The sequence below is a fragment of the Micromonospora okii genome (assembly GCF_020884795.1).
GTDB classification, from domain to species: Bacteria; Actinomycetota; Actinomycetes; order Mycobacteriales; family Micromonosporaceae; genus Micromonospora; species Micromonospora okii.
Genome location: NZ_BBZF01000024.1, coordinates 63160 through 120830, shown reverse-complemented (window position 1 = coordinate 120830; position 57671 = coordinate 63160). Strand labels below are relative to the sequence as shown.

Here is a 57671-nt window from a genome sequence, read left to right as displayed (position 1 = left end):
GGCGAGGTAGACCGCCTCGTCGACGTCGTGGGTGATGAACATGACGGTGCGTCGCTCGGAGCCCCAGGTGGCCAGCAGTTGGTCCTGCAACTGCACCCGGGTGAGGGCGTCGAGCGCGCCGAAGGGTTCGTCCATGAGCAGGATGCCGGGATCGACCGCGTAGGCGCGGGCGATCGCGCAGCGCTGCCGCATGCCGCCGGAGAGCATCCGGGGCAGCGCGTCCGCGAAGTCGGTGAGGCCCACCAGGTCGATGAAGTGCTGCGCCCGGCGACGCCGCTCGGCTCGCCCGACCTTGGCGATCTGGAGACCGAACTCGACGTTCTGGCGCACGGTCAGCCAGGGGAAGAGCGCGTACTGCTGGAAGATGACGCCCCGTTCCGGGCTGGGCCCGTGCACCGGCCGCGAGTCGACGAGCACCTCGCCACCGGTGGGGTCGACGAGGCCGGCCGCGATGTTCATGAGGGTCGACTTGCCGCACCCGGACGGCCCGACCACGGTCACGAACTCGCGGTCGGCGATGTCCAGGTCGACGTCGCGCAGCGCGTGGAACGGTTGCCCGCCCACGTCGTAGGTGCGGCTGACGGAGCGGAAGGAGATCTTCTCGGTCATCGGCGTTCCTGCCATCCGGTGAGGCGCTTCTCCGCAGCGAGCAGCAGTCGGTCCATGATCAGACCGAGCACGCCGATGGTGATCAGGCCGACGAAGATGCTCGGCAGGTCGTAGTAGATCTGGGCCTGCTGCATCCGGTAGCCGAGGCCCTCCTGCGCGGCGATCAGCTCGGCCGCCACCAGGGTCGCCCACGCGGCGCCGAGGCCGACGCGCATGCCGACCAGGATGAACGGGGTGGAGGCGGGGACGACGACCCGGCGGAACACCACCGCGTCGTTGGCGCCGAGCACCCGGGCAGCGTTGATCATGGTGGAGTCGACGCTCACCACGCCCTGGAACGTCGACACGACGCAGGACAGGAACGCGGCCAGGAAGATGACGAAGATCTTCGGCGTCTCCCCGATGCCCATGAGCAGGATGGCCAGCGGGATGACGGCCAGGGGCGGGATCGTGCGGAAGAACTGCACGTAGGGCTCGATCAGGCCGCGCGCCGTCCGGTACCAGCCCATCAGGAAGCCGACCGGCACCGCTAGGGCGCTGCCGAGCGCGAATCCGATGAGCACCCGGCGCAGGCTGGCGAGGCTGTCGTCGAGCAGGGTGCCGTCCGCCGCGAGCTCACCGAAGCGGACGGCGACCGCCTGCGGGCCGGGCAGGCCCGACACCCCGGCCCGGGCGAGTGCGGTCCAGACGCCGATGCCGAGCACGACGGCGAGCACGTTCCACACCGGCAGCGGTACGGCGCGACGCGGCGGTGCCGCGCGGGTTCTCTCCGCCCCACGGGTCGGGGGTGGCTGAACGTCTATCGGCACAGTAGCCCTCCGCGGCCCAGGTCGGATGTCGGCGTCGGTGCCCGGCAGGGCGACGCTCACGGTAAGGGAATCCTTCGGCACCAGGTTAATCTTGTCAACCCTTCGGACTAATTTGCCCGTGCCGGCCGGGCCGCGCAGGGTGCCTCGCACCGCGTCCGCAGGACGTCGGGAGCTGGAACGTCGACAGCGTACGAGGCCCCGGGGCCGGTAACAACGCTGGCCCGACTCGCGTAACCACCCGTTCATTAATGTTCAGCCCATTGACGTATTTAGACCGGTCGACCAGACTGCGGCGTACCGAGCCATCCCCAGCCGCCCGGCGACCCGGGCGACGGACGAAGGAGTCCCGTGCCGATTCCACGCTCCCGCCCCAGACCCGGATCGAGACGCCGGACCATCGCGGCGCACGTCGCCGTGCTGATCGCCGCCACGCTCGTCGCACCCGTCACCTCCGGCGCCCCGGCCGCCGCCGACACCCCGCCGGTGAACCTGGCCCGCGCCGGCACCGCCACCGCGTCGAGCGTCGAACTCGACCGGGCCGATTTCGTCGCCGCGCACGTCAACGACGGTGACCGTGGCACCCGATGGTCCTCGAAGTACCAGGACGACAACTGGGTGCAGGTGCGGCTGGCGACCCCCGCCACGGTCGACCACGTCGTGCTCAACTGGCCCAACGCGTGCGCTCGCGACTTCACCCTGCAGACCTCGGCCAACGGCACCACCTGGACCGACGTCGCCCGCCTCCAACGCGACACCTGCCCCCGCACGGACGTCATCGTGGTCGACTCGGCGCAGCCGGTGTCCCACGTGCGGATGCAGGGGCATCGGCGGTGGGCGGCATACGGCTACTCGATCGCCGAGTTCGAAATCTGGAACGCCCCGGCGCCGGCTCCCGCCCCCTCGCGGGGCCTGCTGCCCAAACCGGTGTCGATGTCGGAGACCGGCGGCACGCCGTACACCCTGCACCGGGACACGCCCATCGTCGCCGTCGGGCCGCAGGCGACCGCACCCGCGACCTATCTGGCCCGGCTCCTGCGCCCGGCCACCGGCTACGGGCTACCGGTGGTCAGCCAAAGCTCCGCACCCGCACCCATCGTCGTCGAGGTCGGCGCCGGCAAGGGACCGGCCGGGCAGGCCGCCGAGGGGTACCGGCTGACCGTCACCAACGCGCGGGTCCAGATCAGCGCCGACACGCCGAACGGGGCGCTCAACGGAGTGCAGACACTGCGGCAGCTCCTCCCCCAGTGGGTGGAGTCCGACACCGTCGTCGACACCCCGTGGACCGTGCCGGCCGTGACCATCTCCGACTACCCGCGCTTCGCCCACCGCGGGATGATGCTCGACGTCGCCCGCAGCTTCTACCCCGTGCACGAGGTCAAGGCGTACATCGACGCCGCGGCACAGTACAAGGTCAACCGCCTGCACCTGCACCTGACCGACGACCAGGGCTGGCGGATCGCCGTCGACAACCCGGCCGACAACCCGGCGGGCATCGACTACGGCCGGCTCACCTCGGTCAGTGGACGCACCGCCATGACGTACAACGACAACGGTCAGCTGATGGGCACCGAGCTGGGCGTCACCGGCTTCTACACCAAGGCCGACTACGCCGAGATCGTGCGCTACGCCGGCGAGAACGGCATGACGGTCGTGCCGGAGATCGACATGCCTGGGCACACCAACGCGGCGTTGCACGCCGTCCCACAGCTCAACACGGCCGGCGCCGCGCCGAAACCGGCACCCGGAGCACAGACGGCCCCGGCCAACGGCACCGGCAACGTCGGGTACTCCACCCTCGACGCCGCCAGCACCGTGACGTACGAGTTCGTCACCCAGGTCCTGACCCAGATCGCCGCCATGACCCCTGGTCCCTACCTGCACATCGGCGGCGACGAGGCCCATGTCACCAGCCACGCGAACTACACCACGATGGTCAACGCCTTCACCGCGAAGGTCGCCTCGCTCGGCAAGACCGTGGTCGGCTGGAACGAGTACGCCGGTACCGCGCTGCCGCAGAACAAGGCCGTCGTGCAGTACTGGAACGGCGACCGCACCGCCGTCGCCAACGCGGTGAACGGGCGCGGCGCCAAGGTCGTCCTCTCCCCCGCCCCCCACACCTACGTGCCGCAGAAGCAGGACTCCCGCCAGCCGCTCGGCGCCACCTGGGCCTGCGGCGGGCCGTGCGGACTGGACCGGCACTACAACTGGAACCCGGGCACCTACATCCCGAACATCGCCGAGACCAGCGTGCTCGGTGTCGAATCGGTGCTCTGGGGCGAGTTCATCCGCCGCCTCGACCAGGCTCAGTACTACAGCCTGCCGCGCCTGATCGCCACCGCGGAGGTGGGCTGGACGCCGCAGGCGCAGCGCGACTACGCCGACTTCACCACCCGCCTGTCGGTGGCCGGGGGCCGGTTGACGCTCCAGGGCGTCAACTTCTTCCCCACCGCCGACGTGGCGTGGCGTCGGCAGGCGATCGGCCGGGCGACCACCGCGACCGTCGGCGCACCGGCCGCCGCCGCCTGGACGGTCACCGCCCCCGGGGCCGGCTCCGCCGACCTGACCGCCACGGTCACCTGGAGCGACGGGCGGGTGGAGACGCTGACGCCGACCGCCACGCGCGAGCCGAGCATCACGGCGATGCGGATCAACAGCGCGTTCACCGTGTCGTCCCGGCGCACGTTCGGCGCACCGGGAACGTACACCGGGACGCTGTCGGTGCGCTCGGCCGGACTGCCCCCGGTCGAGGCGCCGCTGACTGTCACCGTTCGCGCCGCCTGACCGCCGACCGGCGCCGTCACCCACCCCGTGACGGCGCCGGTCGCTGGGGCCGTACGTCGTGCCGCGACGCGGGCGGAAAGCGGGGATCGGTCATGATGGTGCGGTGATCGAACGCCCGGATGCCATGCAACGCGTGCGGCTCGCGCACACCGAGGCCCTGCTGGCCCAACTCCGCAGCGCCGGCCCGCTCAGCCGGGCCGAGCTGATCCGGCTGACCGGGCTGTCGCGTACCACGCTGTTCGACATCATCGGCGACCTCATCGCCCGCGGCGTGGTGGTCGAGCGCGAGCCGCAGCTCTCCGGCCACCGTGGCCGCGGGCGGCCGTCCACCACCGTCAGCCTCAACCCGTCCGCCGGTCGGATCATCGGCATCGACCTCGGCCGGGCGACGATCACCGTCATCGTCGCCACCCTCAGCCACGACATCCTGGCCCGCGGCAGCCGTGCGGTCGCGCTGACCGCAGGCCCGGTCCGGCGCGCCAACGCCACGATCAAGCTGATCGACGACCTCGTACACGGGCACGGCATCGACCTGCGCGCGCTGGAGGCGATCGGCCTCGGTCTGCCCGGCCTGGTGGGCGGCCGGGGTGGCCCGGCCGACGACAGGCCCTCGGTGGCCGCGAAGCAGATCAGCAAACGGATCAAGGAGCGGTACGGCGTCGCCGTCGTCACCGACAACAACTCACGGCTGGCCGCGCTGGCAGAGGGCACCTGGGGTGCGACCCGGGACGTGCGGGACGCCATCTACGTCCGGTGGAACGACGGCGTGGGCGGCGGGCTCATCGTCGACGGCCGGCTCGCCCGGGGTTCCCACGGGGCCGCCGGCGAGATCGGCCACGTCAGCGTCGAGCCCGACGGCGCCCCCTGCCCGTGCGGCGGTCGGGGGTGCCTCGAACTGCTGATCCGCCCGTCGGCCCTCATCGAGCGCTGCGCCCGCCGTGGCGTGACCGTCGCGGACCCGGCCGACCTGGTGGCCCGGGCGCGTGCCGGGGAACCCACCGTCGAGAGCGAGGTACGGCACGCCGCCACGCTGCTGGGCCGGGTGCTGTCCGGGATGGTGGTCCAGCTCGACCCGGGGAAGGTGGCCATCGGCGGCATCCTGGCCCAGGCCGGCGAAACGGTCCTCGGTCCGGTGCGGACCGCGATCGGGCAGTTGGCGATCCCCCGCCACCCGCGTCCCCTGGACGTCGTGACCGCCCAGTTCGGCGACGACGGCGGCGCCCTGGGCGCCGTCGCCGCCGCCCTGCGGCTCAAGGTGAGCGAACCCCTGCCGGCCCTGCCCACCGCGTAGGCCGGCGGCTACGGCAGCGCCGCGCGCACGCGGCCGGACGAGGTCAGAAATAAGTGTCCAGGACGTCGACCACGGTGTAGTCGTCATCGACGACCGGGATGAACCGCCACTTGTCGAACGCCGTACACGGATGGGAGATGCCGAAGCAGACCAGGTCACCGGGGCGGACCTCGGTGCCGGGCGGGACGCTGAGGAAGGTGTGGTGGTCGTTGAGGCGGGTGACGCCCAGCGCGGTGCCGTCCTCGACGGTCCCGTCCACCCGCCGGATCCGCAGCGGCAGCGGCAGCCCCTCGTCGTAGGGGGCCTCCCGCTTGCCCATCCCGACGATCGCCAGTCCGGCCTCCGGAGTAGAGGTGACCTGCGCCCACAGCTCCAGCGCCGGGTCCAGCTCGCCCTCGTCGGGCACCCGGCGGAACGGCGTACGCTCGGCGTAGATGCCGTGGTCGTGGCTGACGTACGCGCCACTGCGCAGCACGACGCGCAGCCGCCGACCGGATAGCCAGTCGCCCCCGAGTCGGTCGGCGACGATGTCGAAGTAGGCACTTCCGCCGGCGCTGACGACGACCTCCTCCGCGAGGAGCCCACGGTCGGCCAGCTCGGTCACCGCCGCCCGGGTCCGGTCCAGGTAGGCCGCGACCGCGCCGACGTCCGGCAGGCCGCCCTCGTAGACGGCGACGCCGTCGAGGCGGACCCGGGGTGCGGCGGCGGCCGCCTCGGCGACCTCGACCAGCTCGCCGATGGTGCGGCAACCGGCCCGTCCGCCGGGATGCCCCAGCTCGACCAGGACCCGTACCGATGCCTCGCCGGGGTGCTCGGCGAGCGCGCCGCTGACGGCCTCGACCCCGGCGACCGAGTCCACGAAGATCAGCGCGTCGAACCCCCGGTCGAGTTCGCCGGCCAGCCAGCGCAGCGGCGTCGGATCGACGAGCTGGTTGGCCAGCAGCACCCGGGGCACACCGAAGGCCCGGCAGGCGAGCATCTGGTTGGCGGTCGCCACGGTGATCGCCCATGCCCCGGCGGCGAGCTGGGCCGCGAACAGCGCGGGTGCCATGGTGGTCTTGCCGTGCGGTGCGAAGGAGAAGTTGTGCCGGGCGCAGAAGGCGGCCATCGTCGCGATGTTGTGCGTGAGGGCTTCCCGGCGGGCGACCAGCACCGGCCAGGTCAGGGCGCCGCCGAAGAGCTGGTGGCCGGCAGCCGCGAACGTCGCGGCGGAGACCGGCGGGCCGGGCTGCCAGAACCCCTTGGCGCGCCAGTCGAGTAGCTGCCCGTCGCTGTGGTCGCGGAGCACCGGCCCTCCTACAGGTTCAGATGTAGTGCGCTGTTGGCAGCGCAGCCTGCCCCATCGCCGACGCCAGGTCAATGTCTTGACGGTGAAGTCCGGGACAGCGCACGATACCGCCACGCATTCAACGGACCATTTTCGAACTAGGGGAGACCATGGTTATCGGTCTGGTCATCCACGCCAGCCACCGCGCGGTCTTCGCGGACGCGGCGCGGACCCTGGCCGGGGTGACCTTGGAGTGGGTCGTCTACGAGCACGAGGACGAGATCCGCGACCTCGTCGGCGGCCTGCTCGCGCGGCAGGGCGTCGACGGCCTGCTGCTCGGCCCCGTCCCGCACGCGAAGTGCCGGGATCTGCTGCCGGCCGGACTGCCGATCGCCATCCTGCGCTCGGCCGGGCTCGACCTGTCGCTGGCCCTGTTCAAGGCGCTGTCGCGGGGATGGCGGCCCACACCCGTCAGCATCGACACCTACGACACCCAGACGGTGGCGGAGGTCGTCCGGGCATCGGGGCTGGACCCCGCCGAGGTCACCTGCCTGCCCTACGACCCGGAGCAGAGCGTGGCCGAGATCGTGGCGTTCCACCGGGCGGCCCTGGCCCGCACCCGCGCCGACTACGTGATCAGCCTGCGTACCGCAGTCGCCGCCCAGTTGCGGGACGACGACATCCGGGTGCTCGGCGGACTCCCCGGACCGGCCACGTTACGGGCGCAACTGCACGAGCTCGCCCTGCGGGTGCAGTCCCGGCAGGCGAGCGCGCTGCGCTTCGCCGCAGGCGTCTTCCTGGTCGGCAGGGCCGGCCCGGAACGGGACCTGGACCGGGCCCGGGTGGGCCTGATGAACCTGCTGCTGAACACCCCGGGCCTCGGTGACGCCTGGATCGAGGACCGGGACCGGCGCGGGGTGGTCGTCTTCGCTCACCAGGCCCTGTTCGAGCAGGCGACCGAGAGCTGGGTTTCGCTGCCCGTGCTGGGCCAGGCCCAGGAGACCCTGGGCATCCGGGTTGCGGCGGGCTTCGGGGTGGGCGCGTCCGCCCGCAGTTGCCTGCACCTGGCGGAACGGGCCGCCGCCCGGGCCGAGCAGGAGGAGCAGCCCAGCGCCTACCTGATCGAGGACAGCGGCGTCATCATCGGCCCGATGAACCCCGCCGGCACCTCCGTCGCGTTCACCTACCGGGGGCACGACGCCGAACTGGAGCGGCTGGCCGGCGAGGTGGGGTTGAGCGCCGCGACGCTGTCCCGGCTGACGGCCGTCGAACGGACCCTGGAGGGTCGGGCCATCTCCCCGAGCGATCTCGCGCAGCAGCTCGGCATCACCGACCCCAGCGGTCGCCGCCTGATCCGCAAGCTGGGCGAGGCCGGGCTGGTCATCGGGCAGGGCAGCACCCAGATGCACCGCAAGGGCCGCCCCGCCCAGTTGTACCGGCTGTGCATCAGCGCCGCGACGGAGCTCCGATGACCTGGGATCTGCTGCTGACCGGCGGCGACCTGCTCGACCCGGGTGCCGGGCGCAGCGGTCGGCACGACATCGCGGTCCGGGACGGCCGGATCGCCGCGGTGGCGCCGGAGCTGCCGCGCGCGGGCGCCGCCGAGGTCGTCGACGTGACCGGCCTGCTGGTCACGCCGGGCCTGGTCGACCTGCACACGCACGTCCATGCCGGGGGCACCTACTGGGGCATCGACCCCGACCCGGTGGCCTGGCACTCGGGCGTCACCACCTGGGTCGATGCCGGCTCGGCCGGCGCCTACACGTTCCCTGCCTTCGCCGCGAGGACCGCCGGTTACGCGGTACGGGTGCCCGCGCTGCTGAACATCTCGGCGGTGGGCCTGGTCGCGCCGGTCGGCGAGTCGCGGGAGTTGGCCAACTGCGACGTCGAGCTGGCGGTGGAGACCGTCCGGGCGCACCGCGACACGATCGTCGGCATCAAGGTCCGGATGGACCGGCACAACGTGGGCGCGAACGGGCTCGCCCCGCTCCGCCGGGCGACCGAGGTGGCCAGCGACTGCGGGCTGCCGGTGATGGTCCACATCGGTGCGGCGCCGCCCTCGATCGCGCAACTGCTGCCGCTGCTGCGGCCGGGGGACATCATCACGCACTGCGCCAGCGGTATCGCCGCCGGTGCGGCGGGGTACGACCCGGCCGCCAGGGAGGCGTACCAGGCGGGTGTGCTGTTCGACATCGGGCACGGCTCGGGCGGCTTCGCGTTCGACGTGCTGGAGGCACAGTTGGCCGCCGGCATGCCGCCGCACACCATCTCCACCGACCTGCACAGCAGGTCGCTGCACGGGCCGGTGTTCGACCTGCCGACCACGATGGCCAAGCTGACGGCCGTCGGCCTGAGCCTCGAACAGGTGGTGGCCGGCGCGACCGTCGCCCCGGCACGGGCCCTCGGCCTGCCCGACGGCCTCGGCACGCTCGCGCCGGACGCGCCCGCCGACATCGCCGTGTTCACCGTCGAGTCCGGCCGCTTCGAGCTGGCCGACGTGCACGGGCAGTGCCGTACGGCACCGCTGCGGCTGGTCAACGAGCTGACCTACCGCGCCGGTCGACTCCTGCCGCCGCAACTGCCCCAGCCGGTCCCCCCGTGGGTGCCGCTCACCGACACCCAGCGGCACGCCCTGGCCGGGCGGGACCGCGCGGTACGTCGACTGCTCACCACGCCCCTGGTGGGTCCGGACGGGCTCGCCGAACAGTTTCCCCGAAATGGAGCTTGACCATGTCCAAGAAGATCATCATGACCGACCAGGCGGCCCCGCCCGGCGGGCCGTACTCCCACGCCGTGATCGCGGGTGACCACGCCTACCTCGCCGGAGCGTGTCCGGTGCTGCCGGACGGCACGTGGGTCAGGGGTGACTTCGCCGCGCAGGCGCGGGCCGCGTTCACCAACCTGGCCCGGGTCGCCGAGGCGGCCGGCGGCGACCTCAGCCAGGTCGTCCGGGTCGGGGTGTACCTGCGCGACTTCGCCGACTTCCCGGAGATGAACGAGATCTACGTGGAGTTCTTCGGCACCGAGAACCTTCCCGCCCGCACCACGTTGCCGACGGCGCTCGTCGGCTTCGACATCGAGGTCGACGCGGTGCTGTACCTGGGCGGGTAGGGCGTCGCCTGTCACTCGGCACGACCACGGCACTCCCCCGTGCCGTCCACCGTCCGGCGCTGCCGGTCGGCCCGCCGGCCTGCCCCGAAACCCCTTCTGAGCTGGGAAATCAGGGGCTTGACGTGAACCGTCGGAGCGACTCAGTCTGTAGCACATTCATATCGAGCTACTTAAGAACATGGCTCCTCATCCAGGGAGATACCCGTGCGGAAACCTCTCACCCTCACCGCGCTCGTCGCGCTGGCGCTGGGCCTCGGCGCCTGCGCCCCCTCCACCGAACAGCCCACCGACGGCACCGACGCCAAGACCGGCACCCTGCGCGTCTGGCTCTTCGACGAGGCCAACCGCGCCGCCAAGGAGGCGGTGGTCAAGGAGGCGGTCGCCGAGTTCACCGCCAACCGTCCGGAGGTCAAGGTCGACGTCAGCTACCTGGCCACCGAGACCCGGTCCGAGAAGTACAAGGGTGCGCTCAACGACCCGGCCAGCGCGCCGGACGTGGCCGAGGTCGGCAACACCGACCTGGCCGGTCTCGTCGCCGCCAACGGCATGGCCGACGTCACCGAGGACATGGCGAAGTGGTCCGAGGCCGGCGACCTGCCGAAGGACCTGGTCAAGACGGTCACCGTCGGCGACAAGGCGTACGGCGTGCCCTGGTGGATCGGGGTCCGGGCGCTGTATTACCGCACCGACGTCTTCACCGACCTCGGGCTGCGGCCCCCCACCTCGTACGCCGAGCTGGTCGACGCGGCCAAGAAGGTCCGCGCCGCGCGCAAGGACATGGTCGGCATCACCGTCGGCGGGCAGTACACCTTCGGGGCGATGCCGTTCATCTGGGACGCCGGGGGTGACATCGCCACCAGTTCGGGTGGCCGGTACACCGCGACGATCGACTCGCCCGCGTCGAAGGCCGGCATCACCGCCTACACCAACCTGTTCAGCGACGACATCTGCCCGGCGAAGCAGTGCGTGGACCTGACCGGTGGCGGCACCGTCGAGACGTTCGCCGCCGGCCGGGCCGGGATGGGCATCCTGGGCAACTTCAGCCGCTCCGCCGTGGAGGCCGGTGCGGTGAAGGGCAAGTACGCCGTGGTTCCGCTGCCCGGCGCGAAGCCGGGCTCGATCGCACCCGCCTTCGCCGGCGGGAGCAGCCTGGGTGTCTTCCGCTCCGCCACGCACCGGAGCCTGGCCGTGGAGTTCATGCAACTGCTGGCCGGCAAGAAGTACGGCATCAAGCTGTACGACGCGATGGGCTTCGTGCCGGCGATGAAGTCGGCCCGGGACGAGGTGACCGCCAAGGAGCCGTTCCTCAAGCCGTTCATCGACACCATGGACGCCGGCACCCGGTTCGTACCGGTGGACAAGGCGTGGACCACCATCGACGCCGAGAAGATCGTGCCGAACCTGCTCCAGAAGGTGATCACCCGACGGGCCACCGTCGACGCGGCGGCAGCCGACGCGAACAACCAGATCACCGCAGCGTTCGCGAAGTAATGAGGAGATCCGCAACGATCCGCAGGCAGCGGCTGACACCCCTGTGGCTGCTGCTGCCTGCGCTCGTCGTCCTCGTGCCGATGTTCGCGTACCCGCTCTACCAGCTCGGTCTGCTCTCCCTGTTCGACTACGGGCAGCCGCAGGTCAGCGGCGGGGTGCCGGCCCGGTTCGTGGGCCTGGGCAACTTCCGGGCCCTGTTCGGGGACCAGGTGTTCTGGTCCGTGCTCGGGCAGACGGTGGTCTTCGCGGCCGGCTGCGTGGTCGTCACGCTCGCGGTGGGCGCCGCCCTGGCCATGCTGCTGACCCGGGTCGGCCGGGTCGCGCGGACGGTGCTGTCGTTCGCCGCGCTGGCCGCCTGGGCCGCACCGGCGATGACCGGCTCGGTGGTCTGGCTGTTCCTGTTCGACAGCAACCTCGGCCTGGTCAACGAGGTGCTCGGCCTGCCCGGCTACAACTGGCTCTACGAGCGGAGCGTGGCCTTCGCGCTGGTCGGCGCGGTGGTGGTGTGGCACTCGTTCCCGTTCGTGATGATCACCCTGTACGCCGGGATCCAGGCCATCCCCGAATCGGTGCGGGAGGCCGCCGCGCTGGACGGGGCCGGGGCGTTCACGACCTTCCGCCGGATCATCGTCCCGATGCTGCGCCCGCTCATCACCATCGTGGTGATCCAGTCGATCATCTGGGACTTCAAGGTGTTCACGCAGATCTACGTGATGACCCGCGGTGGCGGCATCGCCGGGCAGAACATGGTGCTCAACGTGTACGCCTACCAGAAGGCGTTCGCCTCGTCCCAGTACGGCCTGGGCTCCGCGATCGGCGTCGTGATGACGGTGATCCTGCTCGTGGTCACCCTGTTCTACCTGCGGGCGCTGCGCCGCAGCGGGGAGGCGCTGTGATCCGCCGCCGGCTTGCCGACACCGTGGCCATCCTGGTCGCGGTGGTGACGGTGTTCCCGATCTACTGGATGGTCCTGTCGGCGCTGAAGCCGACCGGCGAGATCCAGTCGGCCGATCCCCGGCCCTGGACCCTGAACCCGACCCTGGACCACTTCCGCTCGGCCCTGGGCGTCAGCGGGTTCGGGCGGTACTTCCTCAACAGCCTGACCGTCGCGCTGGCGGTGGTGGTGCTGAGCGCACTGCTCTCGTTCCTGGCCGCGGTGGCGCTGACCCGGTTCCGGTTCCGTTCCCGGACCACCATCCTGGTGATGTTCCTGGTCGCGCAGATGGTGCCGGTCGAGGCACTGAGCATCCCGCTGTTCTTCCAGATCCGCGATCTCGGCCGTGCGGTGCCGGGGGTCGGGCTGAACACCCTCGGCTCGCTGGTCCTGGTCCAGTTGGCGTTCAGCCTGCCGTTCGCCATCTGGATGCTGCGCGGGTTCGTGGCGGCGATCCCGGCGGAGCTGGAGGAGGCCGCCACGGTGGACGGCGCGAGCCGGTTCACCATCCTGTGGCGGATCCTGTTCCCGCTGGTCGCGCCGGGCCTCGCCGCGACCAGCGTGTTCTCCTTCATCATCGCGTGGAACGACTTCCTGTTCGCCAAGACGTTCATCATCAGCGCGACCGAGCGGCAGACCCTGCCCGCCGCGCTGCTGGTGTTCTTCAAGCCGGACGAGAACGACTGGGGCGGGATCATGGCCGCCTCGACGCTGATGACGCTCCCGGTGTTGATCTTCTTCATCTTCGTCCGACGCCGCCTGGTGTCCGGGCTCGGCGGGGCGGTGAAGGACTGATGATGCTGCTACCCCTACCGGTCACCACCGACCCCCGACCGGGCACGCACACCCTCACCGGGGTGACCACCCTCGGCAGCGACCCGGCCTGCGCCGGGGTCGCCCGGCGGTTGCGGGAAACCCTGTCGGGGTCCACCGGGCTGCCGCTGCCCGAGGCCGCCGCTCCGGACGCCACCGTCGCGCTCACCCTCGACCCGGCCCTGCCCGCCGAGGGTTACCGACTGCGGGTACGCCCCGACCGGATCAGCATCAGCGGCGGCACCCCGGCGGGCGTCTTCCACGGGGTGCAGAGCCTGCTGCAACTGCTGCCCGCAGCCGTGTACCGGCGGGCACCGGTGACGGCCGGACCGTGGACGGTGCCGTGCGTCGACATCGGGGACCAGCCGCGCTTCGGCTGGCGGGGCTGCATGCTCGACGTCGCCCGGCACTTCGTGCCGGTCGCCGGGGTGCTGCGCTTCATCGACCTGCTCGCCGCGCACAAGCTCAACGTGCTGCACCTGCATCTCACCGACGACCAGGGCTGGCGGGTGCAGATCCGGCGCTACCCGCGACTGACCGAGGTCGGCGGGTGGCGCGCCGAGTCGATGGTCGGGTCCCGCCAGCACGAACGCTTCGACGGCCGGCCGCACGGCGGGTTCTACCGCCAGGACGACATCCGGGAGATCGTCGCGTACGCCGCCGAGCGTTTCGTCACGGTGGTCCCGGAGATCGACCTGCCCGGCCACACCCAGGCCGCCATCGCGGCGTACCCGTGGCTGGGCAACCACCCCGACCAGCCGGTGCCGGTCGCCGCCCGGTGGGGGGCCTCCCGGCGGGTGCTCAACGTGTCCGACGAGACCGTCGCGTTCTTCCGCCACGTGCTCGACGAGGTGATGGAGCTGTTCCCCAGCCGGCACATCGGCATCGGGGGCGACGAGTGCATCAAGGACGAGTGGCGGGCCAGTGCCGCCCTGCAGCGACGCCTGGGTGAACTCGGCCTCCGCGACGAGGACGAGATGCAGAGCTGGTTCGTGCAACAGTTCCAGCGCCATCTCGCCGCCAACGGCCGGGTGATGTTCGGCTGGGACGAGATCCTGGAGGGCCACCCTCCGCCTGGCGCGACGGTGGCCGCGTGGCGCGGACCGGCGCTGGCCGTCGCGGCGGCCCGCGCCGGGCACGACGTGGTGGCCTGCTGGGACAGCTCCGCCTACCTGGACTACCGCCAGTCCGACTCGCCCGACGAACCGGTCCCGGTGGGTACGGTGCTCACCGTCGCGGACGTCCGGGCCTTCGACCCGATGCCTCCCGGGCTCCCGGCCGAGCTGCGGCACCGGGTCCTCGGCGCCCAGTGCAACCTCTGGACCGAACACGCCGACAGCCCTCGGGCGGTCGACTACCTGGCCTTCCCCCGGCTGTCCGCATTCGCCGAGGCCGCCTGGTCGCCCGGCTCGGCCCCGCCCTGGGACGGCTTCGACGAACGCCTGACCGCGCACCTGCGACGGTTGGACGCGCTGGGCGTCGAGTACCGCCGGCCCGATGGGCCGCTTCCCTGGCAACGGCGACCGGACGCGCCGGGCTGGCCCCGGGACCGGGCCGACCGCGATGCGGAACTCGCCGCGCTGACCCGCAACGTGCGGCAACCCGACGGGCCAGCGTGACATCCATCGCTCGCCGACCACCTCGCACGAGGGCAGGGCTGGTCAGTCCTGCCGCCGCGGCCCCCGCTACTGCTTCTCGTTCTGCCGGAGGGCTTCCTCGAGTTGGTCTTCCAGAATGATGATCCGGCAGGCGGCCTCCAGGGCGGTGCCCTGGTCGACCATTTCCCGGGCCCGGGCGGCCAAGCGCAGCTGGTAGCGGGAGTAGCGGCGGTGCCCGCCGCTGGAGCGGTGCGGGTTGATCAGTTTCGCCTCGTCCAGGCGGCGCAGGAAGTCCTGCGTGGTGCCGAGCATCTCCGCGGCCTGGCCGATGGTGTAGGCCGGGTAGTTCTCATCGCCGAACATGTCGTCGGGGTTCTGCCCCATGCCACCTCCACGTCGAGGGCCCCGGCGCGTAAGCGCCGGGGCCCAGGGTTACGGTCAGAACACCATCTACCGACAAGAACGTCGGCTTGTCGTATCCGCACCAACCGTCATTGACGGCTGGTACGAGGATCGCATATGCGTGACCGAAGACCACCTCTCGTTCGATGGAAACTGCGGTGTCCGCCCGGCCTGACATGACGGCCGACGGCGGGCGATCCAACGGTGTACGGCCCTCCCTTTTCTCTGCTACTTCGTTCCCTTGCGGTCGTACGGTCCGCCGGCACCGGAGCCCACGCGACTTCATGGCCCCGACACGTACGGCGAACATCAGCTGGAGTCCCAAAAAAAGCCTTGGCCCCACCTGCGCCCCGGCACGTGTCACGCCGGGGCTGACGTGCTCTTACTGCCTTTCGGGAGGAACGGTGAAGCATGTTCCTCTCCTCGCCGCCCGTCGCGTCCTCACGGCCGGGCGGCCCGTCTGCGTCTTGACGGATCTTTCCTCTCGACTCGAGGAAGAGTATGCCACACCGCAGAAGATGTCTAGCCGCTCCAGCCTAGATTTCCTGGCCGACGGTCATCAGGATGACTGGCCCGCCGAGCAGGCAGGGCGCGAGCCCTGGCGACAAGCCCGCGTCGCCGGGACCGCCGTTCGAGACGGTGGTGCAGGACATGCGGCTGCTCGCCCGCTTCGACACGACCACGCCCGTCCGTCAGTGGTGGAGCGCCCGGTGCAGGACGGCCCGGAGGTACCCCGGGTCGGCGGGGCCGTTGTCGAGGAGTATGGCGGTGCAGAGGCCGTCGGAGGCAGCGACCACTCCTGCGACGGCGACGGGGTCGTCGGTGAGGGTGGCGCAGAGTTCGGCGACGTTCTCCCGCCACCGGCGCGCCACGGGGCGCAGTGCGGGCCTACGGGCTGCGAGGGTGGCGAGTTCCCGTTCGGCGAGCGCACGTTCGCGGCCTACACCGGCGGTCTCGGCGATGAGTTCGGCCAGGCCGGTGAGCTTGTCGCCGGGGGTGTCGATGATCTGGCGGATGCGGGCGGTGTAGACGTCGGCGACGCTGGTCAGGGCGGCGACGAGCAGGTCGTCGAGGGTCGTGAAGTAGTACGTGCTCAGGGACGTGGTGATGCCGGCCTGCTTGGCGACGGTGCGGTGGGTGACGCCCGCCGCGCCGTCACGGGTGACCACTGCCAGGGTGGCCTCGATGATCTCGCTTCGGCGCCTCGCGCCGCGGGCGAAGCGTCCGTCGGTGTGTTCGGCGTCGTCCCTGTCGATCGTCTCCACCTCCTCGCAACCACCACCTGCAAGGATAGTCGGACCATCGTTCAAATCTCGGTGCCGGTGTGCTGTGCCTGTCCGAGCCGGGGCACGTGGCGCAGCATGCGCAGGCACAGCACCGTGGCGGCGGCGATCGCGAGCCCGGCGACCACGGAGGAGACGTTCAGCCCCGTGGTGAAGGCGAGCCGGGCCTCGACCAGCACACCGGGTGGGAGGTCGTCGGCGATCGCGCCGGCACTGCCGAGGCTGTCGGTCAGCGCCGTCGCCTCGCTCCCGGACAGGCGGGCCGGCACGATCAGTTGGCTGCGGTAGACGACGGTGGTCAGGCTTCCCAGGACGGCCACGCCGATGGCGATGCCGAGTTCCTGGACGGTCTCGGACAGCGAGGCCGCCGAACCGGACCTCCCCGCCGGCGCGGAGCCGACCACGATGTCGGTGCCCAGCGCGGCGATCGCGCCCAGGCCGAGGTAGACGAAGGCGAACCCCGCGGCCACCGGCAGCTCGTCGTTCAGGCCGGCGGTAGCCAGCAGGGCGTAGCCGATCAGCGAAACGCCCAGCGTGCCGCCCATGACGTAGCCCGGCCGGATGCGCCGGGCCAGCACGGGCGCACCGATGCCGGCCGCGAACATCGCCAGCGCCGGCGGCCCCATCCACAGGCCCGCCGCGAACGGACTCAGCCCTTCCACCAGTTGCAGGTACTGCGTGACGAGGTACATGGCGCCGCCCATCCCCACGAGTCCGACCAGCAGCACCGTCAGCGCGACGCTGAACGCCCGGTTCCTGAACAGGGAGACATCCAGCAGCGGGTCCGCCAGGCGGGACTGCCGGTGCCAGAACACCGCACCGGCGACCACCCCCACCGCCACGGCGAGGATGCCGCCGGCATCGAGGCCCTCGGCCGCAGCGCGCTTGACGGCATAGACGATCGGAAGGATGGCCGTCAGCGACAGGGCCACGCTGGCCAGGTCGAGCCGGCCGGCAAGCGGGTCCGCGTACTCCGGCAGCAGTACCCGCCCCAGCAGCAGCACGAGCACCGCGATCGGCACCGCGACCAGGAACGCAGCACCCCACCAGAAGCGGTCGACCAACACACCGCCGACGATCGGCCCGGCCGCCATCCCGGCGGCGAACACCGTGGCCCACACCCCGATCGCCGCCGCCCGCCGCCTCGGGTCGGCGAACATGTTCGAGATCAGCGACAGCGTGGACGGCATCAGCGTCGCACCGGCAATCCCCAGCGAGGCGCGCGCGGCGATCAGCAGCTCCGCGCTCGGCGCGAACGCCGCGACCACCGAGACCGCCGCGAAGGCCGCGACCCCGATCATCAGCAGCCGACGCCGCCCGACACGGTCCCCCAGGGTGCCCATCGTGACGAGGAAGCCGGCCAGCAGGAAGCCGTAGGCGTCCATGATCCACAGCGTCTGCGTCGCCGACGGCCCGAGGTCGGCCGCCACGGCCGGCAGCACCAGATACAGGACCGTGACGTCCAGCCCCAGCAGGAACGTAGGGAGCGCCAACAGGGCCATCCCCGCCCATGCCCGCGCACCCGCAGGCGCAGCCGCCCGTCCGCTCACCACGTTCCTCCTCGCTCGACCGAAAGAAGTCGTACGATAGTTCAATTAGAACCATCGTACAACTAGCGAGGTGGGGTGAGGGCCACGCCGCTCCGCTGCCCGGCGGCCCACTGGCGTCGAGCCAGGGAGCAGAGCACAGGCAGCCAGCCTGCGGATTACAAATAGAGCCGCCTTAGGAAACCGATGCTCCATCCCCGCGGCGGCGCCCGCCGCCGGCCGGAGCATTGTCGTAGACACGGTGGCGACCCGTGCTCCGATTTCGCGTCGGGGAGGCATAGGCTTCGGGTGGCGCGCCGGCGAAGGGGGAATCGGGGCGTGTTCCCATCGTGGGCCAGCCCCGTGGTGCCGGTGCCATTCCGGTTCCGGTTCGCACCCGCCCGATCCGATAGGGTGGAGCCGGTTCGCTATCGACCGGGGTCGCCGTATCCGCCGCAGGGCGGTCCGACCCCGGCAATGGGAAAGGACGGACGATGGCCGGAGCTGCCGCGGCGGTGAAGCCGCAGATCACTTTTGGCAAGTTCCAGAATATCGATCTCCGGGTGGCACGGGTCCTGTCGGCGCCCATGGCCGAGAACACGCGCTTCCCGTGCCGGGTGATCGAGTTGGATCTCGGCCCGTTGGGCAAACGCGTCTCGGTCGGCCAGTACGCGCTGATCGGCGAGGACGAGCTGGTCGGTGCGAACGTAGTGGCGTGCGTCAATCTCGGTGAGCGCGAGATGGGCCCGTACGTGTCGCAGGCGCTGGTGCTGGGGGCCCCGCATCCGGCGAGCCCCGAGGGGCAGGCCCAGGCGATCCCGATCGTGGTCGCCGCTGACGCCGTTCCCGGGGACGCCATCTACTGACGCGTCGCCGGTTGCCTGGCGTCCGTGCCGTCGCGGCCGACCACCGCCAGCCCGGCGACGATGGCCGCCATCCCGGTGAGGGTCCAGCCGGTGGCCTCCTCGCCGAGGACGAAGATGCCGAGCGCGCTCGCCATCAACGGTTCGGCGAGGCCGATGGCGGTGGCCGACGACACCGCCGTGGTCTTCAGGCCGCGGATCCACAGCAGGTACGGCACCGCCGTCGCGCCGATACCCAGCCACAGGGTGACGCCGATCCCGCTCCAGTCGGCCAGCCACGTGAAGTCGTCACCGGCGGAGAGCGCGACGATCGGCAGACAGGCGAAACCGAAGAAGCTGCCGACCACGACCCGCCCGTCGACCCCACGGGAGAGCAGCATCCGTCCGGCCACGGTGTACGTCGAGTACGCGGCGGCGGCGGCCAGCGCGTACAGCACCCCGGAGAGTCGCACCAGCACCGCGCCGCCGGGAACGGAGAGCAGCGCCAGTCCGGCGACGGTCATCGCGGTCCCGACCGCCCAGACGCGGGTGAGCCTTTCCTTGATCGCCAGGCCGAGCAGGCCCGTGATCAACGGCGCGCAGCCGATCGCGATCAGGGTCCCGGTGGCGACGCCCGTACTGCGCACGGCGGAGAAGAACAGCGCCTGGTAGGCGGCGACCGAACCGATCCCGACCACGGTGAGCGCCCAGGTGGAGCGGGTCCAGCAGGCGGCCATCCCGGCGGTCCCGCCGTGGGCCAGGGCCCACGCCAGCAGGATCAGTCCGCCCGTGCAGAGCCGGGCGGTGGCGATGCCGAGCGCGGACGCCTCGGGCGGCGCGAGCACCTGGGTGGCACCGGTGGTGCCCCACAACACGGCGGCGACCAGCACCAGGAGGGCCCCCTGCCGGCGGGCGTCGGGAATCGGGGTGATCTGCCGGTCCGGACCGACGTAGGAGGATGCGGTTTGATGATCCATAGCGGGTGCCTGCTGTCTCTTGTACCGGAGCCATTGAACGGATCTTTAAGCTGTAGTACGTTCGATAACGCCTCACTCCGGGTGAGGGTGATGAATACGAGAAGCAATCTTCGGTGATGCACCTGTGAGCGACCGATAAGTCTGGAACCGATGTTGGATCTTCGGCGACTCCGCCTGCTTTCTCATTTCGCCTCTCTCGGCACGGTCAGTGCGGTCGGAAAATCGGCACAGCTAACTCCCTCTGCGGTGTCCCAGCAGCTTGCGACCCTGGAGAAGGAAATCGGCATGCCGTTGCTGGAGCGCAAGGGCCGTCAACTGACCCTGACCGAGGCCGGGCGGGTGCTGGTCAGCAGCGCCGAGCGCATCTTCGCCGAGGTGGAGCGGGCCAAGACCGAGCTCGCGCATCTGCGGGACGGCGTCGAAGGCGCCGTGCGGTTGGCGTCCTTTCCGAGCGTCTCCCGACTGGCGGTCCCGCAGGCCCTCGCGTTCTGTGTGAACGAGGGACGCCCGGTCGAGATCGGCCTGCACGAGATGGAGGCCCACGAGAGCCTGCCGGCGTTGCGCCGTGGAGAGATCGACCTCGCACTGGTCGACGAGTACGAACCGTCGCCGGCGCTGGTCGAGCCCGGGACCGAGTTCACCCCCTTGTTCAGCGAACAGATGTATCTCGTCCTCCCGACGAGACACCCACTCGCCCGGCCGGCCCTCCCCATGACCGCGTACGCGGCCGAGCCGTGGCTGACCTGCCAGGTGGGCACCCTGTGCCACGCGGCCATGGTCAGCGCCTGCGCCGACGCCGGGTTCACGCCCGAGATCGCGTACATGAGCAACGACTTCACCGTCATGCTGGCCATGATCGAGGCCGGTCTGGGCATCGGGTTCGTGCCGGCGATCGCCATCGCCCAGACCCGGTACGACGTGCGGTGCCTGGTGCTGGCCGAGCGCCCGTTGCGGCGACGGATCTCGGTGGCCGTGCGCAGCGCCGCCCGCAGCCGGCCCACACTGCGGCGGCTGATCAACGCGTTCATTGCGGTCACCGCCAATCTGGACGACACGGTCAGGCTCGGCACTACCGGTGCAGGCCCGGCTGACGGTGGGCGGGGGGCGGCGCTGCTCCGTTGACCACCTCGGCGACGCGGGCGAGCGCCAATTCGTCCAGCACGGTCCGTAGGTGCGTACGGAGGCGACGCACCGACGACTCGTCCAGCCCGTCGGCGGGCGAGGGGGCCCAGCTCAGCCACACGGCGAGCTGGTCGTCGAGGACCACGGCCGACACCTCCACCGGGTAGGGCCGCTCGGCACGGGGAGAGCGTGCCTCCCACGGCACGGGGGTGCCGTCGGGCCGGAACCGGTCGCCGGGCGGGCCGAGGTCGCCCCGGCCCAGGTAGTTGAAGCAGACCAGGGCCGGCGGCGTCGCCCGGAGTGCCGCCGCCGTCCCCGGGTCGCCGGCGTGACGGCGGAGGACGCCGTAGCCGGTGCCGCCGTGCGGCACCGCCGCCAACGCCGCCCGCGCGGGGGCCAGCTCGGTGGCCAGGTCGGTCGCCGGCGCGCTGGGCCAGGCGACCGGGAAGACGGCGGTGAACCACCCGACCACCCGGTCCAGTTGCGGCCACCGGTGCCGGCCGTGGGTCTCCAGGTCGAACGTCACGGCCCCGTCCGGACGCCAGCGGGCGAGCGCGAGCCCGACGGCCGCCGCCATCACGTCGTGGACGCACATCCCGAGCCGGACCGGAGCCGGACCGAGCAACTGCCGGGTCTTCGCGGCCGGGACCCGAAACGTCAGGAGCCCTCCGGCCTGCTCGGGCCGGGCCGGGCCGCGCGCCGCCAGGCTCGGTGCCGCCCGGCGCAGGCGCAGAACGGAGAGCCAGTAGGCCGCCTCGTGGGGGTCCGCGCCGAGTGCCGGCAGGGCTTCGATCCAGCCCTGGAAGGTCTCCGCCTGCGCCGGCAGCGCGGGTTCCTCGCCGCGCTCCAGGGCGTCCAGCGTGACCACCAGGTCGTCGAGGAGCACGTGCCAGGAGACGATGTCGACGACGAGGTGGTGGATCGCGACGACGAGGTACGTGGCGTCGCCCTCCCGGTCGTGGACCACCAGCGCCCGCAGGTGGTCACCGGTGGACGGATCGAGGGACCGGTGCAGCCGGTCGACGGCGGCGTCGCGCTCGGCGGTGCCGGTCACGTCGAGGGTGCGTACCAGTCGGTCGGGGGCGATCCCCTCGGCGGGCGCCATCCGCACCCCGGTCCCGTCGTCGACGAAGCGGGCGCGCAGGGCGGGGTGTGCCGCCACGAGGGCCCGGAGCGCGGCCTCCAGGTGCGCCGGGACCAGCGGCCGGAGCACGCGGAGCCGCACGAACATGTTCCAGTACGTCCGGTCCGTGCGGACCCGTTCGGTGAACCACTCGTGTACCGGCGCCACAGCCGTCGGGGCCGTGGCCGGGCGGGCGCCGCCGGTCTCCGGCGGCACCGGGCGGGCCGGGGACCTGCCCAGGTACGCGACCAGGTCCGCCAGCACCGGATGGGACAGGAACTCGGCCACGGAGATCGGCACGCCGGCCCGGCGCAGCCGGGCCACCACCCGCATGGCGAGGAGGGAGTCGCCCCCCTCGTGCAGGAAGTGGCTGTCGTCCGTCGGTGGCGGGCCACCCAGTGCCTCGGTGAAGCACCGGCGGACCAGTTCCGCCATCGGGGTGTCCTGCCGCAGCGGGGTGACCGGTCGGCCCCCGGGTGGCCGGGGGGCGGGGGTCGACGGGTGCAGCCGGGCCAGGGCCAGCCGGTCGGTCTTCCCGTTGGACAGCAGGGGGATCCTCGCCACCGGCACGAGATGGGCGGGGACCATGCGTGCGGGCAGCCACGCCGCGAGCGCGGTACGCAGCTCGGTGGTGGTGCGGTGGCCCGTCGGGTCGAACTCCACGAAGGCCGACAGCTCGGGCGCTCCGTCGGGGTCACGTTCCCGGACGGTGACCGCCACCGCGCGGACGCCCGGCACATCGAGGATGGCGGATTCCACCTCGCCGAGCTCGATCCGCTGTCCTGCGATCTTGATCTGGTCGTCGGCCCGGCCCAGGTAGAGCAGGTCCCCGCCGGGCAGGCGGCGAACCAGGTCACCGGTGCGGTAGACCCGGTCGGTCCGCCCGCCACCGAGGTCGACGTGGTGGAACCGTTCGCGGGTGCGTTCGTCGTCGTCCAGGTAGCCGTCCGCCAGGCTCTCCCCGCCGACGTGCAGCTCACCGGCCTGGCCGTCGGGCGCCGGCCGTCCGGTGTCGTCCAGGACGTAGCAGCGGACGTTGTCCAGCGGCTGTCCGATCGGGACGCTCGCCTGGTCCGCCCAGGTGGCGGCGTTCTCGGGCACCGCCCGGTAGGCCGTCGCGAACGCGGTCTCGGTCGGGCCGTAGAAGTTGTAGAGCGGTTCCCGGCGGACGCCGTGGAAGGCCCGTTGCAGCGCGGCCGGCAGCTTCTCGCCGGTGCTCATCACCGCCCTCAGGGACGTGTTCCGGGCGAACGCCCCGGTCTCCGTCAGCGCCCGCAGTTGCGCCGGGACGGTGAACAGGACGGTGACCCGGTGGTTGTCGACGGTCGCCGCGAGCAGGTCGGGATCACCCTCGGCACCGGGGGGCGCGACTACCAGACAGGCCCCGGCGGCCAGGGCGGAGAACATCTCGTACGCGCTCACGTCGAAGGTCAGCGGCGTCTTGAGCACGAGGGTGTCGTCGGGCCGCAGGCCGAAGGTGCGCACGCAGGCGCGGACGTTGTTCGCGACCGCACGGTGGCTGAGCCGCACGCCCTTCGGGGTTCCGGTGGAGCCCGAGGTGTAGAGGACGTGTGCGGTGCCGTCGGGGGTGGCGTCGCTCGACGACGGGGCGTCCGTCGTGCACCCCTCGCCCTCCAGAAGCAGGTCGGCGAGGGCGACGTCCTCCCCGGGGCCGGGTGGCGCGGTGTGCCCATCGGCGGTGGCCAGGAGGTGGACGCCGCTGTGCCGGCGGACGTACGCCAGCCGCCTGGCCGGGTGGCCGGGGTCCAGCGGGACGTAGGCCGCGCCCCGGCGCAGGACCGCGAGGATGAGGGCCACGCACTCGGCCGAGCGGGGCAGCAGCAGCCCGACCCGGGTGCCGGGGCCCACCCCGCGCTCGCGCAGCGCGCCGGCCAGCCGGCCGACCCGCCGGTCCAGCTCGGTGTAGGTCCAGCTCTGCCCCTGGCCGCGCAGGGCACAGCGGTCGGGGTGGGCCTCGACGCTTCTCCGCAGCAGCGTGTCGAGAGTCCCGCCGGTCGGCGTCTCGTTGCCAGGCACGGCCCAACCTCCTGCATATCTGCGTGATTCGGCGGCCATCATCCGTTGCCCGGAAATTGTAGGGGATCCGCCCCATTGGTCGACCTGCCATTTGGTGCAGAATCGCTACAAGCTCGATTTAGAAATTCTTAATTGATTTACGCCATCGATACAGATACAAATACTGGGGTCACCTGACGGTGAGTGTGCCCAGATCCACGGGGAGTGGGGGGCAGCGGCGGCAGTTCCGTTCCGCCAATCCAGGAAGCGGGCACCTCGCAGCGCAGCGATCCGGTTGCTGGTTCTGCCCAGTCGGTTGGTTCTGCTCGAACATCCGTATTGGTTAGGGGAGATCCATGTCATCTACCGACCAGTTCGCCGACACGATCACATATCGCTCGGACTGGTACCGCGAATACCGCCACCTTCGCGGAGTCGACGAGATCAAGAAGCGTCTGGAGCGCGACGCCCTGTTCCACGCGCTCGCCGAGCGCGGACAGCCCGCCGGCCGGATGCTCGACGTGGGCACCGCCACGGGCCGGTACCCGATGCTGTTCGCCCGCGCCGGGTGGCGCAGCGTCGGCCTGGACGTCGCGGACGCGGCGGTCGCCATGGCCCGGGAGGAACTGCGCCGGTCCGACGTCACCGACCGGGTGGAGCTGGTCTGCGGGGACATCCGTACCGTCACGCTTCCGGAGCGGAGCTTCGATCTCGTGACCTTCATGATGGGCACGTTCGCCCACATCCCTGACGCCGACCGGATCGACACGCTGGCCACCGTCCACAGCCTCCTCGCCCCCGGCGGATGTGTAGTGGTCTCGAACTGGAACACCTCGTGGCCGGACGGACGGATGCTGTCGCTCTACGGGTCCGCCGACCGCGAATGGCTGCTGCGGGCCACGCCGGCTCCCGAGGAGACCGCGGCGATGCTGACCGCCGCCGGTTTCGGCACGGTCGGCGTGCAGCACTTCTGCCCGTTCACCGACGCGCAGATCGACCACTGGATCGGGTCGCACGAGGACTCGCCCGACCGTATCCAGGCATACATGCTGAACAACAACATCTCGACCCCCGGCCAGATGCACCTCGTCGTGGGGGCCAAGGACGCCGCGGGGACCGGGGAATGACCGCCGAACCGACCCTGGCGTGGGACGACGGAGCCATCGTCACGGTGGACCAGACCGCTCTGCCGCACCGCCGGAACGTTCTACGCATCACCACCGTGGACGAGCTGATCGACGCGATCGCACGACTCGCGATCCGGGGAGCCCCGGCGCTGGGGATCGCGGGCGCCCTGGGCGTCGCGTTGTCCGCCCACCGGCACGGGACGGACGAGCCGGTACGGAGGGACGCCGCGCGCCTGGCCGCGGCCCGGCCGACGGCGGTCAACCTGGCCTGGGGGGTCGACCGTGCCCTGAGCCGGCTGGCCGAGGGCGCCGACGCGGTACTCGCCGAAGCCACCGCACTCGCCGAGGAGGACGAGCGGGTCAACCGGGCCGCGTCGACCCGGGCGGCGGATCTCCTCCGGGGACTCTGCCCCCGGCCACGGCTGCGGATCCTGACCCACTGCCACACCGGGCGGCTGGCCACGGGCGGGGTGGGCACGGCGCTGGGTGCCGTACACCACCTCGCCGGGCACGGCCAGGTCGAGATGGTCTTCGCCACCGAGACCCGACCGCTGCTCCAGGGGGCCCGCCTGACCGTGTGGGAGCTGCGCGACGCCGCCATACCCCATCGGCTCCTGGTGGACTCGGCGGCGGCGAGCGCGCTGGCCGCCGGCCTGGTGGACTGCGTCGTGGTCGGCGCCGACCGGATCGCCGCCAACGGCGACGTCGCCAACAAGGTCGGCACGTACCCGTTGGCCGTCGCGGCGGCCCGCCACCGCGTGCCGTTCGTGGTCGTCGCCCCGGAGTCGACCATCGACGAGGAAACGCCCGACGGGGCCGCGATCTCGATCGAGCAGCGGCCGGGCGACGAGGTGACCTCCATCGCCGGTGTCGCTACCACCTGCGCCGGCACACAGGTGTTCAACCCGGCCTTCGACGTCACGCCGAGGGATCTGGTCACCGCGATCGTGACCGAGGACCGCATCTGGCACCCCGCCGACCCGGGCGTCGGTGAGCTGGCGGACCGGATCGACCGGCTCGCCACGGTGGTCGAGGACTTCCCCCGGCCCGGGGTGCGGTTCCGTGACCTGGCCGGTGTCTACGCGCAGCCGGCGACGCTCGGGGCGGCGGCCCACGCCCTGGCCGCCGCGTACCGGGACGCGTTCAGCCATGTCGTCGCCGTCGAGGCACGCGGCTTCATGGTGGGCACCGCGGTCGCGCTGGCCGCGGGGAAGCCGCTGGTCCTGGTGCGCAAGGCCGGCAAGCTGGCCGGCCCGTTGCGGTCGGTGAAGTACGACCTGGAGTACGGCGAGGACGTGCTGGAGATGCAGGAGTCCGCGTTGCCGCCGGACGGACGGGCGCTGATCGTGGACGACGTGCTCGCCACCGGCGGCACCCTGGCCGCGGTGACGAAGCTGGTCACCGAGAGCGGGGCCACGGTGGCCGGGGTCGGCGTGCTGCTGGAGCTGGCCGAGTTGGGCGGAGCCCGTCGACTGCACCCCCACCGGGTGGTCGCGCTCCGGACCGAGCGGTCATGACGGCGCACGCCGTGGACGTCGTCGCCACCGCCCCGTACGACGCCACTGTGGAGCAGTACGACGCCGCTGCCGGGCTGAGCGCGACGGCGCGGGCCCTCTACGACCAGGGCTGGATGCCGGGGACCTCGGGCAACGTCTCGGTCCGGTCCGGGGCCGACGCGGTCCTGATCACCGCCAGCGGGCTGGGCAAGGGGCGGCTCACCCCGGCCGACACGGTGCTCGTCCGGGCCGACACCGGTGCGCCGGTGCGGCCCGGCTCGCCCCGGCCCTCCGCCGAGACCTGCATCCACCTGGCCGTCTACCGGGCCTTTCCGACGGTCGGGGCGGTGGTGCACGCCCATCCGCCGTACGCGACCGCGCTGGCGAGCCGCAGGTTCCGGGCCGGGGGCGGGCCGGTGCGCTTCACCGACCTGGAGTTGATCAAGGGCATGGGTCGGTCGTACCTGGACAGCATCGAGGTCCCCCTCTTCGCGAACTGGCGCGAGGTGCCCCGGATCGCGGCCGAGGTCGGTGACCACTTCGCCCGCCCGGCGACCGACCCTGCGCCCGCGCTGCTCATCGCCCATCACGGCGCGACCACCTGGGGATCCGACCTGGCCGAGGCGAGCGACCGCCTCGAGTGCCTCGAAGCGCTCTGCCAGCTCGCCCTCCTCATCGGTGACTGACAGACACCCATCGGACGCCAGCGACTCAGTGAGGGAGAACACCGTGACACTGCTGCAGGTCATGCCCGACGACGACGCCCGGACGGTGCTGGTGCGCACCGACCGGCCCGACGAGATCCGCGAGGCCCTCAGCCCGCTCGACGTGCAGTTCGAGCAGTGGGAACTCGGTCGGCAGCTGGCCTCGGACGCCTCGCCCGACCACGTTCTCGCCGCCTACCGACCAGAGGTGGACCGGATCTGCGCCCAGGGCGGGTTCCGGCTCGTCGACGTCGTACGGATGAAGCCCGACGAGACCGACCCGCAGTGGCCGGACAAGGCCCACGCGGCGCGGACGAAGTTCCTCTCGGAACACACCCACGACGAGGACGAGGTGCGGTTCTTCGTCGAAGGGTCCGGCTGCTTCTACCTGCACGTGGGCGCGAAGGTCTACGCGGTGGTGTGCGAGGCGGGCGACCTGCTCTGGGTGCCGCGCGGCACGTCGCACTGGTTCGACATGGGTGGGCGGCCGGAGTTCACCGCCATCCGGTTCTTCCAGGAGGAGGACGGCTGGATCGGCAGCTTCCTGCCGGAGAGCATCGCCAGCGGGTTCCCCAGCCTCGACGAGCTGCGCGCGGCCCGGCTGCCATGAGCCGCACAGTTGTCCTCGACGTGGAGGGCACCACCAGCTCGATCGGCTACGTGCACGACCAGTTGTTCCCGTACGCGTCCCGCGTGTTGGGGTCCTGGCTGGCGGCCCACGGCGGCGAGCCGGCGGTCGCCGAAGCGCTGCGCTCCGCCGCCAGGACCGCCGACCGGCCGGACGCCGACCGGGACGAGATCGTCGACATCCTGCGGGACTGGATCCGGCGGGACGTCAAGGTCGCGCCCCTCAAGACCATCCAGGGGCTGATCTGGCAGGACGCCCTCGCCAGCGGCGCGCTCGTGTCGCACGTCTACGACGACGTGCCACCGGCCCTGCGGGCGTGGACGGCGCGGGGGTGGACCGTGCACATCTTCTCGTCCGGGTCGGTGACGGCGCAGCGGGCGTGGTTCCGGCACAGCCCGCACGGCGACCTGCTGCCGTACCTCACCGGGTTCTTCGACCTGGAGAACGGCGGCGCCAAGCGGGAGCCGGACTCGTACCGTTCGATCGCCCGGGCGATCGGCACCGACCCGGCCTCGATCGTGTTCCTGTCCGACGTGGCCGCCGAGCTGGACGCGGCCCGGGCGGCGGGCTGGCACACCGTCGCGGTCCAGCGGGACGACACGCCGCCGGTGGGCGGCGACCATCCGGTCGTCACCGCCTTCGACCAGCTCGACCTGCGGGACGACCTGACCGGCGGGCCCCTGCCGGTGGGCCACGGCCTGCCGGCCGCGCGGTCCGGTGCCGGGGGGTCGCGATGATCCGGGTACCCGCCGGCCCGACCGGCACCGGCTCGGGCACGACGATCTTCACCGAGATGACCGCGCTGGCGCAGCGGACCGGGGCGGTCAACCTCGGGCAGGGCTTCCCGGACACCGACGGCCCGCCGGCCATGCTGGAGGCGGCCCGGACGGCCATCGCGGCGGGCGCGAACCAGTACCCGCCGCTGGCCGGGCTCCCCGAACTGCGGGAGGCGATCGTCGCCCAGCGGGCGCTGCGCTACGGCACCCACTACGACCCGGACACCGAGGTCCTGGTGACGACGGGGGCAACCGAGGCCCTGGCGGCGGCCCTGCTGGCACACTGCGCGCCGGACGACGAGGTCATCGTCTTCGAGCCGTACTACGACTCGTACGCCGCCAGCATCGCCCTGGCGCGGGGGCGGCGACGGGTCGTACCGATGCGTCCCGACGCCACCGGCCGGTTCGGGTTCGACCCCGGCGACCTCTCGGCCGCGGTCTCGCGCCGCTCCCGGGTACTGCTGCTGAACAGCCCGCACAACCCCACCGGCACCGTGTTCGACGCCGAGGAGCTGGCCGCCATCGCCGACTGCTGCCGGCGCAACGACCTGATCGCCGTCACCGACGAGGTCTACGAGTACCTGACCTATGACGGCGCCGTGCACACCCCGCTCGCCACCCTGCCGGGGATGCGGGAACGGACGCTGTCCATCTCGTCGGCGGGGAAGACGTTCAGCGCCACCGGCTGGAAGGTCGGCTGGGTGTGCGGGCCGGCCCACCTGGTCGAGCCGGTGCGGCGGGTCAAGCAGTACCTGACCTTCGCCTCGGGCACCGCCTTCCAGGTCGCGGTGGCGCAGGCACTCGGAACCCAGCAGCCCTGGGTGCGGGCCCAGGCGGCGCGGTTGCAGGCCAACCGGGACCGGCTGCGGGCCAGTCTGGAGGCCACCGGTCTGACCCCGTACGCATGCCAGGGAACGTACTTCCTACAGGCCGACATCCGACCCCTCGGTACGGCGGACGGCATCCGCTTCTGCCGGGAGCTGCCGCACCGGGCCGGGGTCGCGGCGATCCCCAGCGCCGTGTTCTACGACGACCCCGCCGTCGGTCTGCCGATCGTCCGCTTCGTGTTCTGCAAGGAGCCGGAGGTGTTGGACGAGGCGGCGCGCAGACTGGCCGGCCTCACCACGCCGTACCACCAGGAGGCGGTATGACCACGCAGGCACGACCCGACGTCGGGATCATCGGCGGCACCGGGTTCTACGCCCTGCTCGCGGAGAGCGAGCAGATCACGGTCGACACCCCGTTCGGCCCGCCGAGCGGTCCGCTGACGGTGGGCGAGGTGGGCGGCAGGACGGTCGCCTTCCTCGCCCGGCACGGCGCCGACCACCGATTTCCCCCACACAGGATCAACTATCGTGCCAACCTCTGGGCGCTGCGCGCCGCCGGGGTACGTCAGGTCCTCGCGCCCTGTGCCGTCGGCTCGCTCCTGCCCGAACTGGGGCCGGGCAGCCTGGTGGTGCCGGACCAGATCGTGGACCGCACCTCCGGGCGGCACGGGACCTACTACGACTCGGGCGCGGTACACGTCTCGTTCGCCGACCCGTACTGCCCCGTCGGTCGGGAGACCGTGCTGAAGACCGCCCGCGAGCACGGCAGCGCGGTGACCGACGGAGGGACCACCGTGGTGATCGACGGGCCGCGCTTCTCCAGCCGGGCCGAATCGCGGTGGTACGCCCGGCAGGGGTGGTCGCTGGTCAACATGACCGGCCAGCCCGAGGCGACCCTGGCCCGGGAACTCGCCCTGTGCTACACCTCCATCGCCCTGGTGACCGACCTGGACGCCGGTCTCGCCCCCGGCGACGAGGTCCAACAGCAGGACGTCTTCCAGGTCTTCGCCGAGAACGTCGAACGGTTGCGGGCCCTCCTGCTCCGGGTCGTCGACGCGCTGCCCCGGACGCCCGCCTGCCGGTGCGGTGCGACGCTGGAGGGCATCGATCTCCCGTCCGAGCCGGCCTGAACGGGGGCCCGGTGTCCGACCTGCTGGCTCGCCTGGAACGGCTGCCGTTCTCCCGACCACACCTGACCCTGCTCGCCATGGGGGGCCTCGGGCTCACGTTCGACGGCCTCGACGTCGCCACCGTCGCCTTCGTCCTGCCCTCGATCAGCGAGGAGTGGCAGCTCAGCGGCGGCCAGACCGGTCTGGTGGGAAGTTCCACGCTCATCGGCTTCTTCTTCGGGGCCCTCGGCGCCGGCATCATCGCCGACCGGATCGGCCGGCGTCGGGTGATGATGTGGGCGCTGGCCGTGTTCTGCCTGGCCACCCTGGTCGCGGCGGTCTCGCCCAACTGGGAGTTCTTCTTCCTGGCCCGGCTGGTCGCCGGTGTCGGCACCGGGGCCGAGTCGGCGATCATCCCGGCGTTCCTCTCCGAGTTCGTCCCCGGACGACTCCGTGGCCGGTTCATCGGCGCGCTCGCCGGCTTCTTCTCCTTCGGGTACGTCGGTGCCGCGCTGCTGGCCCGGTGGATCGTCCCGATGGGGCCGGAGGGATGGCGGGTGCTCCACGTGGTCGCGGCCGTGCCCATCGTCCTGTTGCTGTGGTGGCGTCGGTCCGTGCCGGAGTCACCCCGTTTCCTGCTCCTGCAGGGGCGGACCGACGAGGCCCGCGCCGTGGTCGAGGCGATCGAACGGCAGGCAGCACGGTCGGCCGGCATCCAACCGACCTCCCCGGCCGTCCCGGCACCCACCGTCGCCCCGGCCGACCCCCCGCCGGGCACCGCGCCGCCCCGGCGGGCCGGCGTCGGCGGGCTGTGGCGGCGGGACCTGGCCGGCCGCACCGCCGTCCTGTGGGTCCTCTGGTTGGTGATCACGTTCTCGTTCTACGGCTTCTTCACCTTCATGCCGACCCTGCTGTACGCGGACGGGCTCACCATCGCGAAGAGCTTCACCTACTCGATCGTGATCTACCTGGCCCAGATCCCCGGTTACTACTCCGCCGCCGCGCTCAACGACCTGTTGGACCGCAAGTGGACGATCGCGCTCTACCTCGGTGGTGGCTCGGTGGCCGCGTACCTGCTCTCCGGGTCGGACATCTCCGCGCAGGTGATGATCTTCGGCGGACTGCTCTCCTTCTTCATGAACGGGGTCTACGCCGCGATCTACGCGTACACCCCCGAGCTGTACCCGACCGCGGTCCGGGCGCGGGGCATGGGCACCGCGTCGGCGGTCGGTCGCATCGGCGGGATCTCCGCGCCGATCCTGATCGGGGTGACCTACCCGGTCATCGGCTTCGACGGTGTCTTCCTGATCACCACGGGAGCGCTCGCCGTCGGTGTGGTGGTGGTCCTGGTCTTCGGGGTGTCCACGAGGGGGCGGGCGCTGGAGGAGATCAGCGACGGCCGGTCGGCGACCGTACCCGCGCCGGACGGGCCGGCGGCGGCGGTCACCGGCCCCCGGACCGTGCCCGGCGCACCCGGCCCCGTCGCCGTCGGCAGAGAAGGAAGGAGTCCCCGTGTCGGCCCGAGATGACCGGAGGACCTGGTTGTTGGTCAACGCGACCGTGCTGGACCCGGTCGCCGGCACCCTGACGCCGGACCGTCGCGTCCTGGTCGTCGACGGGCTGATCGCCGAGCGGTGCCGAGGTGCGGCACGGGAAGGCACCGGTGGTGGACCTGGAGGGGGCCACCCTGCTGCCCGGGCTCATCGACGGCCACGTGCACGTCACGGCGGCCACGGCCGACCTCTCCGCGCTGCCGGACCTGTCGCACTACTACGTGGGGGCCCACGCGTCCCGGGCGCTGCACGACATGCTGATGCGCGGCTTCACGACGGTCCGCGACTGCGGCGGCGCGGACCACGGCCTCGCCGACGCCGTCGCCGACGGCCTCGTCACCGGGCCCCGGCTGTTCTTCGCCGGCAAGGCGCTCTCCCAGACCGGGGGCCACGGCGACGTTCGACGCCCCGGCCGCAACGTCGGGACCGTCCCGTACTGCTGCCCCGACTTCGGCCGGGTGTGCGACGGCGTCGCGGAGTGCCGCCGCGCGGCCCGCGACGAACTCCGCAAGGGGGCGCACCACATCAAGATCATGCTGGGTGGCGGGGTCACCTCGCCGACCGACCGGATCGAGGCCACCCAGTTCGCCCTGGACGAGATCACCGCCATCGTGGCCGAGGCCCGCGCGGCGGGGCGGTACGTCGCCGGTCACGCGTACACGGCGGAGGCGATCAACCGGGGGCTGGAGTGCGGGGTACGGAGCATCGAACACGGCAACCTGCTCGACGACAGCAGCGTCGTGCTGTTCCGCGCCACCGGGGCCTATCTGGTCCCCACCCTGGTCACCTACCAGGCCATCGCCCGGGACGGCCGGGCCGCCGGCATACCGGAGCACGTCCACCGCAAGGTGTACGACGTGCTCGACGCGGGCCTGGGGGCGCTGGAGACCGCGCACCGGGGTGGCGTCAACATCGTCTTCGGCACCGACCTGCTGGGCGGGATGCAGCGCCACCAGCTCGACGAGTTCCAGTTGCGGCGGGAGGTGCTGAGCCCGCTCGACATCATCCGCTCGGCCACCTCCACCGCCGCCGCGATGCTCGGCGCGGAGGAAACCCTGGGGGTGATCGCCCCGGGTGCGCACGCCGACCTGATCGCGACGGACGGCAATCCGCTGGAGCACCTGGGGGTGCTCGCCGAGCCGGCCAAGTACCGCCGGTTGCTCATGGCGGCGGGGCGGTTGCTGGCCGGACCGCAGGCCCGCTGATGCCGTCAGCCCAGCCAGCCCGGCGTCGTCAGACGGCCGGGTAGATGGTGGCGTACCCCTGACGGGGCGACGGATCGAGCACGGAACCGCCGGAGAAGATGAGCTCCGCCAGCGCGAGCCGCTGGTGGTAGAAGTTCAGCGACGACGGGACGCCGAAGATGTCGGCCGAGGCCAGGAAGAAGGGGAGCTCGAGGAGGAGGTACTGCATGGCCCGCTCGATGCGTTCGGAGTCGTGCGGGCCGTCGTACCCACGCGCGGCGAGCACCTCCTCGCTCATCTGCTCGCACGTCTTCCGCAGGGCGGGGTCCTCCTTCAGAGCCCGGTCGCACTCCGCGTAACTGTCGCGGTAGACGTCGTTGGACACCAGGTCCGACATGCGGTTGAGGCCGTCGAGCTCTCGGGGCCCACCCTGGGTCTGCCAGGCCCGGACCACCCGGTTGTAGAGCGCGTTGATCTCGCCGCGCGCCTTGCGGGCAGCTCGCTGCGGCTCGTAGCCGAGGGCGAGGTACGTGTGCCGCAGCGCCGAGTCCGGAATGACCACGTCGACCCGCTCGAACTCGGCGCAGAGCCAGCCGAGGAGGCCGGCCAGCCGCGACACCTGGAAGTAGCTGTTGCCGGGGCTCACGCCGAGCACCACGTGCTCGCGCTGCTCCCAGATCGCGCGGCTGCCGTCGGTGAACGGTTCGACGACGAAGGGCCCCTGTCGAAGGTTTCCGTTGTCCTGGGCTGCTCCCCCGCGCCCCGCCATCAGGTCCACCGACCGGTTCCAGGATGCTCGGCCCCGTCCAGGTACCGCCGGCGCAGTTCCTCCCGGATGATCTTCCCGGTACCGGTGCGGGGCATGTCCCCGGCATCGATCACGATCGGCTCGGCCATCGGGGGGCGATTGCGGATCACCTGCCGCCACAGATCCTTGTCGAGCCTGCCGTCGGGCGCGGCGACGATCGGCACCGGCGGCCCGTCGGACACCGGCAGCAGCGCCACGTCGTGCCCGCCCGGCAGCCGGTCGACGAGCACGTCCTCCTGCTCGAGGTTGCTGTCACCCGGGACGTAGTTCACCTCCCGGTCGATGATCATCAGCGCGCCCGTCCTGGTCTTGATGCCGATGTCACCGGTGTTCCACCACTCGCCCACAGCCTTCTCGTTCCAGCGCTCGGGCTCCTTGTAGTAGCCGATGCAGCGGGCCTTCGTGCGGGCGAGCACCAGCCCCGGCCTACCGTTGGGCACCGGCTGGAAGGTCTTCGGGTCGACCACCTTCAGGGTGACGAAGCCGGGCATGGGCCGGCCCACCCGCCGCGGCCCGGGAAGCTCCTCGCGCCGCTTGTTGGCGGTGCGTCGGCTCACGAACGTCATTCCCATCCCGCCGGTCTCCGACTGCCCGTAACCCTCTCGCCAGAGGGGCCACGGGTGCCGCGAGGCGTTGAGGAACGGGCGGATCGTCGACCAACGCACCCCGTCGAAGTTGCTGATGAACGTGCGAACCGAGGAGAACGCGTTGCTCCGCGGGTCCTTGGCGAGTTTCTCGAGCCGGAAGTAGTCGATCGGCAACGCCTCGATCACCGTGGGCCGGTGCTGCTGGAACATGGGGCCGACGACCTCGGGGTCACTGTCGCTCATCACCAGGACCTTGGTGGGGGAGAGCGTGAGCGTCGAGTAGATCCAGGTAAATGCGCGGGCGTGCACGTATGGCGTGAACATCGCCACGACGTCGTCGCGGGCGAAGGTGATGGGCGGCAGGTGGCGACACTCCAGCCGAGCCATTTGGCGCTGCAGCTTGGCCGGCGTGTACATGATGAGCTTCGGTACGCCCGTGGTGCCGGACGTGTGCGTGAGCATCATCAGTTCGTCGTCGGCGCGTGGGGCGGGCGACGGATCCTCGGCCCCGTAGAGTTCGGCGAACGACAGCGCTTCGGCGTCGCCCTCGTCGAGGGAGAGGGTCTGTTCCGCGAACGTGGAGAGCGGAGCGCCGTCGCCGCCCCTGCCCGCCAGGAGCCGTTGGTTGCTCACCAACAGTTTCGGCTCGACCCGCTGGAGCAGCACCTGCGTGGGGCCGGGCGGCAGTAGACCCGACACCATGACCGGGATCGCGCCGATCCTGACCCCGGCGGAAGCGAGCAGCAGGCAGTCGAAGTGGTTGTCCTTGTAGACGACGAACCGGTCGCCGGAGCGGAGCCCCGCCGCGTACAGCGCCCCGGCGGTCTTGCGCACGAGCTTGGCGATCGCCTCCAGGTCGAGGACTTCCTGTCCCGCTGGATCGATGTCCAACGGCCGGCTGGGGCGGAAGATCATCGGCTTTCCCACTTCGGCCCTGTGGTCGAAGAGGAGGCCGATGCTGGTTTCCCAGAGCTTGAGGTTGGCCACCGCTCCCCCGCCTTCCTGCTCGCGACAGTCACGACGGCCATGACCGTATTGTCGCAGCGGAGCATTCGTCAAGGTCGAAGTAGGGGTTCGCGACCCCACATATTCTCGCGGCGGTTGCGCTGCGGCCGATCAGTAAAAAAATGGTCCTCAACTGCGGCGTCAAGCGATCCGGAGGCAATTATCGAGCGAGCCGCGACCCGTTGAGTGATAGCATCACCGGCCGCCCGGCTTCTCGCAGGTGAATGCCGAGGGAAACGCGACGAGGTTTTGGCCGGAATGCACCGCCGGAGCCCGAGGTAGGGAGGGACCCACGTGTCCGACCAGTACGACGACATCGCCAGGAGTTTCGACGAGGTGGAGGGCGTCATCCGCTTCGTTCGGGAGAATCTAGAGTTTCCGTCGTTCCGGCGGGCCCTCGGGCTCCTGGAGGGCAGGCAGGTGCTGGATGTCGGCTGCGGGGAGGGCACGTTCACCCGCATGATCAAACGCCAGGGCGCCCGGCGGGTGGTGGGGATCGACCAGTCCGAGGGCATGATCCAGATCGCCCAGGAGATCGAGGCCCGTGAGCCGCTCGGCGTCGAGTACCTCGTCCAGGACATGGTGACGATGCCGGTGCTGGAAGCCTTCGACGTGGTGACCGCCGTCCACGTGCTGCACTACGCGGACAGTCGGGAGAGCATGGCCCACCTGGCGCAGCGGATGTTCGCCAACCTCGCCCCGGGCGGCCGACTCGTGGCTCTGTTGGCCAATGCGGAGTCCAGCGCGCGGTCGGAGGAGGCCAGCGGCTTCCGCACCTACCGTCCGGCCGATCCGCAGGAGGGAGAACGCTTCCGCGTCTCGGTTCTGACGACGCCGCCCACCGACATCCTGGTGCACCACTGGCCCAGCGAGAGCATCCTGAGCGTCCTCGAGTCGGCCGGGTTCACCGGGTTCACCTGGCACGTCGTGGACGTGGCGGAGTCTGTCGCGCCCGAGGACCTCGAACGGGCCCGGCAGTGCGCCGAGAATCCGACCAGCCGGCTCCTGACCGCCATCCGGCCGTAACGGGTGGCGGTGGGCGGACACCGAGGGCCGGAGGGGTAGGGCTGGCCGGCGGAGGACCGCCGGCCCCCGTCAGTTTCCCGACGATCCCAACTGCCGCGCCTCGGCGATCGCCGCCTCGACGGCCTGCCGGGCGCCGCCGGTGCGCGCGACGACCAGCACGAGGACCTGCTTGATGCTGTCCAGGGCCTGCAACAGCGGCCCCGGCTGCCCGCCCTGGAGGATCACCGTGACGAGCTGCTGCGCCTCACCGAGCTGGGTGATGGTCGCGGCCGCCGCGACACGAGCGGCGTCCACGGCGCTCCGCACGGGCGCCAGGCCGGCGACCGTCTCCTGCGGGGTGGCTCCGTTCGGCACCGCCGCGGCGGCCTTCGCCGCCTCACCGATCGAGTTGGCGAGACCTCCCAGGCCGCCCTGGATGCCCGTGATCGCGTTGCGCACCCGCGCCACGCCCGCCGCCACGGCGACGAAGCCGGCGCCCGCGGCCCGCAGCGCCACCTCCTGCGCCCGGCTGTCGGCGGCGGCTGCCAACCCCTGCGCGCGTTCGACGCCGGTCGTCAACGCGCGGAGTTCACCGGTGATCTTCTCGATGTGTGACACGTCGCCGGCGTCCCCATTCGATGGCGGTGGAAGTGCCCGACACCCGAACCTACCGGGCTCCCTCCATCGCCGGTGACCGCAGCCACGCGACAGCCCGCAGGGGTGTCGGTCAGGGCTGGCCGAAGTACTCGACGTACTGCGGCTCACGGTAGCCCGGCAGCGCCCGGAGCAGGGTCCGGGCCTCGGCCTCCAGGGCCGACGCGGCGACCCGGTCGCCAGCGGCCCACGCGATCCGGCTCCGGGCCTGCCGGGCGATGGCCAGCAGGTAGCGGTCGCCGATCCGGACGGCCACCGAGCCCGCCTCGTCGGCGTCGCGGGCGGCGGCGGCGTGGCACCCGAGCCGGAGCTGGGCCGCCGCGCGGGACAGCAGGGCCTCGCAGCGCGAGGGCAGGTCGCCGGCCCGGTCGGTGGCGACCAGCGCCTCGTCGAGGCAGTCGCGGGCCTCGGACCACCGGCCGGTACGGCACAGCAGTTGCCCCCGCATCGCGAGGGCGGCGCCCGTCAGACCCACCGCGCCGATATCGTGGGCGATCCGCAGCGCCTCCTCCACGTCGGCGAACGCCTGCTTCTCGGCCCCGGCGGAGAGCCGTGCCTGGGCGGAGTTGCTCAGGGTGGCACCGATCATGAGCAGTCGGCCCGACTCGCGGCGCAGCGCGAGCGCCTCGTCGTGGTAGGCGAGCGCACGCGCCACGTCGCCCATCTGGTGGCGCAGGTTGCCGAGCGCCTCCAGACAGGTGGAGATCCGCTCGCGGTCGCCGAGCGACTGGATCAGGTCGAGGCAGCGCAGCAGGTCCGCCTCCACCACGGACGGGTCGGCGGTGCCCTTGTGGAACACCGCCCGGTAGAACAGCGCGGCGGAGTGTTCCAGCGTGAGACCGAGCCGCTCGGTGACGGCGGCGGCGCCGTCGACGAGGGTGCGGGCCTCCTGCAGGTAGCCCTGCCGGCGCAACACGGCGACCAGTCCCCAGGCCAGCCTGGCGGCGAGCTTCGCGGTGCCGGTGGAGGCGGTCGACGCCTGGCTGAAGGCGGCCAGGACGTTGAGGTGCTCCTCGGCCAGCCACCGGACGCCCTCGGCGGGGGTCCGTGGCGAATCCTGCCAGGCGGGTTGGTCCTCTCCGTCGGCACCGGTCGGCGACCAGCCGGCGTTCGCCATCCGCTCGAGTTCCCGGGCGCCCTGCAGGTACGCCTCCAGCAGCCGCTGTAGGGCGGCCTCCCGGTCGCCCGCCGCTTCGTCCTCGGCCCGTTCGATCGCGTACAGCCGGACCAGGTCGTGGATGCCGTAGACGCCCGGTTCCCGGGGCTCCACCAACCGCTCGTCGGCGAGGCGTTCGAGAACGGTCTCGGTCCGGGCGGGCGGCTCGGCGATCAGGGCGGCGACGGCGCGCGTGGTGACGGCGGGCAGCCGGCTGTGGCCGATCATCCGGAAGGCCCGGGCGCACAGCTGCTCCAGCGGGCCCCCGTCACGCAGCGCGGAGTAGGTGAGGGCGATGGACGGCCGGACGCTGAGATCGTCGAACTCCAACTCGTTGAGGCGGAGCCCGGGATCGTCGAGCCGCTCGACCAGGCGGGCGATCGGCCATCCCGGCCGGCTGGCCAGGCGGGCGCCGACGATCCGGATGGCCAGCGGCAGCAGGCCGCAGAGCTCCACGAGGCGGGCCGCCGCCTCCGGTTCGGCCGTCACCCGGTCCGTGCCGCACTCGCCCGCGAGCAGTGCGACCGCCTCGGCGCGGGACAGCAGCCCCACGGCGAGCTGCCGCCCGTTGGGCAGGGTCGCGAGCATCCGTCTACTGGTGACCACGGCACCGCACGAGGCGTCCGCCGGCAGCAGGCTCTTGACCTGGGCGGCGTTCCGCGCGTTGTCGAGGACGACGAGCACGCCCCGCCCCGCGATCTCGGATCGGTAGGCGACGGTGGCTTCGCCGACGTCGGCCGGCACGGCGTTACCCGGCACCCCGAGTGCGCGCAGGAACCGGCCGAGGACGTCGACGGGCTGCAACGGTGGCAGGTCGACGTCCGATCCCTGGAGGTCCACGTAGAGGGTGCCACCCGGGTACCGGTCGGCGAGGTGACGGGCGAGTTGGACGGCCAGCGCCGACTTGCCGGCCCCTCCCGGGCCGTGCATCGCGACGACCGGGTTCGTCGCGGATCCGTCGAGCCAGCCGCGTACGGCGGCCATCTCGGCCTGCCGTCCGACGAAGGTGTCGACGGCCGGCGGCAGCCCGCGCACCACGACCGTCGCCCGCGGCGTCCGCTGCGGCTCGCCGGTGAGGTCGGGGCTGTGGTCGAGGATGTCGCGGTAGAGCGCCTCCAACCAGGGGCTGGGATCGATGCCGAGCTGGTCGGCCAGCACCCGCCGGGCCCGCAGGTAGGCGTCGACCGCCCCGGCGATGTCGCCGGTGCGGTAGAGCGCGGTCATCAGCTGACCCCAGCCGCGCTGGCGCAGGGGATGGTCGTCGACGTGCTCCCGCAGCCGCCCGACCAACTCGGCGGAGGCGCCGAGGTCGAGCTTGGCCTGGATGTGTTCCTCCTCGACCATCAGCCGCTGCTCGTGCAGGCGCGTCAGACGTACGGCGAGCGTGTGGGGCAGGGGCAGCCCGGCGAGTGGCGAGTCGCGCCAGAGGGTGAGCGCGTGCGCCAGGCTCGCCTCGGCCTGCCGCAGCTCGCCTCGGGCACGGGCGTCACGGCCGTGCTGTGCCACCTCCTCGAACTCGTCGAGGTCCCGCTCGCCCGGGCGCACCTCGAGCAGGTAGCCGCCGGTGCCGGTGTGCAGCCGGCTCGCCCCGCCCGCCCCTTCACGTAGGGCCTGGCGCAGGCCGTGGGCGTACGTCCTGAGGTTGGCCGCTGTGGATGCCGGTCGAGGCTCGTCCCACAGCATCCCGGCGAGGTGCTCCGTGTGCCGCACCTCGTTCGGATCCAGCAGCAGGGCGGCGCAGAGCAACCGTTGCTTCACCGTGCCGAGCGGCACGGGCCGGTCGTCGATCCGCACCTCGAGCGGCCCCAGGAGGCGGAAGCGCATGACGGCCACCCGCGCTTTCTACCACAGGTACGCAGTACGAAGCGGGTACCGACCTCGGCGACCGGCACGCATCACCGGGGCGGGGTGTGACCGGGTCGTGACCGGGACGGTCTTGACCACGTCCATGCGCTCGATGACGCTCGTATCCGACAGACGATCTCAGGGAGACTCATATGCGGACGACAGTCTGTGCTCGGCTCCTCGTACCTGTTGCGCTCCTTGTCGTCGCCCTCGGTGGTGCCGCCGTCGGCGGTGCTCCCGACAGCCGGGGCACCACCGCACTCCCGGACACCGGCGTCGTCCACGTGGTGCTGCCTCCTCCGTCACCCATCTGCGACGTGCACCGGGGAACGTCGCTGTGGGACAACCTCTTCCCCATGTGCGACCGGTAGCGACGACCCCGTGACGCAGGGCGGCGGCGTCGACTGACGACCGCCCCGGTCGACGCCCTCGTCGGGCCTCAGCCCGCCCGCCGGAACGGCTGCTCGTCGCCGAACTGGTCGGCGAGGTCGAGCCAGCCGACGGCACAGGCCCGGGCCAGCGCGTCGAGCGAGCGTCGGCAGTGGTCGGGGGCCACGTCCGTCCACTGGCCGGGTTGTTCGAGGAGGGCCACCGTGGCCGACACCAGCCGCAGCAACGCCCGCCCCCGGTCGGTGTAGCGCAGGGCCGGCTCCCGGGTGAGCCACTCCAGGTGCTCGCGGATCCTCAGCGTGCCGGGCTGCCCGGGGTTTCCCGCGACCGGCTCGGTCGCCACCGGCCCCACCATGCCGGGGGCGGGAACGACCAGCTCGGGGCCGCCGGCCAGCAGACGCCGCCGTACGTCCAGAGCGGTGCCGACGGACACCCCGGCGCGACGGGCCACCTCGCGCAGGCTGAGCCCCGGCTCCGCACACATGATCTGCTCGGCCGTCCGGCGGCCCTCCTGGGCGGAGAGCGGGTGGCGCCGCCCGTCGCGCCCGATCCGGGTGTCGGGCCGCCGAGCGGCGTCGGTGGACTTCTGCCGCAGGGCGGCGACCGTGCGTGGCGCCACCCCGCACACGGAGGCGATCCAGCGGTCCGAGCGGTGGGGACAGGTGTCGAGGATCCGTTCGGCCGCCGCCGCCCGTTCCTTGGCGCGCAGCGCCCTGCCGTGGATCGCGTTGAGCCGCACCGCGACGACGAATGCGTCCTCGGCGGTCCCCTCGAAGAACACCACGGGCACCTGCCGCCGGCCGCGGGCGCGCGCCGCGGCGAGCCGGTGCAGCCCGTCCATCACCCGCATCGTCGCCCGGTGCACCACCAGGGGTGGCAGCTCGTCCGCCAGTGCGGCGAGGCGCCGCACGTGGGCGGTGTCGACGCCGTCGACCCGGGGCGAGAGGCCGTCGCGCAGCAGGGCGACGTCCACCTGCTCGGCCGTTCCGCCGATGCGCCCGATCGCGTCGTCGGCGTGTTCCTCCGCCGGGGCGGCCTGCGGCAGCGCGACGTCGGTGGTTGCCACTAGCAGAGGACCCATCCGCCTTCTCCCCCCATCAGAGAGCAGCTACCCGATCGACCGCCTCGGGGCGGGTGGGCGGCTCGAAGCTACCGTCTTCGATGAGTGCGTGGGTACAGCCGACGTACAGGTTCCGTACAAGCCCCTTCCGACCAGCGAAGAAGCAGCGAGAGGGGCCCGTGGGCGGCCTGCCCACGGACCCCTCTCGACCGCCTTCACATCAGTCGACGGGAGGCGGGTCGGGCAGCACGTGCCGGCGGAAGACCGGGCGCGCCGTCGGCGTGGTGGTGGCGGTGGCGGTGGTGCGGGCGGCTGCCGCGCCGGTGATCCAGGAGCTGGGCTCCTGGACGGTGTACAGCCGCAGCGAGCCGGCGGGGGTGCGGGCGAGGTAGGCCACGTTCGCGCCGTTGGCGTTGACGAAGCTGAACGCGGTCGGGTCGGTGGCGTAGGTCTCGAACGCGTCCTGGGCCGGGATCCAGTCGCCCCAGGTGCCGCTGCCCTGGGCCGTCTCGGCGGCGTAGTGGATGTAGCCGTCGGTGCCGCGCACGTAGATCCCGATCCGGCCGCTGACCGGGCTCAGCAGCGCGCTCGGCGCACCCGCCGGGGCGATCGCGGTGCCGCCGACCTGCGTCCACGTCCCGGTGAAGGTGCCGTCGACACGACGTTCCGTGACCGCGACCCGGCCAGCGGCGTTGCGGGCGAAGATGCGCAGCCGGTAGCCCGGCATCACCACCACGGCCGGGGTTCCGGTGAAGCCACTACCGCCGAGGCTGGTCCAGGCACCCAGCGCGCCGTTGGCGTACCGGGCCGCCCGCAGCGTCCCGGCGCTGTCGGCGACGATCACCAGGGCGCTCGCGTCGGCCAGCGGCACCGCCACCGGCGTGCCCGTCAGCCCCTCGCCGCCGAGCTTGCGCCAGGCCAGCAGATCCGCGTTCACCGGGTCCTGCCAGCGGGCCCACAGCGCGCCCGCGGCGTCCACCGCGAACACCACCTCACGCTCGTCGGACAACCGGACGGTAGCGGGCCCGCTGGCCATCCGGCCGCCCAGGTCCGCCCAGCCGCTCCAGCCGGGGCTCCCGGCGCTGGACTGGGTACGGCTCCAGACGTCGCTGTTGATGTTGCGAGCCGTGACCCGGGCCAGCTTCTGGGTGGTCTCCGACACCGCCGGGACACCGCTGAAGCCCTCGCTGCCGGAGACCGCCGTCAACTGCAGGGAACTGAAGTTGTCCGGGCTCATCCGCCCGTGCAGCAACCGACCGATGTTGTCGCTGTAGGCGAGCTCGATGCTGTTCGAACTGGCCTGCGCCACACTCGCCGGGGCGTTCTGCGCCACCGGCACCGCCGGCCGGGCCGGCACGTGGGAGGCGGACAACGTGCAGGCATCCGTCACCGCCGCCACGTTGGTGAAGGCGTTCCAGCCGCTGCCCATGGTCCGCCGCGTGATCACCCAGGCGCTGGTGTCCTCGCGGAAGCGGTACTGCGCCAGGGTCCCGTCGTTCTCGATGCCGAACAGGGTGTCCCCGCCGGCCGAGAAGATGCCCTTGCTGAAGACGTTCCAGCCGGCACCGACCAGTCGCTCGTAGTCGATCCAGCGCTGGCTGTCCGCGTCGTAGCGGTACCGGAAGAGCCGCCCGTCGGTGGCGTCCCGGGCGTACAGCACACCCTGACCGGCCGCGACGATGAGGTTGAACCGGCCCCACCCGGTGTCGAGCAGCCGGTCCGAGAAGGCCCACTTGCCCGCCGCCTCGTCGTACCGGTAGGCGCGCAGCTTTCCGTTGCCGTCGACGGCGTAGAAGTCGCCCCGCTCGTCGACGGTGATCTTGTTCCGGGCGCCGGCGGTCGCGAACTGGGTGAAGCCGGTGCTGATCCGCTGGGAGGCGCTGCCGTTGGTCATCTGCCAACCGCTGCCGGTCCAGCGGTAGCGGTACAGGCCGTTGGCGTTGATGCCGTAGAGCCGCCCGCCGGGGCCACCGATCACCCGGCCGTAGCTCTGCCAGTTGTTGCCGAGGCTGCTGCGGGTCGACCAGGTGGAACTGGCGCTGCCCGGCGCGTTGAGCGGGTAGCGCCGGAGCACGCCACCGGTCTCGGCGGCGAAGACCGACGTCTGGGCGACGCAGGTCACCGTGTCGGCGGCCAGTGCCGGCGTCGGCTGGGCCACCGCCAGCAGGGTGGCGGTCAGCGCCGCTACCTGCGTACTGACCAACGCCCGACGATATCGTGGATGGTTCATCAGATGCCTTTCGTGAAGGCCGGCGTCGCCGGGTCGCCGCCCCGTCGGGGTCGACGACCCGGTGCCCAACCGGCGCATCGACCTCGAGGGTCGACGTTGCTGGTGTGGCGATCCCGGGTGGGCGCGGGTCGCGCCCACCCGGGATCGCCCGGTCCTTATCGGTTGACCGGAGGCGGGTCGGGCAGCACGTGCCGGCGGAAGACCGGGCGCGCCGTCGGCGTGGTGGTGGCGGTGGCGGTGGTGCGGGCGGCTGCCGCGCCGGTGATCCAGGAGCTGGGCTCCTGGACGGTGTACAGCCGCAGCCTGCCGGCAGAGGTGCGGGCGAGGTAGGCCACGTTCGCGCCGTTGGCGTTGACGAAGCTGAACGCGGTCGGGTCGGTGGCGTAGGTCTCGAACGCGTCCTGGGCCGGGATCCAGTCGCCCCAGGTGCCGCTGCCCTGGGCCGTCTCGGCGGCGTAGTGGATGTAGCCGTCGGTGCCGCGCACGTAGATCCCGATCCGGCCGCTGACCGGGCTCAGCAGCGCGCTCGGCGCACCCGCCGGGGTGATCGCGGTGCCGCCGACCTGCGTCCACGTCCCGGTGAAGGTGCCGTCGACACGACGTTCCGTGACCGCGACCCGGCCAGCGGCGTTGCGGGCGAAGATGCGCAGCCGGTAGCCCGGCATCACCACCACGGCCGGGGTTCCGGTGAAGCCACTACCGCCGAGGCTGGTCCAGGCACCCAGCGCGCCGTTGGCGTACCGGGCCGCCCGCAGCGTCCCGGCGCTGTCGGCGACGATCACCAGGGCGCTCGCGTCGGCCAGCGGCACCGCCACCGGCGTGCCCGTCAACCCCTCGCCGCCGAGCTTGCGCCAGGCCAGCAGATCCGCGTTCACCGGGTCCTGCCAGCGGGCCCACAGCGCGCCCGCGGCGTCCACCGCGAACACCACCTCACGCTCGTCGGAGAGCCGCGCCACGGCGGGGCCGGCGGCCATCCGCCCACCCAGGTCGGCCCAGCCGCTCCAGCTCGGGCTGCCGGCGCTGGACTGGGTGCGGGTCCAGACGTCGCTGTTGATGTTGCGGGCCGTGACCCGGGCCAGGTTCTGGGTGGTCTCCGAGACTCCCGGGACACCGCTGAACGCCTCGTTGCCGGAGACCGCCGTCAGTTGCAGGGTGCTGAAGTTGTCCGGGCTCATCCGCCCGTGCAGCAGGCGGCCGATGTTGTCGCTGTGCGCGAGCTCGATGCTGTTCGAGCTGGCCTGCGCCACGCTCGCCGGGGCGTTCTGGGCCACCGGCACCGCCGGCCGGGCCGGAACGTGGGAGGCGGCCAACGTGCAGGCGTCGGTGATCAGCGCCACGTTGTTGAAGATGTTCCAGCCGCCGTCGACGATCCGCCGATGGATCGGCCAGGTGTTGTCGTCCTCGCGGTAGCGGTACTGCGACAGGGCCCCGTCGTTCTCGATGCCGAACAGGGTGTCCCCCCCGGGCGAGACGATGCCCCTGCCGAACATCTGCCAGCCGGCGCCGACCGGTCGCTCGTAGTCGATCCAGCGCTGGCTGTCCGCGTCGTAGCGGTACCGGAAGAGCCGCCCGTCGGTGGCGTGGCGGGCGTACAGCACACCCCGGCCGGCCGCGACGATGAGGTTGAACCGGCCCCAGCCGGTGTCGAGCAGCCGGTCCGAGAAGGCCCACTTGCCCGCCGCCTCGTCGTACCGGGAGGTGCGCAGCCTTCCCTGCGCGTCGACGGCGTAGAAGTCACCCCGCTCGTCGACGGTGATCTTGTCCCGGAACCCGGCGGTGGCGTACTGGGTGAAGCTGGTGCTGATCAGCTGACCGCCGGTGCCGTTGGTCATCTCCCAGCCGCTGCCGGTCCAGCGGTAGCGGTACAGGCCGCTGGCGTTGAAGCCGTAGATCCGGCCCCCCGGGCCGCCGATCACCCGGCCGAACATCTCCCAGCCCGTGCCCTCCCAGACGCGGTTCGACCAGGTGGAACTGGCACTGCCTGGCGAGTTGAGCGGATAACGCCAGTTCGTGCCGCCGGCGTCCGTGCCGAAGAACGACGTCTGGGCGACGCAGCTCATCGTGTCGGCGGCCTGCGCCGGTGTCGGCTGGACCACCGCCAGCAGCGCCGCGCCGAGCGCCGCGACCTGCCCGGTGGCCAGCCGGCCGCGCCATCGTGACCGATTCATCGCATACCTTCCCATGGGCTGGCGTCGCGGGTCACTGCCGGTTCCGCGAGGGAGCGGCGATCCGGTCGACGGTCAGCTGATCGATGTCGAGCAGTGGCATCACTGGTGTGCCGGTACCGGGTGGGCGCGGACCTGCCCGCGCCCACCCGGGGTGTCAGGCCGGCGGAGCCGGCAGGCTGTGCGCGGCGAAGACGCCGCGCGCGGCCGAGGTGGGAGCGGCGGCCCCGGCCCGTTCCGGCGCCGCGGTCGGGTTACGGCCCGCCGCGGCGAGGCCCGCGATGGGCTGCCGCTGGTAGATGCGGCTGGCGTTGTTGGCGTTGCGGAACAGGATCAGCCAGGTCTGCCCCGCGCTGTTGGTCACCGGCACGATCGTCGGATCCGTCGCCGCGGTCTCGACCAGGTCCGGGATCGCGGCGGACCACGCACCGAACACACCCGACCCCTGCGCCGTCTCCCAGGAGAGCGTGACCTCGCCCGAGGTGCTGCGAGTCACCACCGCCGTGCGGCCCAGCACCGGGTCCAGCACCGCCGCCGGCACGCCCGCCGACTTGTACGAGCCCAGCGACGTCCAGGCCGCCGGGAACGTCCCCGCCGCGTCCTGGTACTTCGTGGCGATCGTGCCGTCGAGGAGCCGCACGAAGACCCGCGCCCGGTAGCCGGGGTACACCACCACCGAGGGAAGGTCGGTGCCGCTGCCGCCGAGGTTCGTCCAGGCGGAGAGGGTGTCCTCGGTGTACTCCGCCGTCAGCACCGCGCCGGCGCTCGTGCGCAGGAACAGTCGCACGCCGGTACGCGTCGCCACGACGACCGGGGCGCCGACGAAGTTCTGGTCGGTCAGGGCCCGCCAACCCGGGATGGTGCCGGTCTGCTGGTAGACCCACAGATTGCCGTCGACGTCGACGGCGAACACGGCCATCACCCCGGACGGCAGGCGGGTCACCGCCGGAGCCGCGGCCATCGAACCGCCGAAGTCCGCCCAGGCACCCCACGTCGCCGAGCCGACCGCCGTCTGGGTGCGCGTCCACACGTCCGAGTCCGAGTAGCGGGCCGCCACCTCGACCCGGCCGTCGCCCAGCAGGCCCAGCGAGGGCCGGCCGGAGAACGCCTCGTTGCCCGAGAGCACGGTCCACTGCACCGAACCGAAGTTGTCCACGTCGGTCTGGTGCCCGACGAGCACCCGGCCGATGTTGTCCGTGTACGCGTACTCGACCATCCCCAGCGCCGCGCCCGCCACCGGGCCGGCCTGCACACCCACCGACGCCGCGAACGACTCCACCGACGCCGACGGGATCGGGTCGGTGAAGAAGCCCTGGACGTCGACGACGAGGCGGACGGCCCCGCCCGACGTGTTGCGCACCCGGACGTGACCGTTGACGCCGGGCCGGACGACCACCAGGCCGGCCGTGGTCACCGTGCGCGCGTGCACCTGGGCGACGTCGGGTTCGGTGTCACCGGTCGGCCACACCTTGACGCCGCCGGCGACGGACGAGCGGTCGACGGTCACGTTGAGGACCACTCCGGCCACCCCCCGGGTCGGCAGGCCGAGCCTGCCGGCCACCTGCACGTCGACCGAGCCGCCGTTGGCGATCGTGCCTCCGCTGTCGTAGAGCCGGGTCGCCGCGAGGTGACGGAAGCCGGCCCCCTGGCTGCTGTCGCCGGTGGTGTAGCCGTACGGCGCGACGATCAGGTCGACGGCAGCGCCGCTCCTGTTGGTGAACGTGACCTGACCGGCAGCGGAGAGCGGCAGCGACACGGTGTGCGAGTGGCGCCCGGTCTTCTCGAAGTTCAGCGCCGAGTGCGCCGGCGCGGCGGCGCCGGCCGGCGCTGCCCCGAGCCAGCCGGGCGCGGTCACGTTGGCCGCGACCACGTTGGCCAGCACGGCGGTCGCGGTCGTCGGAATCACGCCGCCGGTCAGCGTCACGGTGCGGGTGCCCATCGCGGGGATCTTCGCCCTGGTCGTCCCCGTGCCGTCCGTGGTGTCGACCAGCTTGTTCTGCGAGACCGGGACGAACCCACCACCGCCGCCGGGGACGGAGCGGAAGTAGCCCTGCGCGGTGGCGACGATGTGGGTGGTGCCGACCTGGTTGTACACGGCGATCCGCCCGTTGCTGCCCGGACGGACCACCGCGGTGTTGGAGACCTGCTCGCCCGGGAGGACGTTGAGCATCGAGACCGCGTTCGGGGTGGTGCCGTCCGGGTAAGCCCGAAGGAAGGTGTTGGCGGTGTTTTCCGTCGTCACCAACCGCAACAGGACGGCGCTCACCCCCGAGGAGGGGATGCCGCCGACGCCCAGGGCCGGGAACGTCACCACGCCGTCGGCCCCGACCACGCCGGTGCGCCCCCCGGTTCCGGTGCGGGTGTCCAGCAGCGCGGCGCCGTTGGGCAGCGGCACGTAGTCGCCGCCCAGCCCGGCCGCGTCCGCCGAGGCCGGCGACGGGCGTGAGACCGCCACGCCCGACGCCGCCATCAGCAGCGCCAGCACGGCCAGCAGCCGCACCGTCCGCATCCTGTGTCTGCCTTCGGTCAACACTTCACTTCCCTATGTCTTGTCGTTGTCGTACGGGTGGCGTCGAGACGGAGGCGTCAGAAACCGGGCGGCACCCAGAGATCGGTCGCGGTCTCGAGGAGGTCCTTGGCCTGTCCGACGACACCTTCGGGTAGCGACGCGCGTCCGCTGCGCTCCTCCAGCACCCGCTTCAGTTCCTCCATGCGGTCGTCGTTCTGCCGCTGCTGGGTTCCCCTGCGCAGCTCGGAGAAGCTGTCGTCCAGCTTGGAGCTGCCGCAGTCGCACCTGCCCGGGGGCCTGGTGCCGGTCGTCGACTCGGGCAGGGCGGACGGGCCGTGGACCGGGCATCCGGCGTCGGTGTTGTGCACCAGCAGGTCCAGCGTCCCGGCGAGCACGTAGAACGTGTGCGTCGTGTCGACGGTGAGGTTGTAGACCCGCTCCCGCTCGGTCCGTTCCCGGGTGGCCAGCACGGTCCCGGTGCCCCCGGTGGAGGTGCGCAGCCGCTCGCCGCCGGCCAGGTCGCCGGCTTCGACCCAGGTGTTCCGCTCGGCCGACCAGAACGGGTGGCCCTCGGTGGCGGTGACCGTGGCGGTCGCGGTGCCGCTCGCGCCGTCGACGTCCACCTCGATGTCGACCAGTTCCTTACGACCCTCACCGACGATGACGGCGGTGACCGCGAAGGCGCCGGCGCGGCCGGTGGCGGGGTCGGTGGAGAACACCTTCTCCCCCACCCTGACCTTGCTGATCGGCTTGGTCGTGCCGTCGCCCATCCGGACCAGCGTGTCGCCGGTGAAGCTGTTGCTCGTGGCGCAGGAGGCGACGTCGGCGGCGTCGTCCGCCCGCCTGGCGGTCGGCAGTCGGGAGCCGCCGCGCACGGCGTCGGCGACGTCGTCGCCGTACCGGGCGGCCAGCCGCGCCCCGCGCGCCGCCCGCACCGCGCCGGCGCCGGCACCACCGAGGGCGAGACCGGCGACGGTCGCCGCCGTCCACGCGCACGCCTCGAGGTCGCCCTTGGAGACGCAGTTGACCAGGTCGGTGACGCCGACGGCCTCGGCGGCGAAGCTCAGCGCGTCCTTCACGTAGGGCATCGCCGACTGGGCGAAGTCCGCCACCGCATCGGTCGCCTTGGAGACCTCCTCGACGACCGCGCCGGCCGCCTGGACCGCCGCCTGGTAGAGGACCTTGGTCGCCTGGACGGTGTCGTTGACCACGTCCCGGACGGTGGCGACCACCGCGGCCGGGATGTGCGCCGCCGCCGACACCACCGTCTTGATGGCCGACACGACCGGCTTGAGCGCGGCGGCCACGGCCTTGATCGGGTTGTGCTTGGCGACGTACTCGATGGCCCGGCGGGCGGCTGCGGTGACCTGCCGCTTCGCCTCGTGGATCACCCGACGGACCTGCTCGGCCTTCTGCTTCGCCCAGGCGACCCCGGCGGAGACGGCGCCCTTCACCGCCCGGTAGGCGCGGGACATCTTGTTGCCGACCCAGGCCGCAGCCGATTTGATCTTTTGGCCGACCCAACTCACCGCGGCGCGGGCCTTGTTGTAGAGCCATCTGGCGCCGCTGGATATCGCGCTGGCCACTCTTCTGACCGCCGATCCGACCCAGCTCGCCGCCGCCTTGACCCCGGCCCAGGCGGCACTGGCGACCCGCTTCACCCCGGACCAGGCGGCACTGGCCACCCGCTTCACCCCGGACCAGGTGGCGGAGGCCGTCCGCTTCACCCCGTTCCAGGCATTGGAGGCCGTCCGCTTGACCTTGTTGGCCACCGCCTTGCACCAGCCGCAGGAGGGCCAGTACCCGTCCGGGTCGATGTGCGCCAGCGGGTCGCCCGCCGCGTAGGTGTACCGGTTGGCCAGGATCGCGTCGCCGGAGCTGTAGTTGACGCTGTCGCGGGAGATGAACCCGCCGGTGCCGGGCTCGTACCAGCGGGCGCCCATGTCCACCTGGCCGGTGGTCGGATCGGTCCAGTCGCCCTGGAAGCCCAGGTCACCGGTGTCACCCTCGGCGGCGACCACCTGGCCGAACGGGTCGTACGCCTTCGAGGCGGCGAGATCGGTCATGGCGGTGTCGGTGGGGTCGATGCCGCCCACCACGTCGCCGTGCCCGTCGGTGAGGGCCAGCAGCTTCTCGTTGCCGGCGCCGACGGCGAGCACCTCACCGTCCGGCCCCCGGGAGTAGCGGCCCGTGCCGTCGCTGACCACGTTGTCGGCCCGGCCCGCGTAGCCGAACGAGGTGCCGCTCCGGGTCGCGACCCGGTCCAGCGCGTCGTAGGCGTAGGCCACGCTGCCGGCCGTGGTGAGCCGGTCGAACGCGTCGAAGGAGTACCGCTCGGTCAGCCCGGAGCTGGTCCGCGAGGCGAGCGTGCCCCGGGCGCTGTAGGTGTAGGTGTAGTCCGAGTCGGAGAGCAGCCGATTGCGCTCGTCGTAGCTGGCCGTCTTCGCGCCGGCCCGGATCCGGTTGCCCGAGGCGTCCCAGGCGTACGCGACCGTGCCCTTCGGCCCGGTCCACGAGGTCAGGCGCCCGGCCAGGTCGTACGCGTACGTGTGCTTGCCCGCCCCGGCCGTTCCGGCCGTCGTCTTGCCGGTGAGCTTGTCGTCGAGGTTGTAGGTGTAGCTGACCGAGCTGACCGACTGCCCCGCCGCGTTGCGGGTCACGTCGCTGGTCACCCGGGCCAGGTCGTCGTAGCCGAAGGTGCGGACCCGGCCGGCGCCGTAGTCGATGCGCGTCGGCTGCCCGGAGGCGTCGTACGCGTAGCTCTGGGTGACGCCGGTGACGCCGTCGCGGGCGGAGGCCAGCCGCTGCCCGGTGTAGGTGTAGGTGGCGGTCCCGGACTCGTCGGTCTGGCTGGTCAGCAGGCTGTCGGCGTCGTACTGGAAGCTGGCGGTGCCCGCCCGGCCGGACGCGCCGAGCATGTTGCCCCGGTCGTCGTAGCTGTACGTGTCGGCGCCCACCGGCGCGGCGGCCCGCACCAGCCGGCCGGCCAGGTCGTAGCCGAGGGTCCGCTCCGGGCTGCCGGCACCGCTTCCGGTCTCGCCGGTCAGCCGGCCCGCCGCGTCGTAGCTGCGGAGCCGGCCCACCCCACCGGGTGCGGTGAGCCGGGTCGGCTGCCCGGCGATGTTGTACGCCAGCGTCCAGGTGCGGTCGGCCGCGTTGGGGTGGGCGGCGGTGGCCGGCTCGATCTGCGACTCCAGCAGGCCCCACGTGTTGTACGTGGAGATGGTGCGGTTGCCCCGACCGTCGGTGTAGCGGGTGGGGTTGCCGGCGGCGTCGTAGCCGAAGCTGGTGGTGATCGAGGAAGTCGCCGTGACCGGTTCCACCTGCCGCGACAGACGGCCGAGCGGGTCGTACTCGTAGGTGGTGGCCACCCCGCTCGGCTTGACCGACGAGGTGAGGTTGCCGGCGGCGTCGTAGTCGTAGGTCTGCGTGCGCAGGATCGTGCCGTCCGGCGCCACGTCCGACTCGGCGGTGATCAGCCCGAGCAGGTCGTAGTCGACCCGCTCGGTGCGGCCCAGCGCGTCGCTGACGCGCACCTGCCGGCCGGCGTAGTCGTAGCCGTAGTGCGTGGCCACCCCGGCGGGGTCGACCACCCGGGTGAGCTGACCGCGCCCGTCGAAGGTGTTGGTGGTCGTGCCACCGCCGGGCGACACGACCGACGTGACGTTGCCGGCGTCGTCGTAGCGGTACCGCGTGGTCAGCGTGCGGGCGGTCGGGTACCGCTCCAGCGTCGTCGCGGTCACCTGCCGGTCGAGGTCGTCGTAGGTCGCCTCCTTCCGGTTGCCGGTGGGGCCGGTGGCGGAGAGCAGCTCACCGGTGCGGGTGTAGGTGTAGCGGGTCACCGCCCGGTCCGTGTTGCCGGTCGGTTCGTCCCGGCTGACCAGCCGACCCAACTGGTCGTACTGGTAGCGGGTGGCGTTGCCCCGGGCGTCGACGGTCTCGACGACGTTGCCCCCCGGGTCGTAGCGGGTCGTCGTGGTGGGGCTCAGCGTGCTCACCCCGGCGGGCGGCGCGTACGTCGGCGCGGTGCTGCCGACCTGGCGGCCCAACCGGTTGTAGGTGTGGCTGGTGACGTTGCCCCGGGCGTCGGTCGTGTGCACCGTCTCGTCGAAGGTGTTGTAGCCGGTGACGGTGGTCGGGGTGACCGTGCTCGGCGTGCCGCCGTTCTCCTCGGCGGCGACCGCCGGCGCGACGACCCTGGTCTGGCGGCCCAGCTCGTCGTTCTGGTAGCGGATCGTCCGGCCGAGCGGGTCGGTGGCGGCGGTGAGCAGCCCGCGCTGGTCGTAGGTGCTGGTGGTGACCCGGGTGACCGTGCCCGCGACGACCGTCTGGCGGATCACGTTGCCGCTAACGTCGTAGGCGTAGTCGACCTGCTCCGGCGTGGCGGAGAGGGTCCACGGCACGTTGGAGGGGCGGCCGGTGCGGGTCGTCCGGGTGACGTTGCCCATCGCGTCGTAGGTGTAGGAGGTGGTCAGGGCTGAGGCGCCGGGGTTGACCACGATGGTGGCCACGTTGCCGGCCGGGTTGTACGTCTGCTGGGTGACGGAGGTGCCGTTGCCGGCGGTCTGCCGGGTGCGGTTGCCCGCGCCGTCGTACGTGTTCTCCTCCACCACGTAGTCGCGCTTGCTGCCGTCCGGGTTGCGGAAGTTCTTCAGCACGAGCCGGTGCAACTGGTCGTCGGCGTAGTACTGGTACTCCAGCCGCCGCCCCATCGCGTCGGTGTCACTGGCCAGCCGGCCGGCGTGGTCGTACGTGTAGGTGTGCAGCACCAGGTAGTCGCCGGTGCTCGGGCCCTCGTCGCCCGCGTACGCGCGCAGCCGGACCTCGGCCAGCTCGTTGCGCGCCGTGTAGGCGTAGTCGTACCGGTTGCCGTTCGCGTCCACGATCATGGTCTCGTTGCCGAACCGGTCGTAGTTCTTGACCGCCTCGTTGCCCTCCGCGTCCGTGGTCTTGACCGGCCGGTTGGCCTGGTCGTACTCCCACGTGCTGACCCGGGTCTCGTCGTCGCCGCGCACGTCGTCGACCTCGACCCGGACGACGTTGCCGTCCACGTCGTAGCTGGTCGTCGAGCGCTTCTGGTGCGCCTGGCCGGTCACCGCGTCGGTGGTGGCCGGCTCGATGGTGCCGACCAGCCGCGACGACGCGTCGTAGGTGTAGCTGGTGACCACGCCGGCCGGGTAGGTGTCGGAGACCGCCGTGGCGGTCAGCTTCCGGCCCAGCGCGTCGTAGGTGTGGGTCGTGGCCAGCCCGGACGGCTCGGTGACCCGGTAGAGGTCGCCGTTCTGGTAGTACGCGTAGCGGGTGACCTTGCCGAGCGCGTCGGTCGTCGTCAGCAGCAGGCCGGCCGGCACGGTGCCGCCGCCGTACGCGGCCTCACCGCCGGTGGTGTAGGTGTGCCGCACGGTGCCGCCGCCCGGGTTCACCTGCGTCGCCAGCTCACCGAACGGGGTGTAGGTGTAGCTGGTCCGGTAGGTGTTGTCGGTGGCGCTGGCCGAGCGTCCGTCCCGGGACTCGGTCGGCAGGTCGTTGCGCGGGTCGAACGGGTCGGTCACCGTCGCCGGATAGGTCGTGTAGGCGGTGTGGCAGACGCCGGAGGTGCGGCAGGTCTGCTTGGAGGTGACGTTGCCGCGCTCGTCGTGCGTCATCCGCACGGCGTCGCCGTTCTCGTTCGTGACCACGGTCTGGTTGCCGCGCTCGTCGTACTCGAACGTGCGGATCGCCATGCCGTCCAGCGGGTGCCGCACGAACACCGGCCCGCCCGCGTCGCCCGGGATGATGGTGCAGAACGACGGGTCACCCGGATCGGGCTTCGAGCACACCTGGGTCGGCGGCGGTGGCGGTGGTGGCGTGGGCGAGGCGGGGCGGTCCTCCTCGCGGGTCTCCAGGCCCAGGGGCGTGCCCGAACGCAGCAACCGCGCGGTGAGCGCGTCGTACTCGTACAGGTGCGGGCGGTTGGCCGGGTCGAGCACCTGCACGCTGCGGCGCAGGTCGGTGTCGCCGCCGTAGACCAGCGGCGCCCCGATGGTCCACTGGCCGCCGTTGCGGTCGGTGTGCTTCGTGACCCGGTCGAGCGCCGTGTCGTAGCCGAACTGCGCCGCGACCTTGCCGCTCGGCAGCGTCACCGAGGTCAACTGCTGGGCGGCGGTGGCGTACCGGTAGTGCGCGGTGACCGCCGCCTGGCCCAGCGGGTGGGAGTAGACGGCCACCTCGTCGATGACGCCGGCGAAGTACCGGCGGGACGTGCTGCCCCACGCCGGCCAGGACGCCGGGGTGCTCGCGTACGCGGCGCCGACCTGGTTGAAGGTGAGCAGCGAGTGCTCGGCCGTCGCGCCGGTACGCTCGGCGACCTTGACGCCGTCCACGTAGAGCGTCTGCACCGCGCCCATCGCCGAGAGCACCGCGTGGTGCCAGCGCCCGTCGTTGACGACGCCCGTCGAGGTCAGCGGCGCGATCGAGGGGCCACCGAACTGGCCGCGCAGCTTGCCGTCGGTGCCCACGTAGAGCACCGGCACGCCGGTGGTGGAGGTGGCGGCGAGTTCCTTGTCCTGGTAGCCCAGCAGCGGGCCGCCGCCACCGGTGGTGCTGCCCTTGAACCACAGCTCGACGGCGGTGTCGCGGGCCTTCTTCACCGCGCCCTTGGGCAGGTCGACGTAGGAGGAGGTGCCGTTGAAGGTCGCCGCGGTGTTGCCGGTGCCGGCCAACGCGCCCGCCGTGCCGAGCGTGACGCCCTTGTGGACGGCGGCGTCCTTGCCCACGTTGACGGCCACCTCGCTGCCGGCGGCGGTGCCCTGCGCCTCGCCGAGACGCCAGTAGGACTCCGGCTTCGAGTCGAGCACCGCCGTGCGGTAGTGCGAGCCGGCCGCGTAGCCGTACCGGGTGCAGGCGTTGCCGGGGGCGCAGGCCGAGACGAGCTGGTCGCCGCTGTAGGTGTAGGTCCACGTGGGCGCCGCGCCGTTGACGGCGTCCGCGGCGACGCTGGTCACGTGCGCGCCGGTCCAGGTGAAGGTGAGCGAGCGGCCGGCCGTGTTGGTCTGGCTGTTGGCGACCCGCACGCGGGCCAGCTTGCCGTCGGTGGTGTTGTAGGTGAGCACGATCGACCGCAGGGCCGCATCGGTGATCTTGTTGAGCCGGCCGGCGGCGGAGAACTGGTAGGTCACCCGCGACTTGTCGACCAGCGTCCATCCGGTGCTGTTCGAGGTCAGCGACGCGGTGCGGCCGGCCGGGGCGGCGAAGGTGCCGTCGGGGTTGCGGCCGAAGCGCACCTGCTGCCCGTCGGGGTAGGTGACGAGCACGTTGCCGGAGCCGTCCGAGTCGGCGACGACGCGCATGTCGTAGCGGGTCGTCCAGCCGGCGCCGAACGCGCCGTCCGCTCGCGGGTCGAGGCTGTTGTAGGTGCGCAGCAGGTTCAGCTCCGGGCCGACGGTGGTGACCGTGGCGTCCAGCGCGGTGGTGGAGACGTTGCCCGTCTGGGCGTCGAACTCACGGTCGCCCGCCGCCGTCTTGGCGCCCGCGATGCGCGAGGTGATCTCCGGCTGGGGCACGGCGGTGAGCAACGTCGAGGTCGGCGACGAGACCTCGTTGCCGGCGTCCTTGACGATCACCCGCCACTGGTAGGTCTTGCTCCAGAACAGCCGGCCGGCCGGCACCGCCCAGGCGGTACTGGGCTGGAAGCCGGAGTCGAAGCACCCGGTGGTGCCGCCGGACGCGGTCCGCTCGCACACCTCGAACTTGTAGGACAGCGTCAGCCCCGGGGGCGCGTCGATGTCCACCGCGCGGGCCCACAGCTGCGGGGCCAGGGTCTGCGCGGAGTAGCCGTTCGGCGGGTACAGCTCCTGCACGACCGGCGGGATGTCGGTGACCTCGAGCACCATCCGGGCGGGTGGCACCTGGTGGTCGGTGAAGACCGCGCCGCCGGTACGCACCATCGTGAAGTCGAGGAGGTACCGCCCCGGGGGCATGGCCTTGATGGTGGCGTCGAGGGTCACGGTGGCGCCACGGGCCACCGGGGCGGTCAGGTTGGCCGAGCGCTGCTGCCCGACCGCCGCGCCGGTCTCCGCGTTGTACGCCCGGTAGGCCAGGTAGTAGTCCCCCACCCCCCACGCCTCGGCGCTGCGGTTGGTGACGGTGACGGCGACCCGGCCGTCCTGGTTCTGCAGCACCGGCGGGTTCGGCACCGGCTTCGGGATCGAGTACGAGGCGTTGTACGGGCTGTGCGTCACGTACAGCTTCGGCGGGTTGGCCGTCGCCGGGCCGGTGAACAGCTTGCCGCTGAGCGGGTCGGAGGAGGCCCGCAGCGACAGGCCGTGGTTCGGCTGCTCCCCGTTGACCCACCGCTGCACCAGCTCGGCGCCGGCGCCGCCCAGGTTGAACGCCTCGGCCTCGATCGGGCAGTCCGACTCGCTCTCGCCGAACGCGACGTAGCCGTACGCGAACGAGCTGCTGGCCAGCGCCGCGCCGACGGCCGGACCGGGGAAGGAGTAGCCGGCGCCGGCCGACCACCCGGCAGTCACCGGGTGCACCGTGACCTCCCGCGGCCGGCAGGAGTCGGAGTCGTAGTTGACGACCTGGAGCTGCGCGCCGTAGATGGTGTGGTAACGCAGCCGGTCCACCAGGCCGCCGAACCTGACGTACGAGGCGGCGTTGACGCCGTCCACCGTGCCGACCCGCAGTTCGCTGCTGCCCGAGGCGGAGCGGGACCCGTGCACGTACATGGCCGAGTCGGCGGCGCCCTCCGCGACCGGCAACTCGATGGTCGGGTCCACCCGCACCGGGTAGACCCGGGCCGGGTCGCGCAGCCAGCCGTCGTCGACGGAGAGCCGCAGGGTGGGCTTGCCGCCGACGGTAAGGAGCTGGTAGCT

At 72.1% G+C, this 57671-nt stretch carries 38 protein-coding genes (1 of these 38 running past the window's edge); 21 read left to right on the top strand and 17 right to left on the bottom strand.

Annotated features, from left to right (window positions below):
- Positions 1-609 carry the 5' portion of an ABC transporter ATP-binding protein gene (locus LPU43_RS23640; RefSeq protein WP_229402707.1) on the bottom strand. Its footprint begins 174 nt before the window's first position, so 609 of the gene's 783 nt are visible here — the first part of the coding sequence; the start codon lies at positions 607-609; its stop codon lies beyond the left edge, outside the window.
- Positions 606-1325, bottom strand: a complete 720-nt coding sequence (locus LPU43_RS23635) for an ABC transporter permease (protein WP_229402706.1) — start codon at positions 1323-1325, stop codon at positions 606-608. The genes LPU43_RS23640 and LPU43_RS23635 overlap by 4 nt, the downstream gene beginning before the upstream one ends.
- Positions 1326-1766: 441 nt before the next feature.
- On the opposite strand from LPU43_RS23635, the gene LPU43_RS23630 reads away from it, so the two are divergent.
- A complete protein-coding gene (locus LPU43_RS23630) occupies positions 1767-4199 on the top strand; it encodes a family 20 glycosylhydrolase (protein ID WP_229402705.1) in 2433 nt (810 codons plus the stop codon).
- A gap of 103 nt (positions 4200-4302) precedes the next feature.
- On the top strand, positions 4303-5490 hold the full coding sequence (locus LPU43_RS23625; protein WP_229402704.1) for an ROK family transcriptional regulator: 1188 nt from the start codon (positions 4303-4305) through the stop codon (positions 5488-5490).
- A 43-nt stretch (positions 5491-5533) separates the two neighbouring features.
- Here the strand turns inward: LPU43_RS23625 and LPU43_RS23620 are convergent, their stop codons facing one another.
- A complete protein-coding gene (locus tag LPU43_RS23620) occupies positions 5534-6778 on the bottom strand; it encodes an alanine racemase (protein WP_229402703.1) in 1245 nt (414 codons plus the stop codon).
- Between the two features lie 149 nt (positions 6779-6927).
- Here LPU43_RS23620 and LPU43_RS23615 point away from each other — a divergent pair, with 149 nt between their 5' ends.
- From LPU43_RS23615 to LPU43_RS23585, 7 genes are all read left to right on the top strand, one after another.
- Positions 6928-8229 (top strand): helix-turn-helix domain-containing protein, encoded by a 1302-nt coding sequence (locus tag LPU43_RS23615; RefSeq protein ID WP_229402702.1) that lies wholly within the window; start codon positions 6928-6930, stop codon positions 8227-8229.
- Entirely contained in the window at positions 8226-9485 is a 1260-nt protein-coding gene (locus LPU43_RS23610; RefSeq protein WP_229402701.1) for an amidohydrolase/deacetylase family metallohydrolase, read from the top strand. Before LPU43_RS23615 ends, LPU43_RS23610 begins: the two co-directional genes overlap by 4 nt.
- Before the next feature lie 2 nt (positions 9486-9487).
- On the top strand, positions 9488-9868 hold the full coding sequence (locus tag LPU43_RS23605; RefSeq protein ID WP_229402700.1) for a RidA family protein: 381 nt from the start codon (positions 9488-9490) through the stop codon (positions 9866-9868).
- Between the two features lie 204 nt (positions 9869-10072).
- Positions 10073-11359 carry an extracellular solute-binding protein gene (locus tag LPU43_RS23600; RefSeq protein WP_229402699.1) on the top strand — a complete coding sequence of 429 codons (1287 nt, stop codon included), beginning with the start codon at positions 10073-10075 and terminating at the stop codon, positions 11357-11359.
- Entirely contained in the window at positions 11359-12255 is an 897-nt protein-coding gene (locus tag LPU43_RS23595; RefSeq protein ID WP_229402698.1) for a carbohydrate ABC transporter permease, read from the top strand. The genes LPU43_RS23600 and LPU43_RS23595 overlap by 1 nt, the downstream gene beginning before the upstream one ends.
- Entirely contained in the window at positions 12252-13088 is an 837-nt protein-coding gene (locus tag LPU43_RS23590; RefSeq protein WP_229402697.1) for a carbohydrate ABC transporter permease, read from the top strand. Before LPU43_RS23595 ends, LPU43_RS23590 begins: the two co-directional genes overlap by 4 nt.
- 2 nt (positions 13089-13090) lie before the next feature.
- Positions 13091-14725: a beta-N-acetylhexosaminidase gene (locus LPU43_RS23585; RefSeq protein ID WP_229402696.1), complete on the top strand. Its 1635-nt coding sequence runs from the start codon at positions 13091-13093 to the stop codon at positions 14723-14725.
- 66 nt (positions 14726-14791) lie between these two features.
- Here LPU43_RS23585 and LPU43_RS23580 read toward each other — a convergent pair whose 3' ends face one another.
- From LPU43_RS23580 to LPU43_RS23570, 3 genes are all read right to left on the bottom strand, one after another.
- A complete protein-coding gene (locus LPU43_RS23580; protein ID WP_043961674.1) occupies positions 14792-15088 on the bottom strand; it encodes a helix-turn-helix domain-containing protein in 297 nt (98 codons plus the stop codon).
- A gap of 710 nt (positions 15089-15798) precedes the next feature.
- Positions 15799-16371 (bottom strand): TetR/AcrR family transcriptional regulator, encoded by a 573-nt coding sequence (locus LPU43_RS23575; protein ID WP_229402695.1) that lies wholly within the window; start codon positions 16369-16371, stop codon positions 15799-15801.
- A 41-nt stretch (positions 16372-16412) separates the two neighbouring features.
- The gene (locus LPU43_RS23570; RefSeq protein ID WP_229402804.1) at positions 16413-17891 is read right to left on the bottom strand and encodes an MFS transporter; all 1479 of its coding nucleotides are present in this window, start codon (positions 17889-17891) and stop codon (positions 16413-16415) included.
- Positions 17892-18409: 518 nt separating this feature from the next.
- Here LPU43_RS23570 and LPU43_RS23565 point away from each other — a divergent pair.
- Entirely contained in the window at positions 18410-18781 is a 372-nt protein-coding gene (locus LPU43_RS23565; RefSeq protein WP_229402694.1) for a hypothetical protein, read from the top strand.
- On the opposite strand, the gene LPU43_RS23560 is transcribed toward LPU43_RS23565, so the two are convergent.
- A complete protein-coding gene (locus LPU43_RS23560; RefSeq protein WP_229402693.1) occupies positions 18775-19734 on the bottom strand; it encodes a DMT family transporter in 960 nt (319 codons plus the stop codon). The genes LPU43_RS23565 and LPU43_RS23560 overlap by 7 nt on opposite strands.
- A gap of 150 nt (positions 19735-19884) precedes the next feature.
- Here LPU43_RS23560 and LPU43_RS23555 point away from each other — a divergent pair, with 150 nt between their 5' ends.
- Positions 19885-20856 carry a LysR family transcriptional regulator gene (locus tag LPU43_RS23555; RefSeq protein ID WP_229402692.1) on the top strand — a complete coding sequence of 324 codons (972 nt, stop codon included), beginning with the start codon at positions 19885-19887 and terminating at the stop codon, positions 20854-20856.
- On the opposite strand, the gene LPU43_RS28725 is transcribed toward LPU43_RS23555, so the two are convergent.
- Positions 20804-24016 (bottom strand): non-ribosomal peptide synthetase, encoded by a 3213-nt coding sequence (locus LPU43_RS28725; RefSeq protein ID WP_305074942.1) that lies wholly within the window; start codon positions 24014-24016, stop codon positions 20804-20806. The genes LPU43_RS23555 and LPU43_RS28725 overlap by 53 nt on opposite strands.
- Before the next feature lie 335 nt (positions 24017-24351).
- Between LPU43_RS28725 and LPU43_RS23535 the strand changes: the two genes are divergently transcribed.
- The 9 genes from LPU43_RS23535 to LPU43_RS23495 all read left to right on the top strand — a co-directional run bounded on the left by LPU43_RS23535 (position 24352) and on the right by LPU43_RS23495 (position 33420).
- Positions 24352-25122 (top strand): class I SAM-dependent methyltransferase, encoded by a 771-nt coding sequence (locus tag LPU43_RS23535; RefSeq protein WP_229402691.1) that lies wholly within the window; start codon positions 24352-24354, stop codon positions 25120-25122.
- Entirely contained in the window at positions 25119-26639 is a 1521-nt protein-coding gene (mtnA, locus tag LPU43_RS23530) for an S-methyl-5-thioribose-1-phosphate isomerase (RefSeq protein ID WP_229402690.1), read from the top strand. The genes LPU43_RS23535 and mtnA overlap by 4 nt, the downstream gene beginning before the upstream one ends.
- A complete protein-coding gene (mtnB, locus tag LPU43_RS23525) occupies positions 26636-27304 on the top strand; it encodes a methylthioribulose 1-phosphate dehydratase (RefSeq protein WP_229402689.1) in 669 nt (222 codons plus the stop codon). Before mtnA ends, mtnB begins: the two co-directional genes overlap by 4 nt.
- Before the next feature lie 43 nt (positions 27305-27347).
- Positions 27348-27932: a 1,2-dihydroxy-3-keto-5-methylthiopentene dioxygenase gene (locus LPU43_RS23520; protein ID WP_229402688.1), complete on the top strand. Its 585-nt coding sequence runs from the start codon at positions 27348-27350 to the stop codon at positions 27930-27932.
- The gene (gene mtnC / locus LPU43_RS23515; RefSeq protein ID WP_229402687.1) at positions 27929-28687 is read left to right on the top strand and encodes an acireductone synthase; all 759 of its coding nucleotides are present in this window, start codon (positions 27929-27931) and stop codon (positions 28685-28687) included. The genes LPU43_RS23520 and mtnC overlap by 4 nt, the downstream gene beginning before the upstream one ends.
- Positions 28684-29877, top strand: coding sequence for a pyridoxal phosphate-dependent aminotransferase (locus LPU43_RS23510; RefSeq protein ID WP_229402686.1), 1194 nt, complete (start codon positions 28684-28686; stop codon positions 29875-29877). The genes mtnC and LPU43_RS23510 overlap by 4 nt, the downstream gene beginning before the upstream one ends.
- Positions 29874-30683, top strand: coding sequence for an S-methyl-5'-thioadenosine phosphorylase (locus tag LPU43_RS23505; protein ID WP_229402685.1), 810 nt, complete (start codon positions 29874-29876; stop codon positions 30681-30683). Before LPU43_RS23510 ends, LPU43_RS23505 begins: the two co-directional genes overlap by 4 nt.
- Positions 30684-30694: 11 nt before the next feature.
- Complete coding sequence (locus tag LPU43_RS23500; RefSeq protein ID WP_229402684.1) at positions 30695-32191, top strand: MFS transporter; 1497 nt, start codon at positions 30695-30697, stop codon at positions 32189-32191.
- A gap of 113 nt (positions 32192-32304) precedes the next feature.
- The gene (locus tag LPU43_RS23495) at positions 32305-33420 is read left to right on the top strand and encodes a metal-dependent hydrolase family protein (protein ID WP_229402683.1); all 1116 of its coding nucleotides are present in this window, start codon (positions 32305-32307) and stop codon (positions 33418-33420) included.
- Positions 33421-33448: 28 nt separating this feature from the next.
- On the opposite strand, the gene LPU43_RS23490 is transcribed toward LPU43_RS23495, so the two are convergent.
- Both LPU43_RS23490 and LPU43_RS23485 read right to left on the bottom strand, forming a co-directional pair.
- Positions 33449-34168 carry a tRNA-dependent cyclodipeptide synthase gene (locus LPU43_RS23490; protein ID WP_229402802.1) on the bottom strand — a complete coding sequence of 240 codons (720 nt, stop codon included), beginning with the start codon at positions 34166-34168 and terminating at the stop codon, positions 33449-33451.
- Positions 34168-35853, bottom strand: a complete 1686-nt coding sequence (locus LPU43_RS23485) for a class I adenylate-forming enzyme family protein (protein WP_229402682.1) — start codon at positions 35851-35853, stop codon at positions 34168-34170. The genes LPU43_RS23490 and LPU43_RS23485 overlap by 1 nt, the downstream gene beginning before the upstream one ends.
- Positions 35854-36093: 240 nt before the next feature.
- Between LPU43_RS23485 and LPU43_RS23480 the strand changes: the two genes are divergently transcribed.
- On the top strand, positions 36094-36825 hold the full coding sequence (locus LPU43_RS23480; RefSeq protein WP_229402681.1) for a class I SAM-dependent methyltransferase: 732 nt from the start codon (positions 36094-36096) through the stop codon (positions 36823-36825).
- A 69-nt stretch (positions 36826-36894) separates the two neighbouring features.
- On the opposite strand, the gene LPU43_RS23475 is transcribed toward LPU43_RS23480, so the two are convergent.
- The 7 genes from LPU43_RS23475 to LPU43_RS23445 all read right to left on the bottom strand — a co-directional run.
- Positions 36895-37422, bottom strand: a complete 528-nt coding sequence (locus tag LPU43_RS23475; RefSeq protein WP_229402680.1) for a DUF6244 family protein — start codon at positions 37420-37422, stop codon at positions 36895-36897.
- Positions 37423-37531: 109 nt separating this feature from the next.
- Positions 37532-40438 carry an AfsR/SARP family transcriptional regulator gene (locus LPU43_RS23470; RefSeq protein ID WP_229402801.1) on the bottom strand — a complete coding sequence of 969 codons (2907 nt, stop codon included), beginning with the start codon at positions 40436-40438 and terminating at the stop codon, positions 37532-37534.
- 460 nt (positions 40439-40898) lie between these two features.
- Positions 40899-41930 (bottom strand): transcriptional regulator protein, encoded by a 1032-nt coding sequence (locus tag LPU43_RS23465; RefSeq protein WP_229402679.1) that lies wholly within the window; start codon positions 41928-41930, stop codon positions 40899-40901.
- A 199-nt stretch (positions 41931-42129) separates the two neighbouring features.
- Entirely contained in the window at positions 42130-44112 is a 1983-nt protein-coding gene (locus LPU43_RS23460) for a tachylectin-related carbohydrate-binding protein (protein ID WP_229402678.1), read from the bottom strand.
- Positions 44113-44294: 182 nt separating this feature from the next.
- Positions 44295-46307, bottom strand: coding sequence for a tachylectin-related carbohydrate-binding protein (locus LPU43_RS23455; RefSeq protein WP_229402677.1), 2013 nt, complete (start codon positions 46305-46307; stop codon positions 44295-44297).
- Between the two features lie 154 nt (positions 46308-46461).
- Positions 46462-48813 (bottom strand): DUF8189 domain-containing protein, encoded by a 2352-nt coding sequence (locus tag LPU43_RS23450; RefSeq protein ID WP_229402676.1) that lies wholly within the window; start codon positions 48811-48813, stop codon positions 46462-46464.
- Between the two features lie 77 nt (positions 48814-48890).
- The coding region (locus LPU43_RS23445) for a polymorphic toxin-type HINT domain-containing protein (RefSeq protein WP_229402675.1) at positions 48891-57671 on the bottom strand (8781 nt) is incomplete at its 5' end.

Bases quoted from the DNA above. Each gene is read 5' to 3' on its own strand.
- LPU43_RS23470 (WP_229402801.1), bottom strand. From the start codon at position 40,438: ATGCGCTTCCGCCTCCTGGGGCCGCTCGAGGTGCGGATCGACGACCGG.
- LPU43_RS23465 (WP_229402679.1), bottom strand. From the start codon at position 41,930: ATGGGTCCTCTGCTAGTGGCAACCACCGACGTCGCGCTGCCGCAGGCC.
- LPU43_RS23570 (WP_229402804.1), bottom strand. From the start codon at position 17,891: ATGGCCCTGTTGGCGCTCCCTACGTTCCTGCTGGGGCTGGACGTCACG.
- LPU43_RS23505 (WP_229402685.1), top strand. From the start codon at position 29,874: ATGACCACGCAGGCACGACCCGACGTCGGGATCATCGGCGGCACCGGG.
- mtnB (WP_229402689.1), top strand. From the start codon at position 26,636: ATGACGGCGCACGCCGTGGACGTCGTCGCCACCGCCCCGTACGACGCC.
- LPU43_RS23555 (WP_229402692.1), top strand. From the start codon at position 19,885: ATGTTGGATCTTCGGCGACTCCGCCTGCTTTCTCATTTCGCCTCTCTC.
- LPU43_RS23595 (WP_229402698.1), top strand. From the start codon at position 11,359: ATGAGGAGATCCGCAACGATCCGCAGGCAGCGGCTGACACCCCTGTGG.
- LPU43_RS23510 (WP_229402686.1), top strand. From the start codon at position 28,684: ATGATCCGGGTACCCGCCGGCCCGACCGGCACCGGCTCGGGCACGACG.
- LPU43_RS23610 (WP_229402701.1), top strand. From the start codon at position 8,226: ATGACCTGGGATCTGCTGCTGACCGGCGGCGACCTGCTCGACCCGGGT.
- LPU43_RS23450 (WP_229402676.1), bottom strand. From the start codon at position 48,813: ATGCGGACGGTGCGGCTGCTGGCCGTGCTGGCGCTGCTGATGGCGGCG.
- LPU43_RS23605 (WP_229402700.1), top strand. From the start codon at position 9,488: ATGTCCAAGAAGATCATCATGACCGACCAGGCGGCCCCGCCCGGCGGG.
- LPU43_RS23565 (WP_229402694.1), top strand. From the start codon at position 18,410: ATGGCCGGAGCTGCCGCGGCGGTGAAGCCGCAGATCACTTTTGGCAAG.
- LPU43_RS23490 (WP_229402802.1), bottom strand. From the start codon at position 34,168: ATGGCGGGGCGCGGGGGAGCAGCCCAGGACAACGGAAACCTTCGACAG.
- LPU43_RS23455 (WP_229402677.1), bottom strand. From the start codon at position 46,307: ATGAATCGGTCACGATGGCGCGGCCGGCTGGCCACCGGGCAGGTCGCG.
- LPU43_RS23580 (WP_043961674.1), bottom strand. From the start codon at position 15,088: ATGGGGCAGAACCCCGACGACATGTTCGGCGATGAGAACTACCCGGCC.
- LPU43_RS23535 (WP_229402691.1), top strand. From the start codon at position 24,352: ATGTCATCTACCGACCAGTTCGCCGACACGATCACATATCGCTCGGAC.
- LPU43_RS23615 (WP_229402702.1), top strand. From the start codon at position 6,928: ATGGTTATCGGTCTGGTCATCCACGCCAGCCACCGCGCGGTCTTCGCG.
- mtnC (WP_229402687.1), top strand. From the start codon at position 27,929: ATGAGCCGCACAGTTGTCCTCGACGTGGAGGGCACCACCAGCTCGATC.
- mtnA (WP_229402690.1), top strand. From the start codon at position 25,119: ATGACCGCCGAACCGACCCTGGCGTGGGACGACGGAGCCATCGTCACG.
- LPU43_RS23585 (WP_229402696.1), top strand. From the start codon at position 13,091: ATGCTGCTACCCCTACCGGTCACCACCGACCCCCGACCGGGCACGCAC.
- LPU43_RS23560 (WP_229402693.1), bottom strand. From the start codon at position 19,734: ATGGATCATCAAACCGCATCCTCCTACGTCGGTCCGGACCGGCAGATC.